This window comes from Pseudomonas sp. UBA6315 (genome assembly GCF_002438125.1).
GTDB classification, from domain to species: domain Bacteria; phylum Pseudomonadota; class Gammaproteobacteria; order Pseudomonadales; family Pseudomonadaceae; genus Aquipseudomonas; species Aquipseudomonas faucium.
Genome location: NZ_DJTF01000081.1, coordinates 1 through 51731 on the forward strand (window position 1 = coordinate 1; position 51731 = coordinate 51731).

General features: G+C 66.6%; 47 protein-coding genes. 18 read left to right on the top strand and 29 right to left on the bottom strand.

Annotation, left to right across the window (positions count from 1 at the left end; all coding sequences use genetic code 11):
* Positions 1 to 1294: 1294 nt before the first annotated feature.
* The 3 genes from B3E94_RS11215 to B3E94_RS11225 all read right to left on the bottom strand — a co-directional run bounded on the left by B3E94_RS11215 (position 1295) and on the right by B3E94_RS11225 (position 3600).
* Positions 1295 to 1948 (bottom strand): TetR/AcrR family transcriptional regulator, encoded by a 654-nt coding sequence (locus B3E94_RS11215; protein WP_176510960.1) that lies wholly within the window; start codon positions 1946 to 1948, stop codon positions 1295 to 1297.
* Between the two features lie 69 nt (positions 1949 to 2017).
* Positions 2018 to 2452, bottom strand: a complete 435-nt coding sequence (locus B3E94_RS11220) for an acyl-CoA thioesterase (RefSeq protein ID WP_286913547.1) — start codon at positions 2450 to 2452, stop codon at positions 2018 to 2020.
* Complete coding sequence (locus B3E94_RS11225; protein WP_286913548.1) at positions 2449 to 3600, bottom strand: iron-containing alcohol dehydrogenase; 1152 nt, start codon at positions 3598 to 3600, stop codon at positions 2449 to 2451. The genes B3E94_RS11220 and B3E94_RS11225 overlap by 4 nt, the downstream gene beginning before the upstream one ends.
* Before the next feature lie 290 nt (positions 3601 to 3890).
* Between B3E94_RS11225 and B3E94_RS11230 the strand changes: the two genes are divergently transcribed.
* The 4 genes from B3E94_RS11230 (at position 3891) to B3E94_RS11245 (ending at position 9009) form a co-directional block, all read left to right on the top strand.
* Entirely contained in the window at positions 3891 to 5330 is a 1440-nt protein-coding gene (locus B3E94_RS11230) for a hypothetical protein (protein WP_286913549.1), read from the top strand.
* A gap of 4 nt (positions 5331 to 5334) precedes the next feature.
* Positions 5335 to 6792: an acyl-CoA reductase gene (locus B3E94_RS11235; RefSeq protein ID WP_286913550.1), complete on the top strand. Its 1458-nt coding sequence runs from the start codon at positions 5335 to 5337 to the stop codon at positions 6790 to 6792.
* A 57-nt stretch (positions 6793 to 6849) separates the two neighbouring features.
* Positions 6850 to 7908 carry an NAD(P)-dependent alcohol dehydrogenase gene (locus B3E94_RS11240; RefSeq protein ID WP_286913551.1) on the top strand — a complete coding sequence of 353 codons (1059 nt, stop codon included), beginning with the start codon at positions 6850 to 6852 and terminating at the stop codon, positions 7906 to 7908.
* 75 nt (positions 7909 to 7983) lie between these two features.
* Positions 7984 to 9009, top strand: coding sequence for an AraC family transcriptional regulator (locus B3E94_RS11245; RefSeq protein WP_286913552.1), 1026 nt, complete (start codon positions 7984 to 7986; stop codon positions 9007 to 9009).
* Here the strand turns inward: B3E94_RS11245 and B3E94_RS11250 are convergent.
* Positions 9004 to 10335, bottom strand: a complete 1332-nt coding sequence (locus tag B3E94_RS11250; RefSeq protein ID WP_286913553.1) for an MFS transporter — start codon at positions 10333 to 10335, stop codon at positions 9004 to 9006. The genes B3E94_RS11245 and B3E94_RS11250 overlap by 6 nt on opposite strands.
* 169 nt (positions 10336 to 10504) lie before the next feature.
* On the bottom strand, positions 10505 to 11557 hold the full coding sequence (locus B3E94_RS11255) for a 3-keto-5-aminohexanoate cleavage protein (protein ID WP_286913554.1): 1053 nt from the start codon (positions 11555 to 11557) through the stop codon (positions 10505 to 10507).
* A gap of 226 nt (positions 11558 to 11783) precedes the next feature.
* Between B3E94_RS11255 and B3E94_RS11260 the strand changes: the two genes are divergently transcribed.
* Positions 11784 to 13784: a peptidase U32 family protein gene (locus B3E94_RS11260; RefSeq protein WP_286913555.1), complete on the top strand. Its 2001-nt coding sequence runs from the start codon at positions 11784 to 11786 to the stop codon at positions 13782 to 13784.
* Between the two features lie 104 nt (positions 13785 to 13888).
* Here B3E94_RS11260 and B3E94_RS11265 read toward each other — a convergent pair whose 3' ends face one another.
* The 3 genes from B3E94_RS11265 to B3E94_RS11275 form a co-directional block, all read right to left on the bottom strand.
* Entirely contained in the window at positions 13889 to 15271 is a 1383-nt protein-coding gene (locus B3E94_RS11265) for an aspartate aminotransferase family protein (RefSeq protein WP_176510970.1), read from the bottom strand.
* Positions 15272 to 15292: 21 nt separating this feature from the next.
* On the bottom strand, positions 15293 to 16783 hold the full coding sequence (locus B3E94_RS11270; protein WP_286913557.1) for an aldehyde dehydrogenase: 1491 nt from the start codon (positions 16781 to 16783) through the stop codon (positions 15293 to 15295).
* Between the two features lie 65 nt (positions 16784 to 16848).
* A complete protein-coding gene (locus B3E94_RS11275; protein WP_286913558.1) occupies positions 16849 to 17697 on the bottom strand; it encodes a helix-turn-helix transcriptional regulator in 849 nt (282 codons plus the stop codon).
* Between the two features lie 185 nt (positions 17698 to 17882).
* Here B3E94_RS11275 and B3E94_RS11280 point away from each other — a divergent pair, with 185 nt between their 5' ends.
* The gene (locus B3E94_RS11280) at positions 17883 to 18794 is read left to right on the top strand and encodes a LysR family transcriptional regulator (protein WP_286913559.1); all 912 of its coding nucleotides are present in this window, start codon (positions 17883 to 17885) and stop codon (positions 18792 to 18794) included.
* 116 nt (positions 18795 to 18910) lie between these two features.
* Here B3E94_RS11280 and madM read toward each other — a convergent pair whose 3' ends face one another.
* The 11 genes from madM to B3E94_RS11335 all read right to left on the bottom strand — a co-directional run bounded on the left by madM (position 18911) and on the right by B3E94_RS11335 (position 27845).
* Complete coding sequence (gene madM, locus B3E94_RS11285; protein WP_176510974.1) at positions 18911 to 19675, bottom strand: malonate transporter subunit MadM; 765 nt, start codon at positions 19673 to 19675, stop codon at positions 18911 to 18913.
* 1 nt (position 19676) lies between these two features.
* Positions 19677 to 20099 carry a malonate transporter subunit MadL gene (madL, locus tag B3E94_RS11290; RefSeq protein ID WP_286913560.1) on the bottom strand — a complete coding sequence of 141 codons (423 nt, stop codon included), beginning with the start codon at positions 20097 to 20099 and terminating at the stop codon, positions 19677 to 19679.
* Between the two features lie 60 nt (positions 20100 to 20159).
* Entirely contained in the window at positions 20160 to 21080 is a 921-nt protein-coding gene (gene mdcH / locus B3E94_RS11295; protein WP_286913561.1) for a malonate decarboxylase subunit epsilon, read from the bottom strand.
* A complete protein-coding gene (locus B3E94_RS11300) occupies positions 21077 to 21691 on the bottom strand; it encodes a malonate decarboxylase holo-ACP synthase (protein ID WP_286913562.1) in 615 nt (204 codons plus the stop codon). Before B3E94_RS11300 ends, mdcH begins: the two co-directional genes overlap by 4 nt.
* 1 nt (position 21692) lies before the next feature.
* A complete protein-coding gene (gene mdcE, locus B3E94_RS11305) occupies positions 21693 to 22484 on the bottom strand; it encodes a biotin-independent malonate decarboxylase subunit gamma (RefSeq protein ID WP_286913563.1) in 792 nt (263 codons plus the stop codon).
* Positions 22481 to 23329 carry a biotin-independent malonate decarboxylase subunit beta gene (locus tag B3E94_RS11310; RefSeq protein WP_286913564.1) on the bottom strand — a complete coding sequence of 283 codons (849 nt, stop codon included), beginning with the start codon at positions 23327 to 23329 and terminating at the stop codon, positions 22481 to 22483. Before B3E94_RS11310 ends, mdcE begins: the two co-directional genes overlap by 4 nt.
* Positions 23322 to 23621: a malonate decarboxylase subunit delta gene (locus tag B3E94_RS11315; protein WP_176510980.1), complete on the bottom strand. Its 300-nt coding sequence runs from the start codon at positions 23619 to 23621 to the stop codon at positions 23322 to 23324. Before B3E94_RS11315 ends, B3E94_RS11310 begins: the two co-directional genes overlap by 8 nt.
* Position 23622: 1 nt before the next feature.
* Complete coding sequence (locus B3E94_RS11320) at positions 23623 to 24525, bottom strand: triphosphoribosyl-dephospho-CoA synthase (RefSeq protein WP_286913565.1); 903 nt, start codon at positions 24523 to 24525, stop codon at positions 23623 to 23625.
* The gene (gene mdcA / locus B3E94_RS11325; protein WP_236236309.1) at positions 24525 to 26186 is read right to left on the bottom strand and encodes a malonate decarboxylase subunit alpha; all 1662 of its coding nucleotides are present in this window, start codon (positions 26184 to 26186) and stop codon (positions 24525 to 24527) included. Before mdcA ends, B3E94_RS11320 begins: the two co-directional genes overlap by 1 nt.
* A 112-nt stretch (positions 26187 to 26298) precedes the next feature.
* Positions 26299 to 27042: a cache domain-containing protein gene (locus B3E94_RS11330; RefSeq protein WP_236236308.1), complete on the bottom strand. Its 744-nt coding sequence runs from the start codon at positions 27040 to 27042 to the stop codon at positions 26299 to 26301.
* 47 nt (positions 27043 to 27089) lie between these two features.
* Positions 27090 to 27845 carry a FadR/GntR family transcriptional regulator gene (locus tag B3E94_RS11335; protein ID WP_176510984.1) on the bottom strand — a complete coding sequence of 252 codons (756 nt, stop codon included), beginning with the start codon at positions 27843 to 27845 and terminating at the stop codon, positions 27090 to 27092.
* A gap of 239 nt (positions 27846 to 28084) precedes the next feature.
* Here B3E94_RS11335 and B3E94_RS11340 point away from each other — a divergent pair, with 239 nt between their 5' ends.
* From B3E94_RS11340 to B3E94_RS11370, 7 genes are all read left to right on the top strand, one after another.
* A complete protein-coding gene (locus tag B3E94_RS11340) occupies positions 28085 to 29509 on the top strand; it encodes a gamma-aminobutyraldehyde dehydrogenase (RefSeq protein WP_286913567.1) in 1425 nt (474 codons plus the stop codon).
* A 100-nt stretch (positions 29510 to 29609) separates the two neighbouring features.
* Complete coding sequence (locus B3E94_RS11345) at positions 29610 to 30215, top strand: dimethylamine monooxygenase subunit DmmA family protein (protein WP_286913568.1); 606 nt, start codon at positions 29610 to 29612, stop codon at positions 30213 to 30215.
* On the top strand, positions 30212 to 31180 hold the full coding sequence (locus B3E94_RS11350) for a PDR/VanB family oxidoreductase (protein WP_176510987.1): 969 nt from the start codon (positions 30212 to 30214) through the stop codon (positions 31178 to 31180). The genes B3E94_RS11345 and B3E94_RS11350 overlap by 4 nt, the downstream gene beginning before the upstream one ends.
* Positions 31181 to 31197: 17 nt before the next feature.
* Positions 31198 to 32238: a heme-dependent oxidative N-demethylase family protein gene (locus B3E94_RS11355; protein WP_286913569.1), complete on the top strand. Its 1041-nt coding sequence runs from the start codon at positions 31198 to 31200 to the stop codon at positions 32236 to 32238.
* 75 nt (positions 32239 to 32313) lie between these two features.
* Positions 32314 to 33510, top strand: coding sequence for an MFS transporter (locus tag B3E94_RS11360; protein WP_286913570.1), 1197 nt, complete (start codon positions 32314 to 32316; stop codon positions 33508 to 33510).
* Positions 33511 to 33732: 222 nt separating this feature from the next.
* Positions 33733 to 34803 (top strand): enoyl-CoA hydratase/isomerase family protein, encoded by a 1071-nt coding sequence (locus B3E94_RS11365; RefSeq protein ID WP_286913571.1) that lies wholly within the window; start codon positions 33733 to 33735, stop codon positions 34801 to 34803.
* Between the two features lie 16 nt (positions 34804 to 34819).
* Positions 34820 to 35971, top strand: coding sequence for an acyl-CoA dehydrogenase family protein (locus B3E94_RS11370; protein WP_286913572.1), 1152 nt, complete (start codon positions 34820 to 34822; stop codon positions 35969 to 35971).
* 132 nt (positions 35972 to 36103) lie between these two features.
* On the opposite strand, the gene B3E94_RS11375 is transcribed toward B3E94_RS11370, so the two are convergent.
* The 5 genes from B3E94_RS11375 to mntP form a co-directional block, all read right to left on the bottom strand.
* Positions 36104 to 36232 carry a hypothetical protein gene (locus B3E94_RS11375; protein WP_286913573.1) on the bottom strand — a complete coding sequence of 43 codons (129 nt, stop codon included), beginning with the start codon at positions 36230 to 36232 and terminating at the stop codon, positions 36104 to 36106.
* A gap of 66 nt (positions 36233 to 36298) precedes the next feature.
* Complete coding sequence (locus tag B3E94_RS11380; protein ID WP_176510831.1) at positions 36299 to 37255, bottom strand: helix-turn-helix transcriptional regulator; 957 nt, start codon at positions 37253 to 37255, stop codon at positions 36299 to 36301.
* 186 nt (positions 37256 to 37441) lie between these two features.
* Positions 37442 to 38173, bottom strand: coding sequence for a hypothetical protein (locus B3E94_RS11385; protein ID WP_176510832.1), 732 nt, complete (start codon positions 38171 to 38173; stop codon positions 37442 to 37444).
* A 194-nt stretch (positions 38174 to 38367) separates the two neighbouring features.
* Entirely contained in the window at positions 38368 to 39159 is a 792-nt protein-coding gene (hisN, locus tag B3E94_RS11390) for a histidinol-phosphatase (protein WP_286913574.1), read from the bottom strand.
* Between the two features lie 54 nt (positions 39160 to 39213).
* Positions 39214 to 39780, bottom strand: coding sequence for a manganese efflux pump MntP (mntP, locus tag B3E94_RS11395; RefSeq protein ID WP_176510834.1), 567 nt, complete (start codon positions 39778 to 39780; stop codon positions 39214 to 39216).
* Between the two features lie 302 nt (positions 39781 to 40082).
* Here mntP and B3E94_RS11400 point away from each other — a divergent pair, with 302 nt between their 5' ends.
* Positions 40083 to 40973: a universal stress protein gene (locus tag B3E94_RS11400; RefSeq protein WP_286913576.1), complete on the top strand. Its 891-nt coding sequence runs from the start codon at positions 40083 to 40085 to the stop codon at positions 40971 to 40973.
* A 39-nt stretch (positions 40974 to 41012) separates the two neighbouring features.
* Here the strand turns inward: B3E94_RS11400 and B3E94_RS11405 are convergent, their stop codons facing one another.
* The 3 genes from B3E94_RS11405 to ptrR form a co-directional block, all read right to left on the bottom strand.
* Positions 41013 to 41534, bottom strand: a complete 522-nt coding sequence (locus B3E94_RS11405) for an acyloxyacyl hydrolase (RefSeq protein ID WP_286913577.1) — start codon at positions 41532 to 41534, stop codon at positions 41013 to 41015.
* Between the two features lie 244 nt (positions 41535 to 41778).
* Positions 41779 to 42222: a carboxypeptidase regulatory-like domain-containing protein gene (locus B3E94_RS11410; protein ID WP_176510837.1), complete on the bottom strand. Its 444-nt coding sequence runs from the start codon at positions 42220 to 42222 to the stop codon at positions 41779 to 41781.
* Positions 42223 to 42283: 61 nt separating this feature from the next.
* Entirely contained in the window at positions 42284 to 43150 is an 867-nt protein-coding gene (ptrR, locus tag B3E94_RS11415) for a putrescine utilization regulator PtrR (RefSeq protein ID WP_236236335.1), read from the bottom strand.
* Between the two features lie 105 nt (positions 43151 to 43255).
* On the opposite strand from ptrR, the gene B3E94_RS11420 reads away from it, so the two are divergent.
* Complete coding sequence (locus tag B3E94_RS11420) at positions 43256 to 44641, top strand: aldehyde dehydrogenase family protein (protein ID WP_286913578.1); 1386 nt, start codon at positions 43256 to 43258, stop codon at positions 44639 to 44641.
* A gap of 123 nt (positions 44642 to 44764) precedes the next feature.
* Here the strand turns inward: B3E94_RS11420 and B3E94_RS11425 are convergent, their stop codons facing one another.
* Positions 44765 to 46672 (bottom strand): AAA family ATPase, encoded by a 1908-nt coding sequence (locus B3E94_RS11425; protein ID WP_286913580.1) that lies wholly within the window; start codon positions 46670 to 46672, stop codon positions 44765 to 44767.
* Positions 46673 to 46712: 40 nt separating this feature from the next.
* Positions 46713 to 47612: a helix-turn-helix domain-containing protein gene (locus tag B3E94_RS11430; protein ID WP_286913582.1), complete on the bottom strand. Its 900-nt coding sequence runs from the start codon at positions 47610 to 47612 to the stop codon at positions 46713 to 46715.
* A gap of 150 nt (positions 47613 to 47762) precedes the next feature.
* On the opposite strand from B3E94_RS11430, the gene B3E94_RS11435 reads away from it, so the two are divergent.
* The 3 genes from B3E94_RS11435 to B3E94_RS11445 all read left to right on the top strand — a co-directional run bounded on the left by B3E94_RS11435 (position 47763) and on the right by B3E94_RS11445 (position 51667).
* Positions 47763 to 49121: a glutamine synthetase family protein gene (locus B3E94_RS11435; RefSeq protein ID WP_176510841.1), complete on the top strand. Its 1359-nt coding sequence runs from the start codon at positions 47763 to 47765 to the stop codon at positions 49119 to 49121.
* A 144-nt stretch (positions 49122 to 49265) separates the two neighbouring features.
* Entirely contained in the window at positions 49266 to 50357 is a 1092-nt protein-coding gene (locus B3E94_RS11440; RefSeq protein WP_176510842.1) for a polyamine ABC transporter substrate-binding protein, read from the top strand.
* Between the two features lie 14 nt (positions 50358 to 50371).
* Positions 50372 to 51667, top strand: coding sequence for an NAD(P)/FAD-dependent oxidoreductase (locus B3E94_RS11445; protein ID WP_286913584.1), 1296 nt, complete (start codon positions 50372 to 50374; stop codon positions 51665 to 51667).
* The last annotated feature ends 64 nt before the right edge of the window (positions 51668 to 51731 follow it).

The window sequence follows — 51731 nt, forward strand, 5'->3', positions numbered from 1 at the left end:
GCCGGTGCCAGCCACCGCGCTGCCTGTTTCGCGGGCAAGCCCGCTCCCACAGAGACTCGGCCTACCCGCAAATACATGTGCAAGTGACCGCGATGGCCGCCAAAGGCTGATTGCAGCCCCCAGAAGACGACGCAATCCCCGTGGGAGCGGGCTTGCCCCGCGAACACCGGCGAAGCCGGTGCCAGCCACCGCGCTGCCTGTTTCGCGGGCAAGCCCGCTCCCACAGAGACTCGGCCTACCCGCAAATACGTGTGAAAGTGACCGCGATGACCGCCAAAGGCTGACTCCAGCCCCCTAGAAGTTGACGCAATCCCCGTGGGAGCGGGCTTGCCCGCGAACACCGGCAACGCCGGTGCCAGCCACCGCGCTGCCTGCTTCGCGGGCAAGCCCGCTCCCACAGAGACTCGGCCTACCCGCAAATACATGTGCAAGTGACCGCGATGACCGCCAAAGGCTGACTCCAGCCCCCTAGAAGTTGACGCAATCCCAGTGGGAGCGGGCTTGCCCGCGAACACCGGCAACGCCGGTGCCAGCCACCGCGCTGCCTGCTTCGCGGGGCAGCCCGCTCCCACAGAGACTCGGCCTACCCGCAAATGCGTGTGCAAGTGACCGCGATGGTCGCCAAAGGCTGAGTCCAGCCCCCTAGAAGTTGACGCAATCCCCGTGGGAGCGGGCTTGCCCGCGAACACCGGCAACGCCGGTGCCATCCACCGCGCTGCCTGCTTCGCGGGCAAGCCCGCTCCCACAGAGACTCGGCCTACCCGCAAATGCGTGTGCAAGTGGCCGCGATGGCCGCCAAAGGCTGACTCCAGCCCCCTAGAAGTTGACGCAATCCCCGTGGGAGCGGGCTTGCCCGCGAACACCGGCAACGCCGGTGCCAGCCACCGCGCTGCCTGCTTCGCGGGGCAAGCCCGCTCCCACAGAGATTCGGCCTACCCGCAGATGCGGGTGCAAGTGACAGCGATGGTCGCCAAAGGCTGATTGCAGCCCCCAGAAGACGACGCAATTCCCGTGGGAGCGGGCTTGCCCCGCGAACACCGGCGAAGCCGGTGCCATCCACCGCGCTGCCTGCTTCGCGGGCAAGCCCGCTCCCACAGAGACTCGGCCTACCCGCAAATGCGTGTGCAAGTGACCGCGATGGTCGCCAAAGGCTGATTCCAGCCCCCAGAAGACGACGCAATTCCCGTGGGAGCGGGCTTGCCCCGCGAACACCGGCAACGCCGGTGCCAGCCACCGCGCTGCCTGCTTCGCGGGCAAGCCCGCTCCCACAGAGCTGCACCCGCAGGTTGCATTCTCACTGGGTAAGCATGGCATGCAGCATGCGCGCCAGCAGTTGCGGGGTGTCCGGGTCGGTCAGGTAGCCAGGGCGCTCCAGCAGCATGGCCCGCGGCAGCGCCGACCAGGTCTGGTACACCAGGAACTCGGCCTTGGCCCGGTCCTTGACGCGGATTTCATCGGCAAAGCGCTGCATCAGCGCCGAGCTGGCGGTGGCGCTCCATATCTGCTTGGCCTTGACCACATCCAGGCGCACCAGCTCGTCGTAGTGGGTGGAGCGCACGCTGAACGCTGGGTCATAGAGGGTTTTCTTGTGGTGCGCGGCGAGCACGGCGCGCAACGCCAGCAAGATGCCATCGAGCAGGGTGGTGCCGGCGGGTAGCGCCATGATGTCTGCGTACAACCCGCGCCGTGCCTCGCTGCGGTAATCATCGAACACCGCCGCGATCAGCGACTCCATGGTCGGGAAATATTCGTAGATCGAGCTGATCGCCACCCCTGAATCTTCCGCCAGGCGCAGCGCGCTCAAGGCTTCGCGCCCTTCGCTTTCGAGTATCTGCCGGCCGGCCTGCTTGAGCGCCGTGACCAGCGCCACCGAGCGTGCCTGGCGCGGCTCCTTGCGCGGCTGCGCCGGGATCGCCACCTGCACGCCCGGCTTGTCTGCCTTGATCATCTGTCGTCTCTCCACAATGCTGCCCAGCGCCACCTTGGCAAACCGGCGGGCAGCACCCGGAGTATGCGATCAGTCGAGCAGCAGGGCCAGCTTGTCACGCACCGGGCCCGGGATCGGCACCGCGCGGTTACTGGCGCGCTCGACGTACACGTAGACCACGTGGGCCGCCGCAGCCGCCAGCGGCTCGTGGTTGCGAAACAGCGCCAGCTCGTAACGCGCACTGCTGTTGCCCAGGTGTGCGATCTTCATGCCCACCTCGACCCGGTCGGGGAAACCCAGCGGCGCGAAGTAGCTGCAGCCGGAATTGACGATCAGCCCGATCACCGGGCTGCTGGCGATGTCCAGGGTGCCCTGCTCGACCAGGAAGGTGGTGATCGCCGTTTCGCAGTAGCCGTAGTACGCCACGTTGTTCACATGCCCGTAGGCGTCGTTGTCGCCAAAACGCGTGGGCACCTGGGTGAAATGGCGGAAGGCCTCGCGGCTGGGCCGCGCCGGCTTGCTCACAGGATTTCCCTGTAGATCGCCCGCACATCGGCAAGATGCAGTTCACGCGGGTTGTTGCCCAGCAGGCGCTGCTGCTTGATCGCATCCTGGGCCAGCGCCTCGAGGTCGGCCTCGGCGATGCCCAGCTCGCTCAGCCGCGTGGCCAGGCCCAGCTCGCCAGCCAGGCCGCCCAGGTAGTCGGCCAGCGCCGTGGCCTTGTCAACCTCACTGCCACGCAACCCAGGCATCACGATATCGGCCAGCTGTGCGTACAGCGGCGCCACCACCGGCAGGTTGAAACGCATCACCGGCCCCAGCACCAGCGCATTGGACAGCCCGTGGGGGATGTGGAAGCGGGCGCCGAGCGGATAGGCCAGCGCATGCACCGCCGCCACCGGGGCGTTTGCAAAGGCCATGCCGGCCAGGCAGGCGCCCAGCAGCATCTGCTCGCGGGCCTGCACATCGTCACCCCGGCGGCAGGCCTGGAACAGGCTGCCAGCCAGCAACCGCAGCGCCTCGCGGGCCAGGCAGTCGGACAGCGGGTTCTTCAGATTGCGGGTGGTGAAGGCTTCGATGGCATGGACCATGGCATCGATCCCGGTCGCGGCCGTGACCGGGGCCGGCAGGCCGAGGGTGAGCTCGGCGTCGAGCACGGCCAGGTCGGGGAACAGCAAGGGCGAATAGACCACGTTCTTCTCGCCGCCGGCAGTGGTCACCACCGACACCGAGGTCACTTCCGAACCGGTGCCGGCCGTGGTCGGCAGCAGGATCAGCGGCAGGCGCGGCCCCTTGGCCTGGTTGATGCCATACACCTGGCTCAACGGCTCGCCGCTGCAGGCCAACAGCGCAGCGAGCTTGGCGGCATCCAGCGAACTGCCACCGCCCACCCCGACCACGCAATCGGCGCCACAGGCCCTGGCGGCCGCCACCGCCGCCAGGATCACCGGTTCCGGCGGGTCGGCCTGCACCTGGTCGAATACCTGCACGGCGATCCCCGCGTCTTGCAGCCCGGCGAGCAGCGCATCCAGCAACCTCGCCCCGACAACCCCCGCATCGGTCACCAGCAACACCGACTTGCACCCCTTGGCCCGCACATGCTCGGCAAGCCGTGCCGAAGCACCGCGCTCGATGATCAGTGAAGGCGTGGTCTGAAATAGCATTTTCAACATGAAAGCCTCTCGAATTGCGCTCGGAATGGGCCAGCTGCGCACTCATTGAAATGAGTGGGCGAGGCTCAGTCTAAGCCGGCTTTCGCCTTTGCCCGGCAGGCTGAAAACGAATCCGGAATGGGCCACGAGCAGTCTTTTCGATGCTGGCTTTTTATCTTTATTTTCAATGCCTTAGACCCGCATCTCGACACCCGGAATCCGGAACAAATCGACACTCGCCATTGCTATGTTTGGGCCGCACCTTCTCTCCGGCCCGGCCGGATCCCATGAGTCGAACAGCGAGCCTGAACATGCCCACTGCCCCCCTGTCGATAGAACAAAAAACCCAGCTGTTGCTGAACGATCCGGCAGCGTTGGTCAACTACTCCCAGCACGCCTGGAACCACCTGCCCCGCGCCGAGATCGACGCCTTGCAGCTCAGCGGCCTCAAGCAGCGCTTCGCCGCCCTGCGCCAGCGCATCCCGGTCCTGAAGAAACTCGCCGATGCCCAGGGCGTGGAGCGCATCGACCAGCTCGACGACGTGGTACCGCTGCTGTTCGAGCACACCGTGTACAAGTCCTACCCGCCTTCGCTGCTGGAAAAACGCAGCTACGCGCAGATCAACAAATGGCTGGGCAAGCTGGTGACGCCTGAGGTCGCCGAGGCCATCGCGGCGGTCAACGTCAGCGATTGCCAGGGGCTGGATGACTGGTTCCAGACCATGGACGAAGGCGTGCCGCAGCTGCGCATCAGCCACACCTCGGGCACCTCCGGCACCTTGTCGTTCCTGCCCCAGGGCGTGCACGAATGGGACAAGTTCGCCCAGCTGCGCAAGATGGTGGTGTGGAACATGGACGACCCCGACACCCCGCAACCCAACCTGCACACCATCTACCCCTACTACCGCAAGGGCTACCTGAGCCATGTGCGGGTGCACGCGGTGATGATCCCGGCGCTGCTGCCGAGCGAATCGCACTTCCATGCCGCCTACCCCACCACCCTCAGCACCGACGTGCTGCACCTGGGCGCCAAGCTGCGCGCCGCGCAATCCAAAGGCACCCTCGACCGCCTGGTGATCAGCCCGCAGCTGCTTGAAAAGAAGAAGGCCTTCGACCAGTTGCAGGCCGAAATGCCCCAGCACCTGGCGGCCTTCTTCGACCACATGGCAACCCAGCTCAAGGGCCAGCGGGTGTACATCGGCGCCACCTGGAACCTGCTGCACAGCATGGCCAAGGCGGGCCTTGAACGGGGCCTGGAAGGCGTGTTCCACCCCGATTCGTTCGTGCACACCGCCGGGGGCGGCAAGGGCGTGGTGCAGCCTGAGGGCTGGCGCGAGGACGTGCTGCGCTTCACCGGGGCGCGCACCTTGAACGAGTCCTACGCCATGTCCGAGGTGGTCGGCGGCGCCCATGCGCGCTGCGAGGCCGGCCATTTCCACTTCGCCCCCACGGTGATCCCCTTCCAGCTCGACCCCGACACCAGCAAGCCGCTGCCGCGCCAGGGCCGCGTCACCGGGCGCGCGGCGTTTTTCGACCTGGGCGCCGAGTTCCGCTGGGGCGGCTTCATCACCGGCGACGAAATCACCGTGGAGTGGGACCAACCATGCCGCTGCGGCCGGCCGAGCCGCTACGTGGTCGGGCCGATCCAGCGCTACAGCGACCTCAACGGCGGCGACGACAAGATCACCTGCGCGGCAACCGAAGACTCCCATCGCCAGGCGATGGACTTTCTCAACACCCTGGAGGGCTGAGCCCATGAACAAACCGATTGCACCGATGATCATCCGCGGCAAGGTCATCACCGACAACCTGATCGACGTGGGCGGGCGCGGTGGCGACCTGATCTTCCAGACCCCGGACGCGCACCAGTACCTCGACCAGCTGCCACTGGGCAATCCGGCCAAGCTGGCCGACCTGTACAGCCTGAGCTTCGACGACATCCTCGACTACTGCGAGGCCCTGGGCGAGCGCCTGGAGTTCGACCGCAACCCGTTCCTGCAGGAAGCCTGCGAGCTGTCGTACCTGACCGCGCCGGTGACCCCGAGCATGGTCAAGGGCAGCTATATGGGCCTGCGCCACCTGCTCACCCGCGCCTCGGTCACCGAGCAGGTGGAGAACGCGGTGGGCATCAAGTACCTGGAAGGCTGGGTCAAGCAGCGCCTGCTCGATGGCACCGAACTGGACGTGCGCTGCTTCGGCGCGCGCACCCTGCACATCGTCGCCGGCAACGCCACCGGGCTGTCGCTGCTGACCATCCTGCGCAACATGGTGCTGCGCAGCGACGCGATCATCAAGGCGCCGTCCAACGACCCGTTCACCGCCCTGGCCATCGCCCGCACCATGGTCGACATGGCGCCCGACCACCCGCTGACCCGGCACCTGAGCGTGGCCTACTGGAAAGGCGGCGACCAGGCCTTCGAAGAGCGCCTGTACCAGCCGCAGAACCTGGAAAAGATCGTCGCCTGGGGCGGCTACAACGCCATGAAGCACGTGACCCGCTACGTGCAGCCGGGCCTGGAGCTGATTTCCCTGGACCCCAAGCGCAGCGCCAGCATCATCGGCAAGGCCGCCTTCGACAACGAGGCGAGCATGCGTGAAGCCGCCGTGCGCCTGGCCAGCGACATCGGCGCACTGAACCAGAAGGCCTGCGTGTGCGCCCGGGTGATCTACGTGCAGAGCGGCACCGACGACGCCGGCCTTGCCAAGCTCAACACCTTTGGCCGCTACGTCTACGACGCCATGCAGACCCTGCCCAACACCTTGAGCACCGTGCCCAAGCGCTACGACCCGGCGCTCAAGGCCGAAGTCGACGCCCTGCGCCTGGAGGACGAGTGGTACCAGGTGATCGGCGGCCAGGATGGCGAAGGCGCGGTGATCTGCTCGCAGACCGCCGACGCCGTGTCGTTCGCCCCGCGCCTGGACGACCGCACCGCCAACCTGGTGCCGGTCGACACGCTGACTGAAATGATGGACGCAGTGGACGCCTACACCCAGACCGTGGGCGTGTACCCGGAAAGCATCAAGGACGAGCTCAAGGACATCCTGCCGCTGTACGGCGCCCAGCGCATCGTTTCGCTGGGATACGCGGCAGGCCTGAAATGGGCCGGCCCGCAGGACTCCATCGAGCCGCTGCGGCGCATGGGCAAGTGGATCGTCAACCAGATCGCCTCGCCCGAAACCTCCCCGGCGCCCTGGCTGCGCCCCTCGATCTGAATGCCCTCCCCCGGCCCTTGCCGGGGGTTGTTCCTGGCCTTGCACAAGGATTCGACCATGACCACTTGCCTGGGCTACGCCGCCCACGACGCCCACTCGCCCCTGACCCCGTTTCGTTTCGAGCGGCGCGCGCTGCGCGCCGATGACGTGGCGATCGCCATCGCCTACTGCGGCGTCTGCCACTCCGACGCGCACCAGGTGCACAACGACTGGAACAACACGCTCTACCCCATCGTCCCCGGCCACGAGATCGTCGGCCACGTCACCGCCGTCGGCAGTGGCGTCAGCCGCTTCAAGGTCGGCGACCCGGTGGCGGTCGGCTGCCAGGTCGACAGCTGCATGCAGTGCGCGCCATGCCACGACCACCAGGAGCAACTCTGCGCCCACGGGCCGACGCCGACCTACAACGGCAAGGACCGCCACACAGGCGATACCACCTACGGCGGCTACGCCGAGCACATCGTGGTGCGCGAGCAGTTCGTGCTGCGCATGCCCCAGCGCCTCGACCCGCGCTACGCCGCGCCGCTGCTGTGTGCCGGCATCACCGTGTGGAACCCGATGCGCCGCTACAACGTCGGCAAGGGCACGAAAATGGCGGTGGTGGGCCTCGGCGGGCTTGGCCACCTGGCGGTGAAGCTGGGCGTGGCGCTGGGTGCCGAGGTCACGGTCATCACCAGCTCGCCGGGCAAGGCCGAGGATGCCCGCGCGCTGGGCGCCGAGCATGTGCTGCTGTCGCGTGACAGCGCGGCCATGGCCGCGGCGGCCAATGCCTTTGCCTTCATCATCGACACCATCCCCAGCCGGCACGACGTCAACCCCTACCTGATGCTGCTCGGCCGTGAGGGGGTGATGGTGCTGGTGGGGGCGATCGAGCCACTGGAGCCGATCCACGGCGGCTTGCTGATCCGCAACAACCGCACCCTGGCCGGCTCGCTGATCGGCGGCATCCAGGCGATCCAGGAGCTGCTGGCGTTCTGCGCCGAGCACCAGGTGCTGCCCAGCTGCGAGATGATCGCGATCCAGGACATCAACCAGGCCTTCGAACGCCTGCAGCACAATGACGTGAAGTACCGTTTCGTGATCGACATGACCAGCTTGCGTGAGCTGAACCAGTAACGCCCGGCTGATGCTGCGGCGCCCAGCGCCGCAGCACCGAGCACGCCTCATCACCCACAGGGAAGTCGCCCCACCATGCCCGTACATGCTCGCACTGCGGTTCTGGCCCATTACCTGGATGTCGCTCGCCACCTGAAGCTCAACGCCGCCTCGCTGCTTGGCGAGGTGGGCTTGAGCCCGGCCCTGCTCAGCGACCCCAGCCAACGCATACCGGCCAGCGCCAGTATCACCCTGCTGGAAAAATCGGCGCACCTGAGCGGTTGCGACACCCTCGGCCTGCGCATGGCCGAGCGCCGCGACCTGGCCGATTTCGGCGAGGTGAGCCTGCTGCTCAGCCACCAGCCCACCCTGCGCGATGCGCTGCAGGTGATCGTGGATTACCGCCTGCAGATCAACGAGTCGCTGGCGATCCACATCGAGCAAGTGGGCAGCACGGTGATCATCCGTGAAGAGCTGGTGACCGACCTGGGCACCCACAACCGCCAGTCGATGGAGCTGGCGATCGCCGTGCTGCACCGCTTCTGCGCCGCGCTGCTGGGCAGCCACTGGCAACCGCTGAAGGTGTGCTTCGCCCATGACGCCCCGGCCGACCTTGGCGTGCATCGGCGCATCTTCGGCTGCAAGGTCGAGTTCGGCTGCGAGTTCAACGGCCTGCTCTGCCCGGCCGCGAGCCTGGACGCGAGCATGCCCCTGGCCAATGCGGCCATGGCCCGGCATGCGCAGCGCTACATGGATTCGCTGCTGGGCAAGCACGACGCTTCGGTGGCGGGCGAAGTGCGCAAGGCCATCTACCTGCTGCTGCCCATGGGCCGCGCGACCCTGGCACAGATCGCCCACAGCCAGGGCATGAACGTGCGTACCCTGCAGCGGCGCCTGGATGAGCAAGGGGTGAGCTTCAGCGCGCTGGTCGCCAGCGTGCGCCGCGACCTGGTGGTGCGCTACCTGAAGAACCCGGGTTATTCCCTGGGGCAGATCGCCGACATGCTTGGCTACTCGATGCCCAACTCGTTCACCCGCTGGTTCATTTCCCAGTTCGACATGCCGCCCGCCGCCTGGCGCAACGCCCAGCGAGGCGCCGGGCTGGCCGATGTCAGATCATGACGATGCCCGCATCAGGGGCTTGGCCGCGGCCGGTTCGGCCTGGGCCCGCTGCACGCGGGCGATGTCGTCCAGGTAATGGCAGCGGATATAGAAGAACACCGCCGCGGCCGCGATGCTCATCATCGGCACCAGCTGAAACGCCCCGTGCAGGCCGATCACGTCGGAAACCCGGCCGGTGAGGAACGGCCCCGGCGCCAGGCCTACCATGTTGTTGACCAGGGTCAGGGCCGCGAACGCGGTGCCATGCACCTTGTAGTGGGTCAGGTTGGCGATGGTGGCGATGGTCGGGCCGTTGATGCCGGTGACCATGAGCATGGCCAGGCCGATCAGCGTCAGCTGCAGCGGCCCTGCGGCCTGGATCAGGGCCAGCGACATCAGCAGGCAGCTGCCCAGGCAGAACACCATGGAGATCTCGATCTTGCGCAGTGCCGACTGCCGGCACAGGCGGTCGCTGAGCATGCCGCAGAGGATCGCCCCGGCGCCGCAGCACAGCACCATCACCCCCGCCAGCGCCCCGGCCTGGCCCTCGCCCATGGCGTAGTAGCGGTTGAAGTAGCTGGGCATCCACACGATCATGCTGCCGGCGACGAAGGTCTGCAGGCCGCTGGCCAGGTAGGCGGCGAGCACCGAGCGGGTGCTGTACAAGGTGCGCAGCGGCTGGCGCACCGCTGCCTGGGCCTTGTTCGCTGCCGAGGCCAGGCGCTGCGGGGCGATCTTCGCTTCCTTGACCACCAGCGGGAACAGCGCTGCCAGCAGCAGGCCGAACAGCGCCATGCTGGCGAACGACCAGCGCCAGCCCAGCTTCGCCGCCACCACCCCACCGATGGAGATGCCCAGCACCGAGCCGAACATGGCCCCGGCCATGAACGCGCTGGCTAGGGTGGCGCGCATGCTGCGCGGGAACACCGACACCACCACGGCGATGCCGACACTGCCATAGGCCGCCTCGCCGACGCCGACCATGAAGCGGGCGAGCAGCATCTCCTGGTAGTTCTCGGCCAGGGCGCAGCCCAGGGTGGCCAGGCTCCACAGCAGCGCCATCAACGTCAGGCTTTTGACCCGGCCGAAGCGGTCGGCGAGCATCGACAAGGGGATGGTCAATAGGCCCACCATCAACGCAACGATGCCGCTGAGCAGGCCCAGCTGACCGTCGCTCAGGGCCCATTCGCCCTTGAGGATGGGGAACACGGCGTTGAGCACCTGGCGCGACATGTAGTCGGAAATCAGCAGGCCGAAGGTCAGGGCGAACACGGCCCAGGCGTAGCGGCGCGGGATGCCGATTGAAGTGTCGATTTCGTCGTGGGTGGTAGTGGGGTGAAAGGCCACGGTGCCTCCTTGGGTATCTGGCTTGGTTGCTGTTGTTTTTATTAACGTTTGCCAAAATCTGTGTTGCTTTTACCGGCCCTATCGCCGGCAAGCCGGCTCCCACAGGTACTTCGCAGGCCCCCGGCATTGCGGGGCACTTGTGGGAGCCGGCTTGCCGGCGATGAGGCCATCAGCCGCGCTGCGGCACCCCCTTCTGTCCCGGCCGGCGGTTCGGCGCCATGCCATTGGCCTGCAACGTCTCTTCGACGGACCCGTACTGCTCACCAATCCGGTAGATACCCCGCGCCTCCTTGCCACTCGCGATCTCACGCCCCAACTCGTGGGCGATGCGCACCGTCTGGCGCACCTGCTCCACCGACGAGAAGCGCTTGCCGTGCTGGTCGATGATGGTGTCCTCATTGCCCAGCCGCGGGTGCAGGCCCATGGCCAGGGCGATGGTGTTCAGCGGCAGCACGTTCCTGAGCAGCGATTCGGCGGTGAGGGTACACCGGTCCGGCACACGGTTGACGAAGTTCATCAAGTTCATCGGGTTGGGGCCATCGAAACCGCCGCCGATGCCGATCCAGGTCAGGTTCAGCGGGCCTTTGTAGATGCCTTTGCGCACCAGGCGCTCGAGGGTTTCATAGGCGTGGATGCCGGTGAGCTGGAAGTGCGGCTGGATGCCGCTGGCCTGCAGGCGCTTGAGGTGCTCGGCGACCCAGCTTGGGCCGGCGGGCACGGTCATTTCGCTGTAGGCGGCGTGGGTGGCCGGATCGAGCAGCGAGGTGCCTTCGATGCCATCGGCGTACAGCAACTCGGTGATGTTCATCTGGATGGTGTTGATCGCCACCGTCACCTGGTCAGGCTTGGGCATCAGCTCGGCCAGCATGTGCCGGGTGTCGTCGGACAGCCACAGCGCCTCGGCGCCCTCGCCTTCCGGGGCGAAGGAGATCGAGCCGCCGACCTGGATGATCATGTCCGGCACCGCTTCGCGCACCCCGGCGATCAGCTCGTTGAACTTGGACAGGCGCTTGGAGCCCTTGCCATCGAGCTCGCGCACGTGCAGGTGGAGCACCGTGGCGCCCGCTTCATAGCAGTCCACGGCGGCCTGCACGTGCTGGTCCATGGTCAGCGGGATGTCTTCGGGGAAGTCGTCGGGCATCCACTGGGGCGCATAGGGGGCGACCGTGATCACCACTTTCTCCATGGTGTCCGGGTGCAGGGAATCGTCGAAAAACTGCATGGGCATCTCCTTGATTGGCGTTGCCTGCCAGCGGGTGGCATGGCGCTCAAGCCAATGTATGCCCAGGGCGCGGCGGCTGCGTCGCATCGCGCGACAACGCCATCCCATTTGATGACAGGCCCGCGCCAGCGGCCATGGCCCCGCCTCCCGGCAGCTAAAGGTGCCAGCCAGGCATTTCACCGCTACAATGCCGCCCTAAACCGTGACAGCCCGAACCTATAACGACATGTCCCTTCCAAAGAATCACCTGGAACTGCTCAGCCCTGCCCGTGACGTGGCCATCGCCCGCGAAGCGATCCTGCACGGCGCCGACGCCATCTACATCGGTGGCCCGAGCTTCGGCGCGCGCCACAACGCCTGCAACGAGGTGGGCGAAATCGCCGAACTGGTCGAGTTCGCCCGCCGCTACCATGCGCGGGTGTTCACCACCATCAACACCATCCTCCACGACAACGAGCTGGAGCCGGCGCGCAAGCTGATCCACCAGCTCTACGACGCAGGCGTCGATGCGCTGATCGTGCAGGACCTGGGGGTGATGGAGCTGGATATCCCGCCCATCGAGCTGCACGCCAGCACCCAGACCGACATCCGCACCCTGGAGCGGGCCAAGTTCCTCGACCAGGCCGGCTTCTCCCAGCTGGTGCTGGCGCGCGAGCTGAACCTGCAGCAGATCCGCGCCATCGCCGCCGAAACCGATGCGGCCATCGAGTTCTTCATTCACGGTGCGCTGTGCGTGGCCTTCTCCGGCCAGTGCAACATCTCCCACGCCCAGACCGGGCGCAGCGCCAACCGTGGCGACTGCTCCCAGGCCTGCCGCCTGCCGTACACCCTCAAGGACGACCAGGGCCGCGTGGTGGCGTTCGAGAAGCACCTGCTATCGATGAAGGACAACAACCAGACCGCCAACCTCAGCGACCTGGTCGACGCTGGCGTGCGCTCGTTCAAGATCGAGGGCCGCTACAAGGACATGGGCTATGTGAAGAACATCACCGCCCACTACCGCAAAGAGCTCGACGCCATCCTCGAAGGCCGCCCGGAGCTGGCCCGCGCCTCCAGCGGCCGTACCGAGCACTTCTTCCTGCCCGACCCGGACAAGACCTTCCACCGCGGCAGCACCGACTACTTCGTCACCGACCGCAAGGTCGATATCGGCGCCTTCGACTCGCCAACCTTCACCGGGCTGCCGGTGGGTGTGGTGGAAAAGGTCGGCAAGCGCGACATGCAAGTAGTCACCGAGGTGCCGTTGACCAACGGCGATGGCCTCAACGTGCTGGTCAAGCGCGAAGTGGTGGGCTTCCGGGCCAACATCGCCGAGCCGCGTGGCGAGTTCGAGGAAGACGGCCAGAAGCGCTACCGCTACCGGGTCGAGCCCAACGAGATGCCCGAAGGCCTGCACAAGCTGCGCCCCAACCATCCGCTGTCGCGCAACCTCGACCACAACTGGCAGCAAGCGCTGCAGCGCACCTCGGCCGAGCGCCGGGTGGGCGTGGAGTGGCATGCGGTGCTGACCGAACAACGGCTGATGCTCAGCGTGTGCAGCGAGGAAGGGGTGAGCGTGCAGGTGGCACTGGACGGCCCGTTCGGCGCCGCCAACAAGCCGCAGCAGGCGCTGGACCAGTTGCATGACCTGCTCGGCCAGCTGGGTACCACCATGTACCACGCCAACGCCATCGTGCTGGACGCGCCGCAGGCGTACTTCATCCCCAACTCGCAGCTCAAGGCCCTGCGCCGCGAAGCCATCGAGGCGCTGACCGAAGCGCGCATCAAGGCCCACCCGCGCGGTGCGCGCAAGGCCGAGACCACGCCGGCGCCGGTGTACCCCGAGTCGCACCTGTCGTTCCTGGCCAACGTCTACAACCAGAAGGCCCGCGACTTCTACCACCGCCATGGCGTGCAGTTGATCGATGCGGCCTACGAGGCCCACGAGGAACACGGTGAAGTGCCGGTGATGATCACCAAGCACTGCCTGCGTTTTTCCTTCAACCTGTGCCCGAAACAGGCCAAGGGCGTGACCGGCGTGCGCACCAAGGTGGCGCCGATGCAGCTGATCCAGGGCGATGAGGTGCTGACCCTGAAGTTCGACTGCAAGCCGTGCGAGATGCATGTGATCGGCAAGATGAAGGGCCACATCATCGACCTGCCGACGCCGGGCAGCGCAGTGGCGCAGGTGGTGGGGCACATCAGCCCGGAAGACCTGCTCAAGACCATCCCCCGCGCGCCGCATTGAGGGTGGGCCCGCATGGGCCCTATCGCCGGCAAGCCGGCTCCCACAAGTATCTGTGGGAGCCGGCTTGCCGGCGATAGGGCCGCAACGCGGCCCCTGTCACAGCCTCAGAGAATCCCCAACCCGCGCGCAGTGCGGTCCACCGCGATGCGGGTCTTCTCCACCAGCTCATCCAGCTCGCTGCGCGTGGCCACCAGCGCCGGCGCCATGATCATCCGCCCCAGGGTCGAACGAATGATCACCCCCTCCTCGAAGCCATAGGTGCGGCACTGCCACGCCAGGTCGTTCTCGTTGGCATACCGCTTGCGGCTGCCCTTGTCTTCGGCGAACTGCAACGCCGCCACCAGCCCCGCGCCCTGCACCTGGCCGATCAACGGGTGATTGGCGAACGTCTCGCGCAGGATGCGCTGCAGGTACGGCCCGGTGTCGTCCTTGACCTGGCGCACGATGCCCTCGTCACGCAGCGCCTTGAGGTTGGCAATGGCCACCGCCGCCGCCACCGGGTGGCCGGAATAGGTCAGGCCGTGGGCGAACACGCCGCCCCGCTCCACCAGCGCCTCGGCGATGCGCTTGCTCAGCACCAGGCCGCCCATCGGCACGTAGCCCGAGGTCAAGCCCTTGGCGATCGACAGGGTGTCGGGCTCGAAGCCGAAGTACTCGTGGGCGAACCATTCGCCGGTGCGGCCAAAGCCACCGATCACTTCGTCGGCGCACAGCAGCACGTCGTACTGGCGGCAGATGCGCTGGATTTCCGGCCAGTAGCTCTCTGGCGGGAAGATCATGCCGCCCGCGCCCTGGAACGGCTCGGCAACGAAGCCTGCGACGTTCTCGGCACCCAGCTCGAGGATCTTCTCTTCCAGCTGCAGTGCGCAGCGGCGGCCGAATTCGGCCGGGCTCAGCTCACCGCCCTCGGCGTACCAGTACGGTTCGTCGATGTGGGCAACGTCGGGGATCATCCCGCCCATTTCGTGCATGAACTTCATGCCGCCCAGGGCCGTGGCGGCCAGGGTCGAGCCGTGGTAGCCGTTCCAGCGGCCGATCATGATCTTCTTGCTCGGCTGCCCGACCACCTGCCAGTAGCGGCGCACGGTGCGGATCAGCACCTCGTTGGCCTCGGAACCGGAGTTGGTGTAGATGGCGTGGCTGTAGTGGCCCGGCAGCAGGCTGAACAGCAGCTCGGACAACTCGATCACCGCCGGGTGGGTGGTGTGGAAGAACATGTTGTAGTAGGCCAGCTGGTCCATCTGCGCGGCAGCGGCGGCGGTCAGGTCCTTGCGCCCGTAACCGAGCTGGGTGCACCACAGGCCGGACATGCCGTCCAGGTAGCGGCGCCCGTCGTTGTCCCACAGGTACAGGCCTTCACCGCGGGTGATGACGCGCGGGCCTTCGGCGTTGAGCGCCTTCTGGTCGAGGAACGCGTGGATGTGGTGGGCGGCGTCGCTGGCCTGGTAATCGCGGGTGTCGCGTTGCGGCTGGAAAGGTGCGTTCATGGTCGTTCTCCGTGATGTCGGTCAGCGCAGCTGGAACCAGGTGGTCTTGAGTTGGGTGTACTTGTCGAAAGCATGCAGCGACAGGTCGCGGCCAAAGCCGGACTGGCGGCCGCCGCCGAAGGGCACGGCCACGTCCAGGGCATCGACCGTGTTCACCGACACGGTGCCGGCCTTGAGCTGGCGGGCCACGCGGTGGGCGCGGTTGAGGTCATCGCTCCACACCGAAGCGGCCAGGCCGTAGACGCTGTCGTTGGCCAGGCGCACGGCCTGGGCCTCGTCGTCGAAGGCGGTGATCGCCAGCACCGGGCCGAAGATTTCCTCGCGGGCCAGGGCCGAGTCCGGGCGCACGTCGCTGAACACGGTCGGGGCGATGAAGTTGTCCGAGCCGTTGAAGCTCAGGCGCTGGCCGCCGCACAGCAGGCGCGCGCCTTCGCCCTGGCCCTGCTCGATGGCGGCCATGATGCGGGCGCTCTGGGCGCTGTCGACGATGGCGCCGGCGCGGCTGGCAGGGTCCAGCGGGTCGCCCGGCAGCCAGTTGCGGGCCTTGGCCAGCAGGCGCTCGACGAACTCGTCGTGGATAGAACGCTGCACATACAGCCGCGAGTTGGCCGAGCACACTTCGCCCTGGTTGAAGAAGATGCCGAAGGCGGCCTTCTCGGCGGCCAGGTCCAGGTCCTGGCAGTCGTCGAACACCAGGTTCGGGCTCTTGCCGCCGCACTCCAGCCACACCTGCTTGAGGTTGGACTGGGCCGAGTACTGCATGAAGTACTTGCCCACCTGGGTGGAGCCGGTGAACACCAGGCAGTCCACATCCGGGTGCAGGCCCAGGGCGCGGCCGGCGCTTTCGCCAAGGCCCGGCACCACGTTCAGCACGCCTTCCGGCAAGCCGGCTTCGAGGGCCAGTTGGGCCAGGCGCAAGGCCGAGAACGGCGACTGCTCGGCGGGTTTTAGCACCACGCTGTTGCCGGCGGCCAGGGCCGGGGCGACTTTCCAGGCGGCCATGTCCAGCGGGAAGTTCCAGGGCACCACGGCGCCGATCACCCCCAGCGCTTCACGGGTGATGGTGGCCAGGGCGTTGGCTGCGGTCGGGGCGACCTGGTCGTAGACCTTGTCCAGCGCCTCGCCGTACCAGGCGAACACGTTGGCGGCGCCCGGCACGTCGATGTTGTAGGCGTCCATCACCGGCTTGCCCATGTTCAACGAGTCGAGCAGGGCCAGCTCCTCGCGGTGGGCCATCATCAGCTCGGCCAGGCGCAGCAGCACCTGCTTGCGTGCCGAGGGCGCCATGCGCGCCCAGGGGCCTTGTTCGAAGGCGCGGCGCGCCGAGCGCACGGCCTGGTCGATTTCCGCCTCGCCGCAGGCGGCCACCTGGGCCAGCAGCTGCTGGGTGGCCGGGTTGATGGCGGCAAAGGTTTGCCCGGAGCGCGCCGACAGCGGGCGGCCGTCGATCAGCGCCGAGGTGATGAAGCTTTGCCCAGCAGCGCGCTGCTGCCAATCGCTTTTCGTATGCACGCAGGTCTCCCTTGCGGCCGCACGGGCGGCCGGTTTTGTCGTTCGTATGAGGTGTCGCGCGGGCGTCAGCGCCTTCGCAGGTAGCTTTCCAGCGGGTCCTTGCTCAAGCCTTCCTGGGCCTGGGCCAGGGAGTCGATGAACAGCGAGAACAGTTCGGACTGCTTGGCGATGTCCAGCTTGGTGTAGAGGTTCTTGCGGTGGGTCTTGACCGTGTCTTCGCTGATGCCCAGGCGCTCGGCCAGCGAGCGGGTCGAGTGGCCGCGCAGCAGGTACTGGGCGATGCGGCACTCGCGCTCGGTCAGCAGCGAGGAGCCGAAATTATTCAGCGCCGCGTTGATCTGCCGGCCCAGGGCGCTCTCGAAGCGCCCGCCGAGCGCGTCGATGTCCAGGTGGCCCCATTGCCGGCGCACCACGGCCGCGACCCAGGGCGCCACGCATTTGAGGTCGTTGACCTGCTGGCGGCTCAGGCGCTGGGTGCTGGCCAGCGACACGGCGATGGTCAGGTCCTCGTCCAGCGGCACGATGAAGTTCGGCTCATCTTCCATGTGCGCGTGCTGGTAGAAGGCCAGGAAGTACTCGCTGCGCTTGAAGTGGTCGGGGGCCACGTCGCTCAGCCGGTAGCAACCGGCGGGCACGCCGTCCATGCAGGCGCGGTAGAACGGGCACAGCAGGTAGTAGCCTTCGAGGTAGCGCTGCACGTTGCCTTCCGGCAGCCATGGGCCATCTTCGTCCTTGACGAACAGCGCCGAGGGCAGGCCCTTGCGCGGGTAGAGGAACACGGTGATGGCCTGGCACGGGGCAAGCAGCTTGAGCGCGGCGAACAGCGCCTCGACGAAGCCCGGCGCGCCCTGGGCGTCGATGACACGCGCCATCTGCGCGTACCAGTCGGGCGATTTCAGCCGGTCTTTGCTCATTGTCGTGGTCCCATGCCGGGGTTGTTATGGGGGGAATTCTTGCATGGGTTGGCGGGGGCGGCCATCACCCTTCGGGGTGAGCCGGACATCGGGGTGGCCCTATCGCCGGCAAGCCGGCTCCCACAGGGCCCTTGAGGGCCTCGGTTATGGCATGATCTGCGCCACCTCCATTTCAGGGCCCCGCCATGCTGATCGACGAAGAACTGACCCTGAAAAAGCTCCAGACCTTCCTCGCCTTCATGCGCAGCGGCAACCTCGGCCGCGCCGCCGCCGAGCTGTCCACCAGCGCGGTCAGCGTGCACCGGGCCATCCACTCCCTGGAAAGCGCCCTGCGCTGCCCGCTGTTCAAGCACGAAGGCCGCCAGCTGATCCCGCTGGAAAGCGCCTACGTGCTGGAGAAAAAGGCCCGCCAGCTGATCCAGGACGCCGAGCAGATGGTGCGCCAGACCCGCGAGGCCGCAGGCTTCTACGCCGAGCGTTTCCGCCTGGGCGCGCTGTATTCGCTGACCGTGAAGACCGTGCCGAAACTGGTGATGGGCCTGAAGCTGCGGCGCAGCGAGCTGAACATCGACCTGACCCTGGGCTCGAACGTCGAGCTGCTGCAGCGCCTGAAGAACCACGAGCTGGAAGCGATCCTGGTGTCGCTGGACGAGAGCGTGGCCGACCCTGCCTGCGAGCAGCTGGCGCTGTTCTGCGACGACATCTTCCTCGCCGTGCCCACCGATTCGCCGTTTGCCGGCCAGCAGGAAGTGGACCTGGCGGACCTGGCCGATTCCACCTTCATTACCCTGACCCAGGGTTTTGCCACCCACCGTGATGGTGCGCAGGTGTTCCAGCAGGCGGGGTTCGAGCCGAAGGTGGCGATGCAGGTCAACGACATCTTCACCTTGCTCAGCATGGTCAGTTCGGGGGTGGGGTTTGCGCTGTTGCCCGGGCGGATTGCGGCGGTGTACGAGAACCGGGTGAAGTTGATAGCGCTGCAGCAGAGGTATCGGTTGCAGCAGCATATTGGGGTGGTGTTTTTGAAGGCGCGGGAGCGGGAGCCGAACCTGTTGGCGTTGTTGGCTGAATGCAGGATGTACAGCCGGGAGAATTGAGTTTGGGGGCGCTTTGCGCCCCTTTCGCGACACAAGGCCGCTCCTACAAACTACCGCGTAACCCTGTAGGAGCGGCCTTGTGTCGCGAAAGGGCTGCAAAGCAGCCCCAGGGCCCTTCAGCCCACCAACCCCCGCACACAGAAATACAGGATCGAAGGCCCCATCAAACACCCCAGCCCGGTATGGAAGGTCGCCGTCAGCGCACCATACGGCACCAACCGCCGATCCGTCGCCGCGAGCCCCGCCGTCACCCCCGACACCGTCCCGGCCAACCCACCAAACACCATCGCCGAACGCGGGTTGTCCAACGCCAGCAACCGCGCCGACACCGGTGTGAACACCATCACCAGGATCGCCTTGATCAACCCGGTGGCAATCGACAGCGCCACCACATCCGAACTGGCGCCCAGCGCCGCACCGGTCACCGGCCCGACGATGTAGGTCACCGCGCCCGCGCCGATGGTGGTCATGCTCACCGCATCGCGATAGCCGAAGGCATACGCCACCCCAGCGCCCACGATGAACGGCAGCACCGTGCCCAGCAGCAGCGCGATGGCACCGATCATGCCGGCCTTGCGCGCCTCGGTGGCCTGCACCTCGAAGGCCGTGGCGACGATGGCGAAATCGCGCAGCATCGCCCCGCCCATCAGGCCGATGCCAGAGAACAGCGCCATGTCGGCCAGGCCCTTCTGCCCGCCCGTCACGGTACCGCCGACCCAGGCCAGCACCAGGCCGATGACGATGGCGATGGCCGAGCCATGCACACGGCCGAAAGTCAGGTACTTGGACAACAGCACCGACAGCCACATGATCCCGCCCACCACCGCGAACGCCGTGATCAGGCCATTGTGTTCCAGGGCATTGTCAATGATCGGCCACATCTCAGCGACCTCCTGCAGGGGCTACCTGCGCAGTCTCAGGGGTGGGTGCCTGCAGCGCGGGCAATGGCTCGCCGCGGTGGCTGCGGCTGATCAGGGCGATGGTCAGGCCACACACCAGCACCGCGCCAATGGCCGCCAGCAGCGCCACCGGCCCGCCGTGCAGGGCGGTGACCACGTTCTGCTGGGCAGCCATGGCCACCACCACCGGGATGTACATGGCGCCCCAGAAACCGACGCCGAACTCGCACTCCTTGCTCATGCCGCCTTGGCGCTGCATGTACAGCCTTGCGCAGATCAGCAGGATCATGGCGATGCCGACCCCGCCCACATTGGATTTGACGCCCAGCAGCACGCCCAGGAAGTCGCCGACGATGACGCCGGCGAGGGTGCACACCGCCAGCAGAGCCACACCATAGATGATCATTGTTGTTGTCCTCAGCTTGTATCGAAGTTGGTTGTTGTTGTTCTTCGAGTTGCAGCGCCGTCATCGGTTGTCGGCCACCTCCTGGCGCAACAGCGCATCGACGGTGTCGGCCCGGGTGCCCTCGACGGCCACCACCCTGCCCTGTTCGAACACCGGCCGGGCCAGGCCGCTGAGCACGCTGCCAGGCGGCATTTCCAGGTGCAGGCGCACCCCGCGTTCATAGGCGTTGCGCAGCGTGGCACGCCAATCCACCTGCCGCGCCATGTTGCCGGCGAGGTCATCGCGCAGGCGTTGCGGGTCGTAGATCGGCCGCGCGCTGCTGCCGCTCAGGTAGGTGATGCGCGGGCGGCGCAGCTGCACCTGGGCGAAGGCTGCGGCCAGCTCGGCGGCCGGACCGTCGAGCAACGCGCAGTGCGACGGCACGCTGACCGCCAGGCGCCGGGCCACGCCCTGGCCAAGACGGCGGGCGCGGGCAACGACCTCGGCCATGGCACTGTCGCTGCCGGCGATGACGAACTGGTTGTCGCTGTTGAGGTTGGCCAGGAACACCTCACCGCCCACCTCGGCCAGCAGGTGTTCGACACGCGCCTGGTCGAGGCCGCTGAGGGCGGTCATGCCGTAGCCCTGCGGGTAGGCGCAGTGCATCAGCTCGCCGCGCAGCGCCACCAGGCGCACGGCATCGGCAAAGGCCAGGGCGCCGGCGGCGACGGCGGCTGGGTAGGCGCCGATCGACAACCCGGCCACATAGTCCGGCGCCGGGCTGCGCTGCATCAGCCAGCGCGCCCAGGCGACCCCGGCCAGCAGCAGGCAGAGCTGCACGGCCCGGGTCGTCTGCAGCGCTTGCGCGGTGTCCAGCGCCAGCACCTGCTGATGCAACGCATCGCTGGCCTCCTCCAGCAGCGCCGCGCTGCCCTCGGGCAGGCGGTGCAGCATCCCCGCCTGCTGGGCGCCCTGGCCGGGGAAGGCGAACAGGCTGCTCACGCTGCGCACTCCAGCAACGCCCACGGGTCGGCCACCAGCTGCGCGCCGCTGGCCGACTTGAGCAGCACGCGCCGCGCCATGCCGGCCCATTCGCGCAGGGCGACGGCGCCGGCCGGGGTTTGCAACTGCACATCGATGCGGCAAGGGCCGCAGTCGAGGATGTCCAGGAGTTCGCGCGCCTTGGCCCGGGCCAGGGGTTGCGGCGTGCGCAGCAGCACATCGAGGTCGCTGGCAGCGTGTACTGCGCCAACGCCCGTGGCCAATTGATAACCGACGCTGCCGGTCGGCCCCCAGGCCAGCCCGCTGGCATCGAGCACAGGCGTCACGCTGGCCAGCGCCTGCAAGGCAGCCCAGGGGCTGTCACCCTGCCAGCGCAGCGCTTCGGGGCTGAGCTGGCGGGCAATGTCGGCCAGCGGCATCTGCACGCCCAGGCGCTGTTCCCGCCCTGCCCCGCGCAGGCCCACGGCCACCCAGCCCTCGGCGCACACGGCCCGGCGTACCACCACCGGCTGGCCGGCCGCGAGTACCTGGTGGGCCCAGGCCGGGGCGTCGGCGGGTAACGCTGCCGGGGGCATTCCCCAAAGCAGGTCATGGGGCTGCGGGGCGTTCATCTCAGGCCTCCTGCCATTGGCTGCGCAGGCGTGCCCGCACCTCGCGGGAGGCGCTGCGATGCTCGCCGGCCAGGCGCGACGACAGGTCGGTGCAGCGGCCGATATCGCGCACGGCTTCGGCCAGGCAGGCACGTACCTGCGCCAGGTCGGCCGCCGTCGGCGCATCGGCGTTGTCCACGCTCAGGCGCCGCCACAACAGGCCCAGCGAGGCATAGCTGGCCAGGTCGTAGGCCATGGGCGGCACTTCGGCGGCCAGGGCTTCGAGCTGTTCGACGCTGCGCAGGGTGATGCGCGCCGCCGCCGCCTTGCCCATGGCATGCACCATCACCCCGCTGTCATCCAGGGCGATCAGCCGTTGTGCCTGGTAGCCGTGGGCAAGAAACGCCCCGGACATGGCCTTGCCCACCAGCAGCCCGATGACCGGGTGCCCGGCCAGGCGTGCCTGGGCATAGGCCTGCACCGCCCCCGCCAGGGCCTGGTGGATGCCCAGGGCTTCTTCGCGGCGGCCATAGGCCTGGCTTGGCACATCGATGACCGCGACGATGGCACGTTTCTCGCGATCGCGGTCGAGCGCCATGGCCTCGCTCACCGCCTTGGCCAGGCCCCAGCCTTCGAGCAGGCCGACCTCGCCCGTGCGGGCGCGGGGGAATGGGTTTTGGGCATCCGGCACCACAGCGATGAAGCGCGCCAGGCGCTGGTCCAGTTCGCCATCGATGACCTTCACCGAGGCGGGGTAGCCCGCCAGGGCTTCGCCACCGGCCAGGCCCGGCAGCCAGTTGAGGGCACGGTTCATGGGGCATCTCCTTGGTAGAGGGCGCGCACGGCGGCGGCATCCAGTTGCGGGCAGTCGGCGCCCAGGCTGGCCAACCGCTCCAGGTACCAGGCGTGCTGGCCGGCGCGGTCGGCGGGCGTGGCGGCCAGCAACTGCAGCAGTTGCTGGCGAATGCTTTCGACGTCGTCGGCCACGTAGCCGTCCACCAGGCCGCTGGCGTGGCGCTGCTCGCCACCGGTCAGGCTCCAGATGAACGGGCGGTCCTTGGCGTCGTATTCGCCGATGCCGGCTTCCTGCTCGATCACTTGCGGGCCGTTCAGGCCCAGGCGCGCTTCGCGGGTGACCAGCAGGTGGCTGCACAGGCCGGCGGCGATGGACATGCCACCGAAGCAACCGACCGAACCTGCAACCAGCCCGACCACCGGCTGATAGGCGCGCAGCTCGACGATCGCCGCCTGGATCTCGGCAATCGCCGCCAGGCCCAGGTTGGCCTCCTGCAGGCGCACGCCGCCGGTTTCCAGCAGCAGCACGGCGCAGGTGGGGATGCCGTTGCGGTTGTCTTCGATGGCCAGCTCCAGGGCGCCGGCAATCTTGGCCCCACCCACCTCGCCCATGCTGCCGCCCTGGAAGGCGCCTTCGATGGCGGCGATGACGGTGTTGCGCCCCTGCAACTGGCCCTTGGCGATGACCACGCCGTCGTCGGCCTGGGGCACGATGCCCTGGCGCGGCAGCCAGGGCGACATCAGCCGATCGAAGGGGCCGAGCAGTTCGCGAAAGCTGCCGGGGTCGAGCAAGGCGCGGGCACGTTGGCGCGCACCGAGTTCGACGAAGCTGCGGCTTTGCAGCAGGCGGGCGATGTCAGTCATGGGCGATCTCCTCGAAACCTTGCTCCAGGCGCAGGCGCACCACCCCGGGCGTGGCGCCGAAATCATGGATGTCGATCTTCACCGCCGGTACGCTGCGGCCTTCGAACAGGCGCTGGAACAGCTGGCCCCAGCGGGCGCTGCTGCCGTTGACCGAGGTCACCACCTGGATGTCCAGCTGGCCGGGGGTGCCGGGTTCGATCAGCACTTCCAGGTCGCCGGAGCTGACGCAGCCGACCAAGGTGCGGCCGCGGCCGGGCTCGGCAGCGGGGAATTGAAAGTTCAGGGTTTCCATGTCACAGGCTCCCGGTCTTGTCGAGGAACAGGCAGGCGGCCAGCAGGTCGGCGGCGCCGCCTGGCGAGGCATTCATGTGCAGCAGCTGGGCGTCGAACAGGCGCAGTTGGCGGCGGCCGTCGAGGCTGGCGCAGCCGCCGGCATCGAGCACGCTGCGGGCGCCCTGCTGCAAGGCTTGCAGGCCTTGCGGGCCGGCGCGCCAGAGCACGCAGGTATCGCTCAGGGCGGCCATGATCGCCAGCAAGGCGTCGAGGCGGGCCTGGCTTTCGCTGGCCCCGGCGGCGCGGCTGCGGCGCAGTTGCGGCAGGCCATGTTCGATCACCGCCGGGAAGCCTTGCTGGGCCTGCTCGCGGGCACCGCTGGCGCCGTAGCGGCGGCGTACCTGGTTGCCGTGGCTGTCGGGGGTTATGGCGGCCGGGTCGTCGATCAGGGCAATACGGCCGGCGCGTGCGGCTACGGCTGCGGCGTCGGCGCGAGTGTCCAGGGTGCGCGCCGCTACCAGCAGGCCCAGGGCCCAGATGGCGCCGCGGTGGGTGTTGACGCCGCCGGTAGCGGCCAGCATCTGAGCTTCGCCTTCGCGGCCGATGCGGCCCAGGGCGGTACGCAGCGGTATGCCGACCGCACCATGCTGCTCGGCGGCTTCGGCCATTTGCCGCAGACACGGCCACAGGGCCAGGGCCGAGGCGTGCATCAGGGGCAGGGTCATGTCGTGATGGGCGCCGCTGCTACGGCGGTCGACCAGGCCGGGTTTGGGCGAGAGTTCGGCTTCGTCGATCAGGGACTCGACGGCGAGGTCGGCCAGGTGATCGGGCAGCGGGATTGTGCTTGCTTTTGCTGGCCCTATCGCCGGCAAGCCGGCTGCCACAGCGGGGCGCAGCGGCGCCACGGTTTCGAGTGTCTGCATCACCAGCTCCTGAACCGTGCGGGCGGGTTGTAGAGGCCGCCGGACCAGTCCACCAGGTCGGCGATGCTGCGCGCGGCGAGCAGTTCGCGGCTGGCGTCGGTGCGGCGGATACCGAGGTCTTCGGGCAGCGCCACCAGGCCTTGCTGGCGCAGGCGCAGGGTGTCTTTGGGGTCGTGGCGCAGGCCGATGGCGGTGACCCCGGCCACGGCGGCGATCATCTGCTGGCGCTCTTGCAGGCTGCGCGCCTTGTACAGGTAGGCGATGCCCTCTTCGGTGAGCAGGTGGGTGACGTCGTCGCCGTAGATCATCACCGGCGCCAGGGGCATGCCGGCCTTCTTCGCCACTTCGACCGCATCGAGGGTTTCGACGAAGGTGGGCTTGCCGCCTTCCTGGTAGGTCTCGACCATCTGCACCACCAGCTTGCGGCCGCGTTCGAGCATCGTCTCGGGCACGGTCATGTCCAGCCAGGCCGGGGTTGCGTGGCGCCGGCCACGGGGGTCGTGGCCCATGTTCGGCGCACCGCCGAAGCCGGCCAGGCGGCCACGGGTGACGGTGGAGGAATGGCCATCGCCATCGACCTGCAAGGTGGCGCCGATGAACAGGTCGACCGCGTACTGCCCGGCCAGCTGGCACATCATGCGGTTGGAGCGCAGCGAGCCGTCGCGGCCGGTGAAGAACACGTCCGGGCGCTGGGCGATGTAGTCTTCCATGCCCAGCTCGGTGCCGAAGCAGTGCACGCTTTCGACCCAGCCGGTTTCGATCGCCGGGATCAGGGTCGGGTGCGGGTTGAGGGTCCAGTTGCGGCAGATCTTGCCCTTCAGGCCCAGCGATTGGCCATACGTAGGGAGGATCAGCTCGATGGCGGCGGTGTTGAAGCCGATGCCGTGGTTCAGCGACTGCACCTGGTGTTTTTCGTAGATGCCGCGGATCGCCATCATCGCCATCAGGACGTGCACCGGCTTGATATGGCGCGGGTCGCGGGTGAACAGCGGCTCGATGTAGAACGGCTGGTCGGCGACCACCACGAAATCCACCCACGAAGCCGGGATATCGACCCGTGGCAGGTCGTCGACGCGGTCCACCAGCTGGTTGACCTGGGCGATCACCAGGCCGTCGCTGAAGGCTGCAGGCTCCACCAGGGCCGGGGTGTCTTCGGTGCTGGGGCCGGTGTACAGGTTGCCGTCGCGGTCGGCCATGAAGCCGGCGACCAGGGTGACGTTGGGGATCAGGTCGACCAGCAGCCGCGAGTACAGCTCGATGTAGGTGTGGATGGCGCCCACTTCGAGCAGGCCGTCTTCGAGCAGTTGGCCGATGCGCAGGCTCTGCGGGCCGGCGAAGGAGAAGTCGAGCTTGCGTGCGATGCCGCGCTCGAACAGGTCCAGATGCTCGGCGCGGCTGACGCTGGGCATGATCATGTGCAAGTCGTGCAGGCGCTCGGGGTCGGCCTTGGCCAAGGACCGCGAGAGGAAGTCGGCCTGCTTCTGGTTGTTGCCTTCGAGCACCACCCGGTCGCCGGGGGCGATCAACAGCTCCAGCGCCTCGACGATACGCTCGGTAGGCAGCACCACACCGTCGGCCAGGTGGCGCACGCGCTCGAGGCGGCGCTGCTTCTCGGCGCGCCGCCGCGACCATTGCGGCGGTGGATTGTTGGTTATGGTCATTGGGTGACTCCACGGGTTCGCTGTCGTGGAGGCACAGTAGGACGGGCTACCCAGGCCGATCAATCAAGCCGGGTGCGCAATCGTTACGCTCAGGTTAACGATTGCAGGCCGATCAGCGCCGAGGCGATGGCAAGCGCACCAGCGACCAGCCAGCCTCGGGCTCTTCCAACACCAGGCGCACGCCGCCCAGCGGGGTGGGGTCGAGCAGCTTCGGCGCCAGGTCACCGACCATCCAGTTGGCGGTGTTGGCGGCGATAATGCGGCCATCGGCACTGATCAGCACCGCTTCGTTGTCCAGGCGCATCAGGCTGCACACCAGCATCTTCTCCAGGTTGTGCAGCGACAGGTCGAGCCCTGCCACGCCGATGAAGCGGCCCTCGACCAGGATCGGCATGGTGAAGGTCAGCACATACATGTTGGTGCCATAGAGGTCCACGTAGGGGCCTTCCACGCTGCTGCTGCGCGAGTCGCGCGGGCGGGCGTACCAGGGCATGTTGGTGTAGTCGTAGAAGTTCTCGCGGCGGCGGTCGAAGTTCGGACGCAGCGGCAAGGTCTTGCCACCGTCGGCCAGGTACCACCATTCCAGGTGCATCTCGCGGTCGGCCAGGCAGCCGGGTTCGACGATCACCCCGCCGCCGCAGCCGAAGGCGCCGGTGGCCAGCAGCTGCTCATCGATGGCCGGGCGCAGCAGGGCCAGGTCCTTGGATGCCGGCTCGCGGCCCTCGGCCAGCACCCGGCGCCACTGCTCGGCCGCCACATCCACCAGCTGCCGCACCTGGCCGAAGATGGTGCCCACCGTGCTGTTGAGCTGCCGGGCGCAGAGCAGCAGAGGGTCGCTATCGATCGCGGTAGACATGGCATTTCCTCACGCAGGTATTTTTGTACGTTGTTGTGCTCAAGGGGTCAGGCCGGGCTTTCGCCTGCGGCCAGCAGTTCCAGGCGCAGCGCCATCAGGCGCTTGATGCCGCGGCTGACATGCGCTTCGGCCAGCGCACCGGCCAGTACCGCGTCACCGTTGACCAGGGCATCGAGAATCGCCCGGTGTTCGTGTTCGATCACGCTGACCTCGCCACCGCCTGCCGCCTCCATCCATAGAAGCTCGCCGACTTCCGACTGCAGGCGCATTTCGGCGTGGGTCAGGCGCAGCGACTGGGCAGCCGCTGCCACCTCGATATGGAACCGCGCATCGGCGCGGTGGCGCGCCAGGCGCGTGCTGGCCTGGGCCAGCGACTCGATGTGCTGGGCAATGCGTGCCTGCTGCTCGCGCGAGCTGCGCTGCGCGGCCAGGCGTGCGGCGGTGCCGGAGATCGCCATCTGCTCGTCACCCAGGTCGCGCAGGTCGGGGCCGCTCATCTCGCGCAGGCGGGCCAAGAGCAGCGGCTCGGGCAGCTCGACCGGCGCACAGACGAAGCTGCCGCCGTTGCGCCCGCGGCGGGTTTCAATCAGCCCGCGCTGGCGCAGCACCACCAGCGCTTCGCGCAAGGTCACGGTGGCCACCCCCAGTTGCAGCGCCAGCTCGCTTTCGCTGGGCAGTTGCTGGCCTTCGGTGAACAGCCCCAGTTCGATGGCCTCCACCAGCCTGCGCGCCACTTCGTCGGTACGGCCTTCCTGGCGCAGGCGAATGAACGCGGTGCTGCGGGCAGTATTCAGGGCACTCAATTGACTCTCCCTTTTCAGTGTGTTCGACCTGGCCCTGAGGCATGGGGCTAAACGTTCAGTTCCGTATCTTATAGCGATTGGGCGGCGGCTGATACGGTTGCCGCAACCCCTGCGCGGCCGCTTGCTTGCGGCCTGCGACCAATTATCGCCTTGGCAGTTGGCAAACTTCAAACATTAAGATATGTTTTCATATGTTTACGGCTTGTACCACAACGATAAAACCCCTCAAGGGAACCGCCATGCAAACAAACCTACTCATCAACGGCCAGCTGATTGCCGGTGAGGGCGCCAGCCAGCCTGTCTACAACCCCTCCCTGGGCGAGGTGATGGTTACCCTCAACGAGGCCAGCAGCGCCCAGGTGGATGCCGCCGTGCAGGCCGCCGACCAGGCGTTCGATGCCTGGTCGCAAACCCCACCCAAGGACCGCGCCGCCCTGCTGCTCAAGCTTGCCGACCGCATCGAGGCGCAGGCCGAGGTGTTCGCCTCGCTCGAATCGCAGAACTGCGGCAAGCCCTACCAGGCAGCGCTCAACGACGAGATCCCCGCCGTTGCCGACGTGTTCCGCTACTTCGCCGGCGCCAGCCGCTGCATGAACGGCTCGGCCGGCGGCGAGTACCTGCCCGGCCACACCTCGATGATTCGCCGCGACCCGCTGGGCGTGGTCGCCTCCATCGCGCCGTGGAACTACCCGCTGATGATGGTGGCCTGGAAGCTCGCCCCGGCCCTGGCCGCCGGCAACTGCGTGGTGCTCAAGCCGTCCGAGCAGACCCCGCTGACCGCGCTGAAACTGGCCGAGTTGATCAACGCGCTGTTCCCGGCCGGCGTGGTCAACATCCTGTTCGGCAAGGGCCCGAGCGTGGGCGAGCCGCTGGTGACCCACCCCAAGGTGCGCCTGGTGTCGCTGACCGGCTCCGTGGCCACCGGGGCGCGTATCGTCGCCAATACCGCCAGCAGCGTGAAGCGCACGCACATGGAGCTGGGCGGCAAGGCCCCGGTGCTGATCTTCGACGACGCCGACATCGACGCCGCCGTCGAGGGCATCCGCGCCTTCGGCTTCTACAATGCCGGCCAGGACTGCACCGCCGCCTGCCGTTTGTATGTGCAGCAAGGCGTCTACGAGGCCTTCGTGGAAAAACTCGGCCAGGCGGTGGGCAGCATTCGCCATGGCCTGCAGGACGACCCGCAGACCGAGCTGGGCCCGCTGATCACCCGCGACCACCTGGAGCGCGTGGCAGGCTTCGTCGAGCGCGCCAAGGCGCAGCCGCACATCCGCGTGGTCACCGGTGGCAACCGCGTGCCGGGCCCGGGCTACTTCTTCGAGCCGACGGTGCTGGCCGACGCCCGCCAGGACGATGAGATCGTCCAGCGCGAAGTGTTCGGCCCGGTGGTCAGCGTCACCCCGTTCAGCGACGAAGCCCAGGCCCTGGCCTACGCCAACGACTCCGACTACGGCCTCGCCTCCTCGGTGTGGACCGCCGATGTGGGGCGCGCCAACCGCCTGGCGGCGCGCCTGCAGTATGGCTGCACCTGGGTCAACACCCACTTCATGCTGGTCAGCGAGATGCCCCACGGCGGCATGAAGCAATCGGGCTACGGCAAGGACATGTCCATGTACGGGCTGGAAGACTACACCTGCGTGCGCCACGTGATGTTCAAGCACTAAAACCGTTTTCGCGTTCGCCATAAAACATATAACACAATAGGTAATATGGCTTTGCGCGCCAACCGCGCGCCCTGCCAGCACCTGCACGAGGTGAAACACCATGCTCATCACCGGCATCAAGAGCCGCCCGGTCTATGACCGCCTGCAGCCGATGGCCAGTGGCCTGCGCCACCTGGTCGCCGGCCAGGGCAGCGGCGGCACGGCCATGCTGCGCCTGATCGGCGACATGACCGCAGCCCAGCGCCAGGCCAGCACCCTGCTCTACTCCACCGAGACCTTTTCCGGGCACAACCACCTGGCCGAACTGCGCAAGGCCGACGTCGGCGCGCTGCAGGTGTTCGACAGCAACCAGGCACTGATCGACGGCCTGCGCCAGCTGCTCGGCAGCGCGCACATGGGCACCCGGCTGTACCTGAGCGGCTCGGAAAGCTTCATCGGCACCACCATGCAGGCGGCCAACGCGGTGGACCTGAACCGTGACGAGGTGCTGCGCGAACACAGCGGCACCCTGGTGCGGCGCGTGTGGTGCGCGCACTGCGACACCTACACCGAAAACGTCACCCACCGCGTGTTCACCTGCCCCGGCTGCCAGCTGGACCTGGTGGTACGCGACCACTATTCGCGCCGCCTGGCCGCCTTCCAGGGCATCAAGGCCGACGGTGAAGTCCCGGGCGAAATGCCAGCTGCCGAGGAGCTCGACACGTGAACACCCATAACGGAACCCTCAGCGTGCGGGTCACCCGCATCGAGACGCTGACCCCGGAAATCAAGCGCTTCACCTTCGTCGACCCGCACGGCAAGCACCTGCCGGCGTTCTCCGGCGGCAGCCATGTGGTGGTGGTGATGCAGGACGGTGACAAGACCCACCGCAACGCCTACTCGCTGATGGGCTCGCCCTACGACTCCAGCGCCTACCAGATTGCCGTGCGCCGGGTCGAAGGCGGCCGTGGTGGTTCGCGCCACCTGCACGAGCAGGTCGAGGAAGGTGCGCTGCTGCAGATCCTGCAGCCGGCCAACCTGTTCCCGCTGGCCAAGCACGCCCGCCAGCACGTGTTCATCGCCGGGGGCGTGGGCATTACCCCGGTGTACTCGCAGATGGAAGAGCTGCACATCAAGCAGGCCGACTTCGAGCTGCACCTGGCCGTGCGCGGCCCCGAGCACATCGCCCTGGGCGAGGAGCTCAAGGCCCGCTATGGCGAGCGCGTGCAGCTGTATGTGCAAGGCGTCGATGCGCGCATGGACATTCGCCAGATCCTCGCCGAACGCCCGCTGGGCAGCCACGTGTACGTGTGCGGCCCGGACAGCATGATCGACGACACCCTCGACAGCGCCCGCGCCCTCGGCTGGACCGACAGCCACATCCACTACGAGCGCTTCGTCGAGCAGGGCTCCAGCGGCCAGCCGTTCAGCGTCACCCTCGCCCGCCAGGGCGTGACCCTCGAAGTGCCGCCCGACCAGTCGCTGCTCGAAGCCGCCGAACAGGCCGGCTACAAGGTGCCCTACCTGTGCCGCGGCGGCGCCTGCGGCTACTGCGAAACCGAAGTGCTGGAACTGGACGGCGAGCTGGACCACCGCGACGACTGGCTGAGCGAGCAAGACAAGCTCGAGCGCCGCAAATTCATGCCCTGCGTATCCCGCGCCACCTGCAGCCGCCTGGTCGTAGACCTCTGAGACGAGAACAAACCATCATGACCGTATTCAAGCCGATCGAAACCTACTGCGACGACTACACCTACAGCAACAGCCGCGAGGCGATCCTGCGCCTGCCCTTCCCCTACCCGGAAGACCAGTACATGTACTCGATGAACGTCGAGCCCCATGTACCGTTCGGCGTCGGCGCCCTGCGCGCGCAGTTCGACATCGACGAGCACTACATCTCCGAGTGCCATCACCGCGCGCACACCCTCGACAGCCAGCCGGGCGTGCACTACGCCGCCCTGCCGCACATGATGGAAGCGCAGTGGGACCTGCTGGAGCTGCTGATGGAGTCCTACTCGCGGGACTTCCCCGAGCACTTCACCCTGGAGAAGAACGGCAGCCAGTGGCACTGGATCAACCGCCCGCTGCAGATCGACCAGACCTTCACCTTCGGCGACGCCAGCACCCTGCCGATGGAGCCGATGGAGTACATCACCCGCCAGGCCCAGGGCGAGTTCATCCTTCTCGAAGAGCGTGACGAAACCCTGGTGATGGGCGCCGGCATGGCCACCCAGCGCGCCGACTACTCGCTGCGCTTCAACTTGGGCATGAGCTTCATGGAGTTCCACGGCCCGGTGCCCAAGCTGCACGAAATGGGCATCCTGCAGCGCGCCCTGAAGTTCCTGCTGCGCCTGCGCCCAGGCCACCCGGTGCGCCGCACCAACTGGTCGATCACCGTCAACCCGCGCCTGGAAACCTCGGCCGAAACCCTGCCGGACTGGGCCCCGGACCGCACCATGGTGACGCCGGAGAACGCCGGCGAGCTGGTCAACCTGCGCATCGAGCTGCAACCGTTGCACCGCCTGCCGCGCAGCAACGCGGTGCTGTTCCCGGTACGCACCTACCTGGTCAGCCTCAAGGAGCTGGCCGAGGCCGCACCGCAGTGGGCCAAGCGCATGCACCGGGTGATCCGCGACCTCGACCAGGAGCTGGTCGACTACAAGGGCTTCACCCGCTACCGCGATGCCATGGTGGCGTGGCTGTCGCAGTACGACGACGGCACGCCTGTCGACGAAAGTCTGCAGCAGTAAACCTTTAGCCCACGAGCGCGCCATACTGGCGCGCTTTTTCGTAATGCCATGCATGCCAACCAGGGATCACCCCCGATGAAAAAAACAATACGCAATGCCTTGCCCGAAAGCTGGAGCCTGGTGTTCTCCGCCGCCGCCTCCGCCTATGGCGTGGGGCTGCTCGGCCTGTGGGCGCTGCCGTTTCTGATCAGCGCCATCATCAATGACCTCAAGCTCAACGAAGCCCAGGCCGGGCTGCTGATGTCGGCCGAGTTCATCTTCACCATGCTCGCCTCCTTGCTGGTGGCGCCGTTCATGGGCCGCGCCCCGCGCCGCAGCCTGGCGCTGGCGGGCACCCTGCTGGCGATTGCCGCGAACCTTGCAAGTGCGCACGTGACCGACCTCTATGCCCTGGGCGCCGTGCGCTGCGTAGCCGGGGTCGGTGCCGGCCTGGCGCTGGCCTGCGGCAATGCCTGCGTGGCCAGCGCGACGCAGCCCGACCGCATCGCCGGGCACATGAACATCCTCTCGGTGCTGCTGATGATCGTGGTGATGCTCGGCTATGCCAAGGTGATGGCGCTGTTCGGGCTGGCCGGGCTGTACTATGCGATGGCCGCCACCATGGCGCTGATGCTGCTGGCGATCCCGGCGATGGAGCAGCGTGCGCCGCGTGCCGACGCCACGCACGCCACGCCCCAGGGCTCGAGCAATGTGCTGCTGAGCTTGCCGGCGATCTGCATGATGCTGGCGATGTTCGTGTTCCAGGCCCGCGACACCATGGGCTGGGCGTTCGTCGAGCGCATCGGCACGCTGGTGGGCTACAGCGGTGACGAGCTGGGCATGCTGCTGTCGTTCCAGTCCTTCATCGGCCTGATCGGGCCATTGCTGGCGGCGATGATCGGCAAGCGCTTCGGGCTGAGCACGCCGGTGATCCTGGCCATCCTGCTGACCGGCGCAACCAGCCTGTGCTACGTGCTGGGCGAGCATTCCAAGCCCATGTACACCATGGGTGTGATGACCATCTGCATTACCTACTTCTATGCCTTGAGCTACCTGACCGGGCTGGCCGCCGCGCTGGACCGCGAAGGGCGTGTGGTGGCTGCGGCGAGCAGCTTCCTGAGCCTGGGGCTGGCGGTGGGGCCGGCGATTTCCGGCGGGCTGATTTCGCTGGGCGGGTTCAGCCTGGCGGCCTGGGGCATTGGCGTGACCGTGGTGCTGACCTTGCTGCTGGTATCCATCCCCTTGGCGAGCATTCGCCGCGAGCACGCCCCCGCAGCCCTGGCTGCCGCCTGACCCCCTCCTTTGCGCACCGGGCAAGCAAGGCTTGCTCGGCTGCCGCACGGCGCTGCTAAAGTGGCGTCAGCGGTTCGGAACGCGCACCGATAAGGCAAAAATGCAGGGTCGCCCTGCACTTTTGCCAATTGTGTACGGCAAATTCGCATGACACGATCCTGCGATACGCCAGCGCACTCCAGACTTCACTTGGAAAATCAATAACAAAGCAGGGAGAACGCGATGACCGCGCACGCTCACACCTCGGCAACGGCTCATGTACTGGCCGAGGTCCGCAACCAGATTGGCCACCTCACCCTCAACCGCCCCGCCGGCCTCAATGCCCTGACCCTGGACATGGTGCGCAGCCTGCGCCAGCAGTTCGACCGCTGGGCCGACGACCCGCAGGTGCTGGCCGTGGTGCTGCGCGGCGAGGGCCCCAAGGGCTTCTGCGCCGGCGGCGATATCCGCTCGCTGCACGACAGCTACAAGGCCGGCGACACCCTGCACGAAGACTTCTTCGTCGAGGAATACGCCCTCGACCTGCTGATCCACCGCTACCGCAAGCCGGTGCTGGTGCTGATGGACGGCTTCACCCTCGGCGGCGGCATGGGCCTGGCCCAGGGCTGTGACCTGCGCGTCGTCACCGAACGCAGCCGGCTGGGCATGCCCGAGGTCGGCATCGGCTACTTCCCGGATGTGGGCGGCAGCTACTTCCTGCCGCGCATCCCGGGCGAGCTGGGCATCTACCTGGGGGTCAGCGGCGCCCAGGTGCAGGCCGCCGACGCGCTGTACTGCGGGCTGGCCGACTGGTACGTGCCCAGCGGCAAGCTCGCGGCCCTGGATGAAGGGCTGGACCGCCTTAGCTTCACCGGCAACCCGCTCAAGGACCTGCAGAACCTGCTGGCCAAGCTCGGCAGCCAGACGCTGGACGATGCGCCACTGGAAAAGCTGCGCCCGGTCATCGACCACTTCTTCGCCCTCCCCGACCTGAGCGCGATCATCGAGCAGCTGCGCGCGGTGAGCATCGGCGACAGCCACCAGTGGGCGCTGGCCACCGCCGACCAGCTGGAAAGCCGCTCGCCGCTGGCGATGGCGGTTACCCTGGAGATGCTGCGCCGTGGCCGCCACCTCTCGCTGGACGACTGCTTTGCCATGGAGCTGCACCTGGACCGCCAGTGGTTCCAGTACGGCGACATCATCGAAGGCGTGCGCGCGCTGATCATCGACAAGGACAAGCAGCCGCGCTGGAACCCGCCGACCCTGGCCGGCCTGCAGCGCCAGCGGGTCGACCAATTCTTCGAAGGCCTGTGAGCCTGGGAGTACACAGATGCAAGACCTGGAACTGAGCGAAGAGCAGATCATGATCCGCGACATGGCCCGGGATTTTGCCCGCGGCGAGATCGCGCCGCACGCCCAGGCATGGGAAAAGGCCGGCTGGATCGATGACGGCGTGGTGCGCAAGATGGGCGAGCTGGGCCTGCTCGGCATGGTGGTGCCGGAAGACTTCGGCGGCAGCTTCACCGACTACGTCGCCTACGCCCTGGCGGTCGAGGAAATCGCCGCCGGTTGCGGCGCCACCGGGGCGATGATGAGCATCCACAACTCGGTGGGCTGTGGCCCACTGCTGGCCTATGGCAATGCCGAACAGCAACAGGCGTGGCTGCCGCGCCTGGCCAGTGGCGAGGTGATCGGCTGCTTCTGCCTGACCGAACCGCAGGCCGGCTCCGAGGCGCACAACCTGCGCACCCGCGCCGAGCTGGTGAACGGTGAGTGGGTGATCAATGGCGCCAAGCAGTTCGTCAGCAATGCCCGCCGTGCGGGGCTGGCCATCGTCTTCGCGGTGACTGACCCGGAGCTGGGCAAGAAAGGCCTGTCGGCATTCCTGGTGCCGACCGACAACCCAGGCTTCAAGGTTGACCGCAGCGAGCACAAGATGGGCATCCGCGCCTCCGACACCTGCGCGGTGACCTTCGACAACTGCCGCATCCCCGCCGCCAACCTGCTGGGCGAACGTGGCAAGGGCCTGGCGATTGCGCTGTCGAACCTCGAAGGCGGGCGTATCGGCATTGCCGCCCAGGCGCTGGGGATCGCCCGCGCGGCGTTCGAGGCGGCGCTGGTGTACTCGCGTGAGCGGGTGCAGTTCGGCAAGCCGATCAACGAACACCAGAGCATCGCCAACCTGCTGGCCGACATGCAGGTGCAGGTCAATGCCGCGCGCCTGCTGATCCTGCATGCCGCGCGCCTGCGCAGTGCTGGCAAGCCGTGCCTGTCGGAGGCCTCGCAGGCGAAGCTGTTCGCCTCGGAGATGGCCGAGCGGGTGTGCTCGATGGCGATCCAGGTGCATGGCGGGTATGGGTACCTGGAGGATTATCCGGTGGAGCGGCATTACCGGGATGCGCGGATCACGCAGATCTATGAAGGGTCCAGCGAGATTCAGCGGATGCTGATTGCGCGGGAGTTGAAGCACTATCCCTTGTAGGGCTGCTGCGGGGGAAGGCTTGCTGTGGGAGCGGGCTTGCCCCGCGAAGCTGGCACCGCGGTGCATGGCAAGGGCTTCGCCCTTGTTCGCGGGGCAAGCCCGCTCCCACAGGTCATTGCAGTGTCCATGCGCTCAGCGGCGTTGTTTGAAGGTTTCCGACGGCAGCTCGCCAAAGCGCTGGCAGGTGCCCATGTAGGGCTGCTGCGGGGAAGACTTGCTGTGGGAGCGGGCTTGCCCCGCGAAGCTGGCACTGCGGTGCATGGCAAGGGCTTCGCCCTTGTTCGCGGGGCAAGCCCGCTCCCACAGGTCATTGCAGTGTCCATGCGCTCAGCGGCGTTGTTTGAAGGTTTCCGACGGCAGCTCGCCAAAGCGCTGGCGGTAGATTTCGGCAAACCGCCCCAGGTGCAAAAAGCCATAATCCATCGCCAGCTCGGTCACGCTGCGCACCGTGCAGCTGCCATCGCCCAGGCACGCATGCACCCGCTCCAGCTTGCGCTGGCGCACGTACTGCTTGGGCGTGGTGCCCAACTGCCGGTCGAACAGCGCATATAAAGAACGCACGCTCATGCACGCCTGCTCGGCCAGGGTCTCGGCCGCCAGCTCCAGTTTCAGGTTGCGCTCGATGTAGTCGAGAATCCGCTCCAGGCTCGCACCCGGGCTGGCCAGGCGCTCGCGGCGGATGTTGGTGCTCATCAAGGTCAGCAGCTTGCTGGCCACGATCTCGCTGTAATGCCCCTGCACCCGCGGCAGCGAATCGCTCACCTCGGCCTCGTGGCAGACCATCGCCAGCAAGTTGACGAAACCGTCCAGCTCATCGAGCCGGTAATGGTTGCGCAAAAACCGCACGCCGCCGTCTGGCCGCTGCCAGCGTTGCTCCTCGCAGATCGAGTCGAGCAGCCGGGTCGGCAGCTTGAGAATGAATTTTTCGCAGTCGTGCGAATACGTCAGGTCGACCGGGTCGTCCGGGTTGATCAGCAGCAGCTCGCCCGGCACCAGGTGGTGCTCGCGCTGGTGGCCGCGCCACAGGCAGTTGCCGCTGAGCAACACCTGCAGGTGGTAGATGGTTTCCAGGGCGGGCGAGGTGACCCGCACGCTGCCGCCGTAGCTGATGCGGCACAGGTCGAGGTCGGCGAACTTGCGGTGGCTGAGGCTGGCCTGGGGGTGGGTGGTGCGCGACAGGCCGATGCAATGCTGGCCCACGTGCCGGTTGACGTAGTCGGACACGGCATACGGGTCGGCGTGATGGAACACGCTACTGCGCTCGCTCAGCAGGCGGCTTTCCATAGGCAAGGCACTCGGTATCGTTATTGTTCTGGTCGCCGCTGCCTACTGGCCGGGGGCCGGTGGTCGCGGTCGGTCACGGTCCTGGCGATACACTAAGCAAAAGGCCGGGGTTGGGCAATGCGATCTGTGGATTGGCTGGGCGGATAGCGCCCGGCGGTACCAGGCGTTGGGGCGATTATCGGCCGCTTACTGCACCGGCAGGAAGTTCATCAACAAAAGGCTCTGCGCATAGTTGAGGCCGATACGCCGGTAGCGCTCGTCGAGCAGCTCGGCCAACAGGTCCAGGCGCGCGACGACCTTGCCGAATTCCACGGCAAAACTCAGGTTGCTGCCCGCCTCGGAAATCTCGTTGGAGAACAGCAGCAGCACGCCATTGGCATCCTGGCGCTGGCTTAGCATCCAGGTCGCCTTCTCGATATTGCGCGCAGCGTTGTTGATGAACAGCGGGTCGAGGGTATCGGTCATGTAGAACTCGGTGCGCCCGCCATGGGCGGTCACCAGCATGCTGCCGATGGCGTAGATGAAGGCACCGACCCGGTCACCGCGAAACTCTGGGCTCAGGGCATAGCTCAAGGCAGCCAAGTCGCGGCGGTTGCCCAGCTGCGGCAAGGGTTGGCGCTGCTCGATGGCCAGGCGTATCTGCCGTTCGGCCGTGGCGGTGTCGAGGTAGCCGGAGAGCGTCAGCTGGTTGGGGTTGCGCAGGTACAGCTTGTTCATCAGCAGGTACAGGCTCTGCAGGTTGTCGCGCATGGACAGCGTGGCCAGGCGATCGACGCTGGTCTGGAACAGCTCGCTGGGCTTGCCGTTGCCGAACTGGCTGACGATGTCATGGCCTTGTTGCTGGGTACAGGCGCCCAGGCAGGCCAGGGCGCCTGCCAGCAGCAGGCGGGGGATTTTCAGGGGTTTGCTTGCAACCATCGGCACCGGGACAGGGTCGGCGGCCGCTCTGGGGATCGGCGTGGCCTGGCCAAGCATAGAGCCCGGAAATGGGAAAAAGTGCGATGGGGGGTGCCTGTGATAGCCTCATCGCCGGCAAGCCGGCTCCCACAAAGTACAGGCTGGCCGCAAGATACCTGTGGGAGCCGGCTTGCCGGCGATGCGGCCAGTGCAGGTCACATGGCGTGGCGCAACATCTGCACCACCTGCGCATGCAGCGCCGGGTCACCACAGGCCACCACGCACCCGCCATCCTGCGCACTGCTGCCGTCCCAGGCGGTGATCACCCCGCCCGCCCCTTCGATGATCGGCATCAGCGCCTGCACGTCATAGGGCTGCAGGCTCGCCTCGACGATCACATCGACAAAGCCCGACGCCAACATGCAGTAGGCATAGCAATCACCGCCATAGCGCATCAGCCGCGCCTGGCCGGCCACGGCTTCGAAGGCGGCCTTGCGCTCGGCGGTGTCGAACATGTCCGGCGTGGTGCACATCAGCGTGGCCGCCGCCAGGTCGGCGCAAGCACGGGTTTTCAGCGCCGTGCCACTGCGCCAGGCGCCGGCCGGGGTACCGACGAAGCGTTCGCCGGTGAACGGCTGGTTCATCACCCCCAGCACCGGGCGGCTGCCGTCATTGAGCGCAATCAGCGTGCCCCACAGCGGCAGGCCGGTGATGAAGGCGCGGGTGCCGTCGATCGGGTCGAGCACCCAGGTCAGCGGGCTGCTGCCCACCGCCACGCCAGCCTCTTCGCCGAGAATGCCATGCTCTGGATAGCGTGCCTGGATCAGGTCGCGCATGGCATCCTCGGCCGCCTTGTCGGCCACGGTCACCGGGTCGTACAAGCGCCCGCCCTTGTCCTCGACCTCAAGGCTGGCACGAAAATACGGCTTGATCGCCAGCGCAGCGGCATCGGCCAGCTGTTCGGCGAAGGCTTGGAATTCGCCGATCTGTTCAGCGCTCAGGGACATGGGGCAGGCCTCGTGGGAAATGTCGGGGCTGCATCATACCCGACGAGCCGCGTATTACACCGCTGTCAGGTGCTCGTAGAGGATGGTCGCACCGACCAGCATCAGCACGATGCCACCGACGATCTCGGCGCGCTTGCCCACCACTGAACCCAAGGCTCGCCCAAGCATGGTGCCAATGGTCACCATGGTCATGGTCGCCAGGCCGATCGCGGCGGCCGCCACCCAGATATTCACATCGACGAAGGCAAGGCCCACACCCACGGCCAAGGCATCGATGCTGGTGGCAACGGCCGTCACCGCCAGGATCCAGAACGAGTGCTGGCTCTGTTTCTCTTCTTCTTCGTCATCGGGCTTGAGGCCTGCATGCACCATGTGCGCGCCCAACAGCAGCAACAGGGTAAAGGCGATCCAGTGGTCCCACTGTTCGACATACTGGCTGGCCGCCTGGCCCAGCAGCCAGCCGATGACCGGGGTGATGGCCTCGATCACGCCAAAGATCAGGCCGGTGCGCAGGGCTTCGGCCAAGCGTGGCTTGTGCAGGCTGGAACCTTTGCCGATGGCGGCCGCGAAGGCATCGGTGGACATGGCGAAGGCAAGGAAGATGAGGGAAATGGGATTCAACGATCAGACTCCAGCCAGGCAACGAGTCAACGACAGACGACCTGCAGGCCCGGCTTGGCTGCAGGAAGGTCGTTGGTCTCGCCAATCCGGGTGGATGCGCTGGCCATGGCAGGTTGCCAAATATGTTGACCAGAGCGCCTTCGCAGGGCGCGAAGGCAGGCTACTCCCCAAAGAGTGGCGCGATGATACCAGCGCCCGGTGAAAAAAGCGCGAAAGGTTTTGCCGGGCGCAAGCGGGGCTAGACTGTACAGACCAGATGACATGGCATGAACCGGGGGGCTGCCCACACGAGGAGGTGTGCGATGAGCCAGTTCAAGCGTTTGTTGGTCATGCTCGGCCCGCAGATGCGCCACACGCCGGCGCTGCAACGCGCCGCGGCGTTGGCCGAATCCAACGGCGCACTGCTGGATATCAACGTGTTCGTCGACGATGTCGACACCTTTGGCCTGATGAGCGACGGCCGTGAGCGCGAGCGGCTGCTGGCCGACAACCGCCAGTGGCTGGCCGATCAGGCCGAGCAACTGGGCAATGCCGGGCTCGATGTGTCCACCGAATTGCTGCTCACCCGCGACCCGCTGGGCAGCGCGCTCGAACGCATCGAACAGCTGGGCTGCGACCTGCTGGTCAAGGATGTGCAGCACGAGCCGGTGCTCAAGCGCCTGCTGGTCACGCCACTGGACTGGCAACTGCTCAAGGACAGCCCGGTGGCCGTGCACCTGGTCAGCGACATCCGCCTACCCCTCCCCCGGCAGATCGCCGCGGCGGTCGACCTCAATAGCCATGGCAGCGGCGAGCACCTGGACGAACAGGTGATCCACTGCGCCCATGCCCTGGCCCTGCAGTGCAATGGCGAACTGCACCTGCTGCACGTGTGCGATGCGGCCAAGACCCACATTGCCGACTTTGGCGCCGGCACGGTCACCATGCCGGGCTTCGAGGGCAGCGTGCGCACGGCCCAGCGCGCGGCGTTCAACCGCCTGGGCGACCATCACCAGATCCCGCTGGAGCGCCGGCATTTTCTGGAGGGTACGGCGATACGGGCGATCGCCCAGTTCGTCAGCCACAGCCGCATGGATGTGATCGTGATGGGCAGCCACCGGCACGACGCGATGCAGACGTTCCTCGGGGGCACCACCGCCCACGTGCTGGAACATCCGTTGTGCAATGTGCTGGCGTTGAAAGCGATGCGCTGAGCCGCGCAAGGCTGGGGCCGCGAGGCGGCCCCGTGCGGGTCAGAAGCCCTTGCTGTAGAACAGCGAGTACGACTCGATGCCGTCGTTCGGCTGCTTGAGGCCGGCGTTGGAATAGTGCATGGCACGGATGCCGACCTTCTGCTCGCCCGGCAGCTTCAGGCCGAAACCGATACGGTCTTCGAAGTTGACCGACGAACCCAGGCGCTGGTCGCCCACGTCGGTCTTGGAGAAGGCCGCCAGGCCAATGCCCGCCTCGATGTAGGGGGTGTAGGTGAAGCCGCTGAACTCGTAGGTGAATACCGGGCTGAACGACAGCGAGTGGGCGCCGCTGGCGTCGCCGCCTTCCCAATAGGTGTAGGCGGCATCCCAGTAGCCGGAGACGAAACCGGTGCTGCTTTGCATCCATTTCTTGTCCCAGTCGAACGACATGCCGATACGGTAGGTCATGTCGCCCTGGCTGGTGGCGCCTACGGCTCCGGAGATCTGCGCAGCCTGGGCCAGGTTGGCCCCGGCGAGGGCCAATACGGCTACAGCCAGCGAAGCGGCTAGACGGGTTTTCATCGATGACTTCTCCTGATGGTCAACACGGGCTTGTGGGGGCTTGGGCCCCTCGACTTTTTTGTGACCGATGCATCCAATCGGTCACAAGAGGTAATACTTTTCTGATTATTGTCCAGATAATCAGAAAGTTGAAAGTGAATTGCCACTAATGGCTAATTTCTCTTGCAGCGCCTTATCTTGAGCGTATTCAAGCGTCCGTTTGCAGCCGTGGAGTACAGGTGTACTCCACGGCAACTTTCCTCCATTAACGCCAGTTCAGGCTTACCGTGGCCGGCGCCTTGCCGCTCACGGTCACATGCTGCTGCACCGTGGTGCCGCCCGCCTGCCCGACCACTTTGTACTGGCCCGGCGGCAACTGTACGTAGAGCAAAGGGCCGGCATCCTGCACGCTCAGCAGCGACTTGCCTTGGGCGTTCTGGATATCCACTGCAGCGCCACTTTCGAACTGACCGCTGGGCCCAGCCGACAGTTCCACGTGCAGGTCATAGCCCGGCGTCTTGCGCAGGGCGTTGGCTTCATCCTGGCCAATACCGCCTTCCAGGTAGCGAATGCCGTTTTGCTCCTGCGGCTGCAGTTGCACGGCTTGCATGTTGATGGGGGCATTGAGGTCCGCGGCGGCGGCGAGGGTCCAGGGCATTGCCAAAGCCAGCAGCAGTGCAGCGCCCAGGGCATGGGGATGGTTACGCATGGTCAGCTCCTCCTTGTGGAGATGGCTTACCTGATATTGGATACCTGGCCTGTGGCCAGGTTCACGCCGCGCGGCGCTCCTCGAGCAATTTCACGAACATGCTCAGGCTGCGCGACACGGTGCCTCGGCGCCACACCAGCCAGGTCTTGAGGTAGCGGAAATCTTCCGACATCGGCCAGGCGCTGACCGTGCTGCAGCCGGGCATGTTGTCGAGCATGCTGCGCGGCAGCATGGCCAGGCCCGCGCCTGCGCTGACGCAGGCAAGCATGCCGTGGTACGACTCCATTTCATGGATCTTGCCCGGCACCGCCTGGTCCTGGACGAACCAGTTCTCGAAGTGGTGGCGGTACGAGCAGTTGGCGCGAAAGGCGTAGATGCTTGCGCCATTGACGTCCTGGGCGCGGCGCACCGGGGCGTGGTTGAGGGGCGAGATGATGACCATCTCCTCTTCGAACACCGGCATGCCTTCGAGGGTGGGGTGCAGCACCGGGCCATCGACGAACGCCGCTACCAGGCGCCCGGACAGCACGCCTTCGAGCATGGTCCCCGACGGCCCGGTGGAGAGGTCGAGGTCGACCTTGGGGTAACGCTGGTTGTACGCCGCCAGCAAGGCCGGGATCCGCACCGCCGCAGTGCTTTCCAGCGAGCCCAGGGCGAAGGTGCCCTGCGGGTCTTCGCCGGCCACGGTCAGCCGCGCCTCGTGCACCAGGTCGAGAATGCGCCGGGTGTACTCGAGGAAATTCCAGCCCGCCGGCGACAGGCGCAGGCGGCTTTTTTCGCGGATGAACAGCTCGACGCCGAGGTCTTCTTCCAGCTGCTTGATGCGCGTGGTCAGGTTCGACGGCACCCGATGGATGTGCTGGGCGGCGGCGCTGATGCTGCCCTGCTCGGCCACGGCCTTGAAGATCTCGAGTTGCACCAGATCCACAGTCATTCTCCAAACGTGAATGTTTCGCTCATTATTATTCAGTTTTCATTAAAGCCATAGCCCACTAGTCTGGCCCCACTGATCAACAACAACGAGTGCCCCGCCATGAGCGCCATCAGCAGCCTGACCCACGCCATCTCCGTCGACCCCTTCACCGGCGAACAGATCGGCAGCTACCCCTTCGACACCGATGCCGCACTGGAAGCGGCATTGCAACGTGCCAAGCTCGGCTACCGCCAGTGGCGCCAGGTGTCGCTGGGTCAGCGCAGCGAATACCTGCTCGCCCTGGCCAGCACCCTGGAAGCCAAGGCCGAGGCCTTCGCGCAGATGATCAGCCACGAAATCGGCAAGCCGGTCAGCCAGGCGCGCGGTGAAGTGAGCAAGTGCGTGGGCCTGTGCCGCTGGTACGCCGAGCACGGCCCGGCGATGCTCGCCGCCGAACCGACCCAGGTGGAAAAGGCGCGCATCGAATACCGCCCGCTGGGCCCGATCCTGGCCGTGATGCCGTGGAACTTCCCGGTCTGGCAGGTGCTGCGTGGCGCGGTACCGGCGATCCTGGCCGGCAACACCTACGTGCTCAAGCACGCCCCGAACGTGATGGGCAGTGCTTACCTTTTGGGTGAGCTGTTCAAGGATGCCGGCGTGCCGCAAGGTGTGTTCGAAGTGCTCAACGTGACCCCCGAAGGCGTCACCCGCGCCATCAGCGACCCGCGCATCGCCGCCGTGACCCTGACCGGCAGCGTGCGCGCCGGCATGGCCATCGGTGCCCAGGCTGGCGCCGCGTTGAAGAAGTGCGTGCTCGAACTGGGCGGCTCCGACCCGTTCATCGTGCTGGCTGACGCCGACCTGGATGCTGCGGTCAAGGCCGCCGTGATCGGCCGTTACCAGAACACCGGCCAGGTCTGCGCCGCCGCCAAGCGCCTGATCGTCGAAGAAAGCATCGTCGAGGCGTTCACGCACAAGTTCGTCGAAGCCACCCGCCAGCTGAAAGTCGGCAACCCGCTGGAAGACGACACCTACATCGGCCCGATGGCCCGCTACGACCTGCGTGACGAGCTCGACGGCCAGGTCCAGGCGACCCTTGCCGAAGGCGCTACCCTGCTGCTGGGCGGCAACAAGGTCGAGGGCGTGGGCAACTTCTACGCACCGACCGTGTTCGCCAACGTGACCCCGCAGATGACCGCGTTCAAGCAGGAGCTGTTCGGCCCGGTAGCGGCGATCATCACCGCCCGTGATGCCGACCACGCCGTGGAGCTGGCCAACGACAGCGAGTTCGGCCTGGCCTCGACCATCTACACCGCCGACTATGCCCTGGCCGAGCGCATGACGGCGGCGCTGGATACCGGTGGCGTGTTCATCAACGGCTACTGCGCGTCCGACCCCCGCGTGGCGTTTGGCGGCGTGAAGAAGAGCGGTTTCGGGCGCGAGCTGTCGCACTTTGGTGTGCGTGAGTTCACCAATGCCCAGACCGTGTGGCTTGATCGTAACTGAGTTGTACTTTGGGGCTGCTAGGCAGCCCTTCCGCGACACAAGGCCGCTCCTACAGAGGATCGCCTAATACCTGTAGGAGCGGCCTTGTGTCGCGATAGGGCCGCGAAGCGGCCCCAAAAGATCTCAATCGCGAACCTGGTCCTTGACCCAGTCCAGCATCCCCCCCGGCACGATCAGCTCATGCCGCGCCCGCGAACACGCGGTGTACAACCCCGCCAGCAGCCGCGCCCGTTCATTGCGATTGCCCGCCGTGGCCGGCGCAACCATCAACTCCGGCGACACCATCACCCGGGCAAATTCCATGTTCTTCACATCGCGCACGCGGCCCAGGAACAGCTTCGGCGCCTTGTCCCAGCGGTAGCGGCTCTTGGCCTTGGCAAAGTGCTCGGGCGTGTAGCCCTTGCGCAGCATGTTGGCCACCGCGACAAACGCCTTGTCATCGCCCTTGTCCTGCTCCAGCGCCTGCCAGCTGGGGTAGCGGAACAGCATCGGGTGGCGCGGCCGGGTGCCGTAGCGGTACAGCTCGATGCAATCCTCGACGAACAGCTCGAAGTCCTTGCGCGCGCTCTGCAGCAGCACGAACGGCACACCCTGGTGCGTCAGGCGCTGGAACCAGCCGAACAGCCCCCACTCGTCGTCGACGATCAACGCCGTGGGCTGCTCGGGCACGGCCACCGCATCGAAGAAGCTGACCCGGGTGTAGTGCTCGGCGCTGCCGCTGAAGGCCGCCTGGATGGCCGCCGGGTGTGCCTGGATCAGCGGGTTGAGCACGCCGTCCATGGCCGGCCCGGCGCGCAGCGAATGGTCGATGTAGCGTTGGCGAATGAAGCCGCCATGGTGTGGGCTCAGGCCATTGAGGTTCTGCAGCTCGTCACCCAGGGCGATGATCGATTGCGGGCTGCGATCGAGCACGGCAAGCATCGGTGCGGACAGCTCGTGGGCTTCGTCGACGATGACGTGGCTGTAGCGGCTGTCGATCACCTCGGCGGTCAGCGACAGCAGCTTGACCCGGTGGTAATCGCGCACCGGCAGCTGGATTTCCCGCGCCGAGGGGCGGGTCAGCTCCTGCCAGTACAGCCGGGCCTTTTCCAGCAGCACTTGCTGGTCCAGCGGCGTGGTGCCGGGGCCGGCCCAGGGCAGATGGTGCAACTGCAACTGGCTGTCGCCGCTGCGGCAGAAACTGCGCACGGCCTTGATGCACAGGGCCACCACATCGCGGGCCGCCAGCGGGCCGATGTCGGGGATCGCCAGCCATTTCACCACCTGCGCTTCCTGCGGGCGCCAGGAAAGCTTGGTGCGGTACGGGTCGCGCAGGCGCCAGCCGTTGCTGGTCAGGTCGCGGTTGAGGATTTCGTCGGCCAGTTGGCCGAAGGTCATCGCCGTGTAGGCTGCGGCATCCTTCACCCGCGCCTGCAACGCGCGCAACTGGCCCTCGGTCAGGGCCAGCAGCAAGGTGCGCTGCGGGTCGAGCAAACGAGTGAATTGCTGAATCAGGAAGGTTTTGCCGGTGCCGGCAAAGCCCTGCACTGCCACCGATTCGTCGACGCCGGAGAGGAACTCGCGCAACAGGCGGTTCTGCTGGTCGCTCAGGCGCAGGTCACTGCCCAGGCCTGGCAAATGCACCGGGTGCAGCGGCGTCACCCGCTGGCGGTAGCTGTCGGCGAACTGGAAGTTCCACTGGCCTTCGCCGTCCTGCCACTCATCGGCCGGGTAGTCGACCTCTGGCGACACCAGCCCGACGCCATTCTCGCCCAGCATCCCCAGGCCCATGGCAAAGGCTTCGCGGTCAAAGTGCTGGGCCACCTGGCCCTGGAAGCGGCCCGGCGCTGCCGCCTCGACTTCGTTGGCGATCCGCACGATTTCTGCAAAACGCCGCTCCTGGACGTCGGCCGAAAGGCTGGCGGGTTGGCGTGGCAGGTTCTGCACGAACAGCACCGCAGCAGCCTCGAAGAGGCTGGCGGTGTGGAAGAAGTCGGTAGGTTCGCTGGCGAGGCGGTCGGCCTGGTCGCTGGGCAAAGGCAGGTAGAACATCGAAACCTCGGGTAATAACTGCCGGGCACGATAGCAGGTTTCAGGCCCGGCTGCGCTTGAGGGTCTCGCTCGGTAACTCCTTGAACAACTGCCTGTAACTCTCTGAAAACCTTCCCAAATGCCAAAACGACCAACGCATGGCGACCTCTGCCACGGTCATCTCGCCACCGCGCAGCAGGTCGCGCCGCGCACCGTTCAGGCGGCGCAAGCGCAGCCATTGCGCCGGCGGCATGCCGGTAAAGGCCTTGAAGGCTTCCTGCAACTGGCGCAGGGAAACCCCGGCCACTGCCGCCAGCTCCACCAGGTTGAGGGTTTCTTCCGGGCAGTCCGCCGCCCATTCGCTGACCCGCTGCATGATCCCCCGCTCCACCCCGCGCCGTCCCAGGGCGCCGCCCTGCAGGCGCTGGCAGGCATTGTCGAGAATGAACAGGCAGTCTTCCAGCAACTGCTCGGCCAGCGCCTGGCCTTCGAGCGGGCAATCGGCTTCGCCCAGGCGCGTCAGGGTGGCACTGAGCCAGCTGCCGAACAGCGCATTCTGGCCGCTGCCCAGCGGCACCATGAACAAGCCTTCGAGGCGCTGTGGGTCGAGGCCATGGCGGGCCAGGAAGGCCTGGTCGAACACCACCGCCACTTCCTGGTAGTTCTCCGGCGTGATCCAGATATTGCGGCTTTGCTCGTTGAGCAGGTACAGGCTGTTTTCGCTGCGGTCGAAGCAGAACGCCAAGGCGCCGCTGGGCGCCCGGAAGAACTGCTCGACACGGGTGTTCAGGCATTCTTCGTACACCTCCACGCCATCGAGCCCCAGGCAGCGCAGCTGGCCGCTGAAATGGCCCGGCGACATCTGCCGGTACTGCTGCTGCCAGCCGGGGGTGGCGCGCACCAGCTCGGTGACATCGGTGGTGTTGAACGCTTGAACTTGCAAGGCATTGGGCGTGTTCACGCTTGGTCCTATTTGCACTCTTTTGGTGCATTCATTGCCGAATAAAGTGGATAGATGGCCCGTGGGGGCTGCGACCAAGATAGTCGCCAGCACGCCGTGTGGGAAGGTTCCTTCACGCAAGTGCCACAAAAACCCAACCAAGAGGTCTGTATGAACGCCCCCTTCGATCAGCTGTCCACCTGGCTGAAAGAGCACCGGATCACCGAAGTCGAATGCGTGATCAGCGACCTGACCGGCATCGCCCGCGGCAAGATCGCACCGACCGCCAAATTCCTCCACGAGCGTGGCATGCGCCTGCCTGAAAGCGTGCTGCTGCAGACCGTCACCGGCGACTATGTCGACGATGACATCTACTACAGCCTGCTCGACGCTGCCGACATCGACATGGTCTGCCGCCCCGACCCGACTGCGGTGTACCAGATCCCGTGGGCGATCGAGCCGACCGCCATCGTCATCCACGACACCTTCGACAAGCAGGGCAACCCGATCGAGCTGTCGCCGCGCAACGTCTTGAAGAAAGTGCTCAAGCTCTACGCCGACAAAGGCTGGCAGCCGATCGTCGCGCCGGAGATGGAGTTCTACCTGACCCAGCGCTGCGAAGACCCGGACCTGCCCCTGCAGGTGCCCATGGGCCGCTCCGGCCGCGCCGAAAGCGGGCGCCAGTCGTTCTCCATCGATGCCGCCAACGAATTCGACCCGCTGTTCGAGGACGTCTACGACTGGTGCGAACTGCAAGGCCTGGACCTGGACACGCTGATCCACGAAGACGGCCCGGCGCAGATGGAGATCAACTTCCGCCACGGCGACGCACTGGACCTTGCCGACCAGATCACCGTGTTCAAGCGCACCATGCGCGAGGCGGCGCTCAAGCACAACGTGGCCGCTACCTTCATGGCCAAGCCGATCACCGACGAGCCGGGCAGTGCCATGCACCTGCACCAGAGCGTGGTCGACATCGCCACCGGCAAGCCGGTGTTCGCCAATGAAGATGGCAGCATGAGCGAGCTGTTCCTGCATCATATCGGCGGCCTGCAGAAGTACATCCCCAAGCTGCTGCCGATGTTCGCGCCGAACGTCAACTCGTTCCGCCGCTTCCTGCCGGACACTTCGGCCCCGGTCAACGTCGAGTGGGGCGAGGAAAACCGCACCGCCGGCCTGCGCGTGCCGACTTCCAGCCCCGATGCGATGCGCGTGGAAAACCGCCTGCCGGGCGCCGACGCCAACCCTTACCTGGCGATCGCCGCGAGCCTGCTGTGCGGCTACCTGGGCATGGTCGAGAAGATCGACCCGAGCGCACCGGTGCAGGGCCGCGCCTACGAGCGGCGCAACCTGCGCCTGCCGATCACCATCGAGGACGCCCTGCAGCACATGGAAGACTGCGAAACCGTGCAGCAGTACCTGGGCAAGCAGTTCGTCCAGGGCTACGTGGCGGTCAAGCGCGCCGAGCATGAAAACTTCAAGCGCGTGATCAGTTCCTGGGAGCGTGAGTTCCTGCTGCTCAGCGTGTAACGCATCGCCGGCAAGCCGGCTCCCACAAGGCAGATGCTGCCCTCAGGCCCTGCACTGTACCTGTAGGAGCTGGCTTGCCAGCGATGGGCTGCAAAGCAGCCCCAACACACCGCATTCAAAGAACAAGACCAACGAGGTGTACACATGCGTCATCTGCAAACCCTGATTCCCGCCGCATTCACCCTGCTCTTCGGCGCGGCCGCCGCCCAGGCCCAGCCCAGCGTCAGCGTGTACAACTGGACCGACTACATCGGCGACACGACGCTGGCCGACTTCCAGGCCAGCAGCGGGATCAAGGTGGTCTATGACGTGTTCGACTCCAACGAAACCCTGGAAGGCAAACTGCTCGCAGGCCGCACCGGCTATGACGTGGTGGTGCCTTCCAACCACTTCCTGGCCCGCCAGGCCCAGGCCGGTGCCTTCCTGCCGCTGGACCGCAGCAAGCTGCCGAACTGGAAGCACCTGGACCCCAAGCTGCTGCAGCAGCTCGAGCAGAATGACCCCGGCAACCAGTACGCCGTGCCTTACCTGTGGGGCACCAACGGCATCGGCTACAACGTCGACAAGGTCAAGGCCGCGCTGGGTATCGACCATATCGACTCCTGGGCGGTGCTGTTCGAACCCGAGAACCTGAAGAAGCTCAAGCAATGCGGCGTAGCCTTCATGGACTCGCCGGACGAGCTGTTCCCGGCGATGCTCAACTACCTGGGCATGGACCCGCGCAGCGAGAAGACCGCCGACTACGCCAAGGCCGAGGCGCGCCTGCTCGAACTGCGCCCCTACATCACCTACTTCCACTCCTCCAAGTACGTGTCCGACCTTGCCAACGGCGATATCTGCGTGGCCTTCGGCTACTCCGGCGACGTGTTCCAGGCCGCCAACCGGGCGATCGAAGCCAAGAACGGCGTGAAAATCGCCTACAGCATCCCCAAGGAAGGCAGCAACCTGTGGTTCGACCTGCTGGCCATCCCCAAGGATGCGCAAAACCCTGAACAGGCCCTGGCCTTCATCAACTACCTGCTCCAGCCAGAGGTGATCGCCAAGGTCAGCGCCACCGTCGGCTATGCCAACGCCAACCCCGACGCCAAAGCCTTCATGGACCCGGCGCTGGTCGACAACCCCGAGATCTATCCGACCCAGGCGGTACTCGACAAGCTGTACATCTCCAGCACGCCGAGCCCGCAGATCATGCGGGTGATGACCCGCTCCTGGAGCAAGATCAAGTCCAACCGCTGAGCCGAGAACGCGCCATGCCTTTCGATACCCAACACACTGCGTCGTACTACGCCGCCACGGCGCGCAACACGGCGCCCTACCCCAGCCTCGACGGCGAACTGACGGCCGACGTGTGCGTGGTCGGCGGCGGCCTGACGGGGGTCAACACCGCCCTGGAGCTGGCTGAGCAGGGCCTCTCGGTGGTCCTGCTCGAAGGCCGGCGCATCGGCTGGGGCGCCAGCGGGCGCAACGGCGGCCAGCTGATTCGCGGCATTGGCCACGACGTCAGCGGCTTTGCCCGCTACGTCGGCCAGGACGGCGTGCGCTACCTCAAGCACGCCGGCATCGATTCGGTGGCCCTGGTGGCCAGCCGCATCGCGCGATATGGCATCGACTGCGACCTGCGCTGGGGCTTTTGCGAACTGGCCAACACGCCTGCCCAGTTCGCCGCCTTCAAGGAGGAGCAGGACGACCTCGCCGCCCTCGGCTACCAGCACGAGACACGCCTGGTGCCGGCGGCGCGCATGCACGAGGTGGTCGCCAGCGACCAGTATGCCGGCGGCCTGATCGACATGGGCTCGGGCCACCTGCACCCGCTCGACCTGGTCCAGGGCGAAGCACGTGCCGCCCATGGCCTGGGGGTGCGCATCTTCGAGCAGAGCCCGGTGCTGCGCATCGAGCACGGCCCCACGGTGACCCTGCACACCGCCCGCGGCAAAGTGCGTGCGCGCAGCCTGGTACTGGGCTGCAACGCCCACCTGGATGAACTGGAGCCGCGGCTGAGCGGCAAGGTGCTGCCGGCCGGCAGCTACGTGGTGGCGACCGAGCCGCTGCCCGAGGCCCTGGCCAGCACGCTGATCCCGAAGAACATGGCCCTGTGCGACCAGAAGGTCGGCCTGGACTACTACCGCCTGACCGCCGACCGCCGCTTGCTGTTCGGTGGCGCCTGCCACTATTCAGGGCGCGACCCCAAGGACATCGCCGCGTACATGCGTCCCAAGGTGCTGAAGGTGTTCCCGCAGCTGGCCGAGGTGCGCATCGACTACCAGTGGGGCGGCATGATCGGCATCACCGCCAACCGCTTCCCGCAGGTGGGCAGGCTGAGCCAGCACCCGAACGTCTACTATGCCCAGGGCTATTCCGGGCACGGGCTGAACGTGACGCACTGGACGGCGAAGTTGCTGGCAGAAGGCATCGCGCTGGGCCACAGCCAGGGGCTGGACGTGTTCAGCGCCGTGCCGCACCTGACCTTCCCGGGCGGCAAGGCGTTGCGCTCGCCGCTGCTGGCGCTGGGGATGTTGTGGTATCGGTTGCGCGAGGCGTTGGGGTGAAGGTTGTTCTGGGGCGCTCGGGTTGGGGGCGGTGGTGTAGGTGAGATCGCGCGCCGCCCGCGCG

What these genes read in the sequence shown, in the direction of transcription:
- B3E94_RS11410 (WP_176510837.1), bottom strand. Translation starts at nt 42,222, where the DNA reads ATGCGTAACCATCCCCATGCCCTGGGCGCTGCACTGCTGCTGGCTTTG.
- madM (WP_176510974.1), bottom strand. Translation starts at nt 19,675, where the DNA reads ATGTGGCCGATCATTGACAATGCCCTGGAACACAATGGCCTGATCACG.
- B3E94_RS11245 (WP_286913552.1), top strand. Translation starts at nt 7,984, where the DNA reads ATGCCCGTACATGCTCGCACTGCGGTTCTGGCCCATTACCTGGATGTC.
- B3E94_RS11275 (WP_286913558.1), bottom strand. Translation starts at nt 17,697, where the DNA reads ATGAGCAAAGACCGGCTGAAATCGCCCGACTGGTACGCGCAGATGGCG.
- B3E94_RS11400 (WP_286913576.1), top strand. Translation starts at nt 40,083, where the DNA reads ATGAGCCAGTTCAAGCGTTTGTTGGTCATGCTCGGCCCGCAGATGCGC.
- B3E94_RS11420 (WP_286913578.1), top strand. Translation starts at nt 43,256, where the DNA reads ATGAGCGCCATCAGCAGCCTGACCCACGCCATCTCCGTCGACCCCTTC.
- B3E94_RS11355 (WP_286913569.1), top strand. Translation starts at nt 31,198, where the DNA reads ATGACCGTATTCAAGCCGATCGAAACCTACTGCGACGACTACACCTAC.
- B3E94_RS11300 (WP_286913562.1), bottom strand. Translation starts at nt 21,691, where the DNA reads ATGAACGCCCCGCAGCCCCATGACCTGCTTTGGGGAATGCCCCCGGCA.
- B3E94_RS11215 (WP_176510960.1), bottom strand. Translation starts at nt 1,948, where the DNA reads ATGATCAAGGCAGACAAGCCGGGCGTGCAGGTGGCGATCCCGGCGCAG.
- B3E94_RS11265 (WP_176510970.1), bottom strand. Translation starts at nt 15,271, where the DNA reads ATGAACGCACCTTTCCAGCCGCAACGCGACACCCGCGATTACCAGGCC.
- B3E94_RS11240 (WP_286913551.1), top strand. Translation starts at nt 6,850, where the DNA reads ATGACCACTTGCCTGGGCTACGCCGCCCACGACGCCCACTCGCCCCTG.
- B3E94_RS11440 (WP_176510842.1), top strand. Translation starts at nt 49,266, where the DNA reads ATGCGTCATCTGCAAACCCTGATTCCCGCCGCATTCACCCTGCTCTTC.
- B3E94_RS11370 (WP_286913572.1), top strand. Translation starts at nt 34,820, where the DNA reads ATGCAAGACCTGGAACTGAGCGAAGAGCAGATCATGATCCGCGACATG.
- B3E94_RS11365 (WP_286913571.1), top strand. Translation starts at nt 33,733, where the DNA reads ATGACCGCGCACGCTCACACCTCGGCAACGGCTCATGTACTGGCCGAG.
- B3E94_RS11360 (WP_286913570.1), top strand. Translation starts at nt 32,314, where the DNA reads ATGAAAAAAACAATACGCAATGCCTTGCCCGAAAGCTGGAGCCTGGTG.
- B3E94_RS11225 (WP_286913548.1), bottom strand. Translation starts at nt 3,600, where the DNA reads ATGTTGAAAATGCTATTTCAGACCACGCCTTCACTGATCATCGAGCGC.
- B3E94_RS11445 (WP_286913584.1), top strand. Translation starts at nt 50,372, where the DNA reads ATGCCTTTCGATACCCAACACACTGCGTCGTACTACGCCGCCACGGCG.
- B3E94_RS11345 (WP_286913568.1), top strand. Translation starts at nt 29,610, where the DNA reads ATGCTCATCACCGGCATCAAGAGCCGCCCGGTCTATGACCGCCTGCAG.
- B3E94_RS11375 (WP_286913573.1), bottom strand. Translation starts at nt 36,232, where the DNA reads ATGCACCGCAGTGCCAGCTTCGCGGGGCAAGCCCGCTCCCACAGCAAG.
- mdcE (WP_286913563.1), bottom strand. Translation starts at nt 22,484, where the DNA reads ATGAACCGTGCCCTCAACTGGCTGCCGGGCCTGGCCGGTGGCGAAGCC.
- B3E94_RS11230 (WP_286913549.1), top strand. Translation starts at nt 3,891, where the DNA reads ATGCCCACTGCCCCCCTGTCGATAGAACAAAAAACCCAGCTGTTGCTG.
- hisN (WP_286913574.1), bottom strand. Translation starts at nt 39,159, where the DNA reads ATGTCCCTGAGCGCTGAACAGATCGGCGAATTCCAAGCCTTCGCCGAA.
- B3E94_RS11330 (WP_236236308.1), bottom strand. Translation starts at nt 27,042, where the DNA reads ATGTCTACCGCGATCGATAGCGACCCTCTGCTGCTCTGCGCCCGGCAG.
- B3E94_RS11405 (WP_286913577.1), bottom strand. Translation starts at nt 41,534, where the DNA reads ATGAAAACCCGTCTAGCCGCTTCGCTGGCTGTAGCCGTATTGGCCCTC.
- B3E94_RS11425 (WP_286913580.1), bottom strand. Translation starts at nt 46,672, where the DNA reads ATGTTCTACCTGCCTTTGCCCAGCGACCAGGCCGACCGCCTCGCCAGC.
- B3E94_RS11235 (WP_286913550.1), top strand. Translation starts at nt 5,335, where the DNA reads ATGAACAAACCGATTGCACCGATGATCATCCGCGGCAAGGTCATCACC.
- B3E94_RS11380 (WP_176510831.1), bottom strand. Translation starts at nt 37,255, where the DNA reads ATGGAAAGCCGCCTGCTGAGCGAGCGCAGTAGCGTGTTCCATCACGCC.
- madL (WP_286913560.1), bottom strand. Translation starts at nt 20,099, where the DNA reads ATGATCATCTATGGTGTGGCTCTGCTGGCGGTGTGCACCCTCGCCGGC.
- B3E94_RS11255 (WP_286913554.1), bottom strand. Translation starts at nt 11,557, where the DNA reads ATGCAGTTTTTCGACGATTCCCTGCACCCGGACACCATGGAGAAAGTG.
- B3E94_RS11280 (WP_286913559.1), top strand. Translation starts at nt 17,883, where the DNA reads ATGCTGATCGACGAAGAACTGACCCTGAAAAAGCTCCAGACCTTCCTC.
- B3E94_RS11260 (WP_286913555.1), top strand. Translation starts at nt 11,784, where the DNA reads ATGTCCCTTCCAAAGAATCACCTGGAACTGCTCAGCCCTGCCCGTGAC.
- B3E94_RS11315 (WP_176510980.1), bottom strand. Translation starts at nt 23,621, where the DNA reads ATGGAAACCCTGAACTTTCAATTCCCCGCTGCCGAGCCCGGCCGCGGC.
- B3E94_RS11320 (WP_286913565.1), bottom strand. Translation starts at nt 24,525, where the DNA reads ATGCAGACACTCGAAACCGTGGCGCCGCTGCGCCCCGCTGTGGCAGCC.
- B3E94_RS11310 (WP_286913564.1), bottom strand. Translation starts at nt 23,329, where the DNA reads ATGACTGACATCGCCCGCCTGCTGCAAAGCCGCAGCTTCGTCGAACTC.
- B3E94_RS11340 (WP_286913567.1), top strand. Translation starts at nt 28,085, where the DNA reads ATGCAAACAAACCTACTCATCAACGGCCAGCTGATTGCCGGTGAGGGC.
- mdcA (WP_236236309.1), bottom strand. Translation starts at nt 26,186, where the DNA reads ATGACCATAACCAACAATCCACCGCCGCAATGGTCGCGGCGGCGCGCC.
- B3E94_RS11435 (WP_176510841.1), top strand. Translation starts at nt 47,763, where the DNA reads ATGAACGCCCCCTTCGATCAGCTGTCCACCTGGCTGAAAGAGCACCGG.
- B3E94_RS11385 (WP_176510832.1), bottom strand. Translation starts at nt 38,173, where the DNA reads ATGGTTGCAAGCAAACCCCTGAAAATCCCCCGCCTGCTGCTGGCAGGC.